This is a genomic window from Arthrobacter sp. 4R501 (assembly GCF_002929755.1).
GTDB lineage: Bacteria > Actinomycetota > Actinomycetes > Actinomycetales > Micrococcaceae > Arthrobacter.
The window spans coordinates 56,842-111,349 of sequence record NZ_PJIW01000016.1 but is presented as its reverse complement, the minus strand read 5'-3'; the positions used below and the strand labels follow the sequence as shown (position 1 = coordinate 111,349).

61 protein-coding genes and 1 pseudogene (2 of these 62 running past the window's edge) are annotated in these 54,508 nt (G+C 66.5%); 33 read left to right on the top strand and 29 right to left on the bottom strand.

Annotation, left to right across the window (positions count from 1 at the left end; translation table 11 throughout):
* Window positions 1-1,452, bottom strand: partial view of a LuxR family transcriptional regulator gene (locus tag CXR02_RS16320; RefSeq protein ID WP_104062936.1) — the 5' portion only. 1,242 nt of this gene lie to the left of the window's left edge; the window shows 1,452 of its 2,694 coding nt (coding positions 1-1,452); it begins with the start codon at window positions 1,450-1,452; its stop codon lies off the left edge, out of view.
* A gap of 426 nt (window positions 1,453-1,878) precedes the next feature.
* On the opposite strand from CXR02_RS16320, the gene rpsF reads away from it, so the two are divergent.
* From rpsF to rplI, 4 genes are all read left to right on the top strand, one after another.
* Window positions 1,879-2,184 (top strand): 30S ribosomal protein S6, encoded by a 306-nt coding sequence (gene rpsF, locus CXR02_RS16315; RefSeq protein WP_011693941.1) that lies wholly within the window; start codon window positions 1,879-1,881, stop codon window positions 2,182-2,184.
* Window positions 2,185-2,257: 73 nt separating this feature from the next.
* The gene (locus CXR02_RS16310; RefSeq protein ID WP_104062935.1) at window positions 2,258-2,839 is read left to right on the top strand and encodes a single-stranded DNA-binding protein; all 582 of its coding nucleotides are present in this window, start codon (window positions 2,258-2,260) and stop codon (window positions 2,837-2,839) included.
* A gap of 128 nt (window positions 2,840-2,967) precedes the next feature.
* Window positions 2,968-3,207, top strand: a complete 240-nt coding sequence (gene rpsR / locus CXR02_RS16305; RefSeq protein ID WP_003800144.1) for a 30S ribosomal protein S18 — start codon at window positions 2,968-2,970, stop codon at window positions 3,205-3,207.
* Between the two features lie 17 nt (window positions 3,208-3,224).
* A complete protein-coding gene (gene rplI / locus CXR02_RS16300; RefSeq protein WP_056341694.1) occupies window positions 3,225-3,677 on the top strand; it encodes a 50S ribosomal protein L9 in 453 nt (150 codons plus the stop codon).
* Between the two features lie 168 nt (window positions 3,678-3,845).
* Here the strand turns inward: rplI and CXR02_RS16295 are convergent, their stop codons facing one another.
* The 8 genes from CXR02_RS16295 to CXR02_RS16260 all read right to left on the bottom strand — a co-directional run bounded on the left by CXR02_RS16295 (window position 3,846) and on the right by CXR02_RS16260 (window position 10,971).
* Window positions 3,846-4,268, bottom strand: a complete 423-nt coding sequence (locus CXR02_RS16295) for a DUF1801 domain-containing protein (protein ID WP_104062934.1) — start codon at window positions 4,266-4,268, stop codon at window positions 3,846-3,848.
* Window positions 4,269-4,382: 114 nt separating this feature from the next.
* Window positions 4,383-5,435 carry a hypothetical protein gene (locus CXR02_RS16290; RefSeq protein WP_104062933.1) on the bottom strand — a complete coding sequence of 351 codons (1,053 nt, stop codon included), beginning with the start codon at window positions 5,433-5,435 and terminating at the stop codon, window positions 4,383-4,385.
* Entirely contained in the window at window positions 5,432-5,656 is a 225-nt protein-coding gene (locus CXR02_RS16285; protein WP_104062932.1) for a hypothetical protein, read from the bottom strand. Before CXR02_RS16285 ends, CXR02_RS16290 begins: the two co-directional genes overlap by 4 nt.
* A complete protein-coding gene (locus CXR02_RS16280) occupies window positions 5,653-5,991 on the bottom strand; it encodes a hypothetical protein (RefSeq protein ID WP_104062931.1) in 339 nt (112 codons plus the stop codon). Before CXR02_RS16280 ends, CXR02_RS16285 begins: the two co-directional genes overlap by 4 nt.
* Complete coding sequence (locus CXR02_RS16275; protein ID WP_258061039.1) at window positions 5,988-7,778, bottom strand: glycosyltransferase; 1,791 nt, start codon at window positions 7,776-7,778, stop codon at window positions 5,988-5,990. Before CXR02_RS16275 ends, CXR02_RS16280 begins: the two co-directional genes overlap by 4 nt.
* Window positions 7,775-9,058: a polysaccharide biosynthesis protein gene (locus tag CXR02_RS16270; RefSeq protein WP_104062930.1), complete on the bottom strand. Its 1,284-nt coding sequence runs from the start codon at window positions 9,056-9,058 to the stop codon at window positions 7,775-7,777. The genes CXR02_RS16275 and CXR02_RS16270 overlap by 4 nt, the downstream gene beginning before the upstream one ends.
* Entirely contained in the window at window positions 9,048-9,878 is an 831-nt protein-coding gene (locus tag CXR02_RS16265) for a glycosyltransferase (protein ID WP_104062929.1), read from the bottom strand. The genes CXR02_RS16270 and CXR02_RS16265 overlap by 11 nt, the downstream gene beginning before the upstream one ends.
* A gap of 1 nt (window position 9,879) precedes the next feature.
* Complete coding sequence (locus CXR02_RS16260) at window positions 9,880-10,971, bottom strand: hypothetical protein (RefSeq protein WP_104062928.1); 1,092 nt, start codon at window positions 10,969-10,971, stop codon at window positions 9,880-9,882.
* A gap of 451 nt (window positions 10,972-11,422) precedes the next feature.
* Here CXR02_RS16260 and CXR02_RS16255 point away from each other — a divergent pair, with 451 nt between their 5' ends.
* Together CXR02_RS16255 and CXR02_RS16250 are read left to right on the top strand one after the other, a co-directional pair.
* Window positions 11,423-12,049, top strand: coding sequence for a CE1759 family FMN reductase (locus tag CXR02_RS16255; RefSeq protein WP_056341725.1), 627 nt, complete (start codon window positions 11,423-11,425; stop codon window positions 12,047-12,049).
* A 101-nt stretch (window positions 12,050-12,150) separates the two neighbouring features.
* Complete coding sequence (locus CXR02_RS16250; protein WP_104062946.1) at window positions 12,151-12,531, top strand: zf-TFIIB domain-containing protein; 381 nt, start codon at window positions 12,151-12,153, stop codon at window positions 12,529-12,531.
* Window positions 12,532-12,598: 67 nt separating this feature from the next.
* On the opposite strand, the gene CXR02_RS16245 is transcribed toward CXR02_RS16250, so the two are convergent.
* Both CXR02_RS16245 and CXR02_RS16240 read right to left on the bottom strand, forming a co-directional pair.
* Window positions 12,599-13,171, bottom strand: coding sequence for a hypothetical protein (locus tag CXR02_RS16245; RefSeq protein ID WP_104062927.1), 573 nt, complete (start codon window positions 13,169-13,171; stop codon window positions 12,599-12,601).
* A 2-nt stretch (window positions 13,172-13,173) separates the two neighbouring features.
* Complete coding sequence (locus CXR02_RS16240) at window positions 13,174-13,629, bottom strand: hypothetical protein (RefSeq protein ID WP_181037265.1); 456 nt, start codon at window positions 13,627-13,629, stop codon at window positions 13,174-13,176.
* A gap of 686 nt (window positions 13,630-14,315) precedes the next feature.
* Here CXR02_RS16240 and dnaB point away from each other — a divergent pair.
* Entirely contained in the window at window positions 14,316-15,698 is a 1,383-nt protein-coding gene (gene dnaB / locus CXR02_RS16235) for a replicative DNA helicase (protein WP_058930676.1), read from the top strand.
* Window positions 15,699-15,728: 30 nt separating this feature from the next.
* On the opposite strand, the gene CXR02_RS16230 is transcribed toward dnaB, so the two are convergent.
* Together CXR02_RS16230 and CXR02_RS16225 are read right to left on the bottom strand one after the other, a co-directional pair.
* The gene (locus CXR02_RS16230) at window positions 15,729-16,697 is read right to left on the bottom strand and encodes an acyl-CoA thioesterase (protein ID WP_104062925.1); all 969 of its coding nucleotides are present in this window, start codon (window positions 16,695-16,697) and stop codon (window positions 15,729-15,731) included.
* Between the two features lie 118 nt (window positions 16,698-16,815).
* Window positions 16,816-17,169 (bottom strand): annotated as a pseudogene (locus CXR02_RS16225) (hypothetical protein); the annotation flags it as partial.
* A gap of 169 nt (window positions 17,170-17,338) precedes the next feature.
* Between CXR02_RS16225 and aztD the strand changes: the two are divergent.
* Entirely contained in the window at window positions 17,339-18,664 is a 1,326-nt protein-coding gene (gene aztD / locus CXR02_RS16220) for a zinc metallochaperone AztD (protein WP_258061038.1), read from the top strand.
* A gap of 96 nt (window positions 18,665-18,760) precedes the next feature.
* On the opposite strand, the gene CXR02_RS16215 is transcribed toward aztD, so the two are convergent.
* Entirely contained in the window at window positions 18,761-19,195 is a 435-nt protein-coding gene (locus CXR02_RS16215; protein WP_104062923.1) for a DoxX family protein, read from the bottom strand.
* Between the two features lie 128 nt (window positions 19,196-19,323).
* Here CXR02_RS16215 and CXR02_RS16210 point away from each other — a divergent pair, with 128 nt between their 5' ends.
* The 3 genes from CXR02_RS16210 to CXR02_RS16200 all read left to right on the top strand — a co-directional run bounded on the left by CXR02_RS16210 (window position 19,324) and on the right by CXR02_RS16200 (window position 21,769).
* The gene (locus tag CXR02_RS16210; RefSeq protein WP_104062922.1) at window positions 19,324-20,676 is read left to right on the top strand and encodes an MATE family efflux transporter; all 1,353 of its coding nucleotides are present in this window, start codon (window positions 19,324-19,326) and stop codon (window positions 20,674-20,676) included.
* A 25-nt stretch (window positions 20,677-20,701) separates the two neighbouring features.
* Window positions 20,702-21,292, top strand: a complete 591-nt coding sequence (locus CXR02_RS16205; protein ID WP_104062921.1) for a hypothetical protein — start codon at window positions 20,702-20,704, stop codon at window positions 21,290-21,292.
* Between the two features lie 105 nt (window positions 21,293-21,397).
* On the top strand, window positions 21,398-21,769 hold the full coding sequence (locus CXR02_RS16200) for a hypothetical protein (RefSeq protein WP_104062920.1): 372 nt from the start codon (window positions 21,398-21,400) through the stop codon (window positions 21,767-21,769).
* On the opposite strand, the gene CXR02_RS16195 is transcribed toward CXR02_RS16200, so the two are convergent.
* A complete protein-coding gene (locus CXR02_RS16195) occupies window positions 21,766-22,311 on the bottom strand; it encodes a CGNR zinc finger domain-containing protein (RefSeq protein WP_104062919.1) in 546 nt (181 codons plus the stop codon). The genes CXR02_RS16200 and CXR02_RS16195 overlap by 4 nt on opposite strands.
* Before the next feature lie 71 nt (window positions 22,312-22,382).
* Here CXR02_RS16195 and CXR02_RS16190 point away from each other — a divergent pair, with 71 nt between their 5' ends.
* Window positions 22,383-23,387 (top strand): DMT family transporter, encoded by a 1,005-nt coding sequence (locus tag CXR02_RS16190; protein WP_104062918.1) that lies wholly within the window; start codon window positions 22,383-22,385, stop codon window positions 23,385-23,387.
* Window positions 23,388-23,585: 198 nt separating this feature from the next.
* On the opposite strand, the gene CXR02_RS16185 is transcribed toward CXR02_RS16190, so the two are convergent.
* Window positions 23,586-23,849 (bottom strand): WXG100 family type VII secretion target, encoded by a 264-nt coding sequence (locus tag CXR02_RS16185; RefSeq protein WP_104062917.1) that lies wholly within the window; start codon window positions 23,847-23,849, stop codon window positions 23,586-23,588.
* A gap of 237 nt (window positions 23,850-24,086) precedes the next feature.
* Here CXR02_RS16185 and CXR02_RS16180 point away from each other — a divergent pair, with 237 nt between their 5' ends.
* The gene (locus CXR02_RS16180; protein WP_104062916.1) at window positions 24,087-24,359 is read left to right on the top strand and encodes a DUF2277 domain-containing protein; all 273 of its coding nucleotides are present in this window, start codon (window positions 24,087-24,089) and stop codon (window positions 24,357-24,359) included.
* Window positions 24,360-24,449: 90 nt separating this feature from the next.
* On the opposite strand, the gene CXR02_RS16175 is transcribed toward CXR02_RS16180, so the two are convergent.
* The 6 genes from CXR02_RS16175 to CXR02_RS16150 form a co-directional block, all read right to left on the bottom strand.
* A complete protein-coding gene (locus CXR02_RS16175) occupies window positions 24,450-26,897 on the bottom strand; it encodes a cation-translocating P-type ATPase (RefSeq protein ID WP_104062915.1) in 2,448 nt (815 codons plus the stop codon).
* 25 nt (window positions 26,898-26,922) lie between these two features.
* Window positions 26,923-27,153, bottom strand: coding sequence for a heavy-metal-associated domain-containing protein (locus tag CXR02_RS16170; protein ID WP_058930688.1), 231 nt, complete (start codon window positions 27,151-27,153; stop codon window positions 26,923-26,925).
* A gap of 62 nt (window positions 27,154-27,215) precedes the next feature.
* On the bottom strand, window positions 27,216-27,563 hold the full coding sequence (locus CXR02_RS16165; protein ID WP_104062914.1) for a metal-sensitive transcriptional regulator: 348 nt from the start codon (window positions 27,561-27,563) through the stop codon (window positions 27,216-27,218).
* A 318-nt stretch (window positions 27,564-27,881) separates the two neighbouring features.
* Window positions 27,882-28,400, bottom strand: a complete 519-nt coding sequence (locus CXR02_RS16160; protein ID WP_104062913.1) for a universal stress protein — start codon at window positions 28,398-28,400, stop codon at window positions 27,882-27,884.
* A 58-nt stretch (window positions 28,401-28,458) separates the two neighbouring features.
* Entirely contained in the window at window positions 28,459-29,223 is a 765-nt protein-coding gene (locus CXR02_RS16155; protein WP_258061036.1) for a class F sortase, read from the bottom strand.
* Window positions 29,224-29,355: 132 nt separating this feature from the next.
* A complete protein-coding gene (locus CXR02_RS16150; protein WP_104062912.1) occupies window positions 29,356-29,988 on the bottom strand; it encodes an LPXTG cell wall anchor domain-containing protein in 633 nt (210 codons plus the stop codon).
* 271 nt (window positions 29,989-30,259) lie between these two features.
* Here CXR02_RS16150 and CXR02_RS16145 point away from each other — a divergent pair, with 271 nt between their 5' ends.
* From CXR02_RS16145 to CXR02_RS16135, 3 genes are all read left to right on the top strand, one after another.
* Complete coding sequence (locus tag CXR02_RS16145; RefSeq protein WP_056342139.1) at window positions 30,260-30,460, top strand: hypothetical protein; 201 nt, start codon at window positions 30,260-30,262, stop codon at window positions 30,458-30,460.
* 126 nt (window positions 30,461-30,586) lie between these two features.
* Window positions 30,587-31,723, top strand: coding sequence for a glycosyl hydrolase (locus CXR02_RS16140; RefSeq protein WP_104062911.1), 1,137 nt, complete (start codon window positions 30,587-30,589; stop codon window positions 31,721-31,723).
* The gene (locus CXR02_RS16135; RefSeq protein WP_104062910.1) at window positions 31,716-32,003 is read left to right on the top strand and encodes a MoaD/ThiS family protein; all 288 of its coding nucleotides are present in this window, start codon (window positions 31,716-31,718) and stop codon (window positions 32,001-32,003) included. Before CXR02_RS16140 ends, CXR02_RS16135 begins: the two co-directional genes overlap by 8 nt.
* A gap of 135 nt (window positions 32,004-32,138) precedes the next feature.
* On the opposite strand, the gene CXR02_RS16130 is transcribed toward CXR02_RS16135, so the two are convergent.
* On the bottom strand, window positions 32,139-32,375 hold the full coding sequence (locus CXR02_RS16130) for a hypothetical protein (protein WP_056341782.1): 237 nt from the start codon (window positions 32,373-32,375) through the stop codon (window positions 32,139-32,141).
* Window positions 32,376-32,614: 239 nt separating this feature from the next.
* On the opposite strand from CXR02_RS16130, the gene CXR02_RS16125 reads away from it, so the two are divergent.
* Complete coding sequence (locus CXR02_RS16125) at window positions 32,615-33,691, top strand: ATP-dependent DNA ligase (protein WP_104062909.1); 1,077 nt, start codon at window positions 32,615-32,617, stop codon at window positions 33,689-33,691.
* Window positions 33,692-33,845: 154 nt separating this feature from the next.
* Here CXR02_RS16125 and CXR02_RS16120 read toward each other — a convergent pair whose 3' ends face one another.
* Window positions 33,846-35,165 (bottom strand): MFS transporter, encoded by a 1,320-nt coding sequence (locus CXR02_RS16120; RefSeq protein WP_104062908.1) that lies wholly within the window; start codon window positions 35,163-35,165, stop codon window positions 33,846-33,848.
* A gap of 233 nt (window positions 35,166-35,398) precedes the next feature.
* Here CXR02_RS16120 and CXR02_RS16115 point away from each other — a divergent pair, with 233 nt between their 5' ends.
* The 16 genes from CXR02_RS16115 (at window position 35,399) to CXR02_RS16045 (ending at window position 50,978) form a co-directional block, all read left to right on the top strand.
* Window positions 35,399-36,214, top strand: a complete 816-nt coding sequence (locus tag CXR02_RS16115) for an IclR family transcriptional regulator (protein ID WP_104062907.1) — start codon at window positions 35,399-35,401, stop codon at window positions 36,212-36,214.
* A gap of 136 nt (window positions 36,215-36,350) precedes the next feature.
* Window positions 36,351-37,232, top strand: a complete 882-nt coding sequence (locus CXR02_RS16110; RefSeq protein WP_104062906.1) for a shikimate dehydrogenase — start codon at window positions 36,351-36,353, stop codon at window positions 37,230-37,232.
* Window positions 37,232-39,157 carry a bifunctional sugar phosphate isomerase/epimerase/4-hydroxyphenylpyruvate dioxygenase family protein gene (locus CXR02_RS16105; RefSeq protein WP_104062905.1) on the top strand — a complete coding sequence of 642 codons (1,926 nt, stop codon included), beginning with the start codon at window positions 37,232-37,234 and terminating at the stop codon, window positions 39,155-39,157. Before CXR02_RS16110 ends, CXR02_RS16105 begins: the two co-directional genes overlap by 1 nt.
* Before the next feature lie 50 nt (window positions 39,158-39,207).
* On the top strand, window positions 39,208-39,990 hold the full coding sequence (pcaH, locus tag CXR02_RS16100) for a protocatechuate 3,4-dioxygenase subunit beta (RefSeq protein ID WP_104062904.1): 783 nt from the start codon (window positions 39,208-39,210) through the stop codon (window positions 39,988-39,990).
* A gap of 1 nt (window position 39,991) precedes the next feature.
* Entirely contained in the window at window positions 39,992-40,555 is a 564-nt protein-coding gene (pcaG, locus tag CXR02_RS16095; RefSeq protein ID WP_104062903.1) for a protocatechuate 3,4-dioxygenase subunit alpha, read from the top strand.
* Window positions 40,556-40,569: 14 nt separating this feature from the next.
* Window positions 40,570-42,030 (top strand): lyase family protein, encoded by a 1,461-nt coding sequence (locus CXR02_RS16090; RefSeq protein WP_104062944.1) that lies wholly within the window; start codon window positions 40,570-40,572, stop codon window positions 42,028-42,030.
* Window positions 42,023-42,841, top strand: coding sequence for an alpha/beta fold hydrolase (locus CXR02_RS22455; protein WP_181037264.1), 819 nt, complete (start codon window positions 42,023-42,025; stop codon window positions 42,839-42,841). The genes CXR02_RS16090 and CXR02_RS22455 overlap by 8 nt, the downstream gene beginning before the upstream one ends.
* Window positions 42,838-43,320: a 4-carboxymuconolactone decarboxylase gene (gene pcaC, locus CXR02_RS22450; protein WP_181037263.1), complete on the top strand. Its 483-nt coding sequence runs from the start codon at window positions 42,838-42,840 to the stop codon at window positions 43,318-43,320. Before CXR02_RS22455 ends, pcaC begins: the two co-directional genes overlap by 4 nt.
* A gap of 116 nt (window positions 43,321-43,436) precedes the next feature.
* Window positions 43,437-44,651: a thiolase family protein gene (locus CXR02_RS16080; RefSeq protein ID WP_104062902.1), complete on the top strand. Its 1,215-nt coding sequence runs from the start codon at window positions 43,437-43,439 to the stop codon at window positions 44,649-44,651.
* Between the two features lie 3 nt (window positions 44,652-44,654).
* Window positions 44,655-45,314, top strand: a complete 660-nt coding sequence (locus CXR02_RS16075; protein ID WP_104062901.1) for a 3-oxoacid CoA-transferase subunit A — start codon at window positions 44,655-44,657, stop codon at window positions 45,312-45,314.
* A gap of 2 nt (window positions 45,315-45,316) precedes the next feature.
* Window positions 45,317-46,009: a 3-oxoacid CoA-transferase subunit B gene (locus tag CXR02_RS16070; protein WP_104062900.1), complete on the top strand. Its 693-nt coding sequence runs from the start codon at window positions 45,317-45,319 to the stop codon at window positions 46,007-46,009.
* A 135-nt stretch (window positions 46,010-46,144) separates the two neighbouring features.
* Entirely contained in the window at window positions 46,145-46,957 is an 813-nt protein-coding gene (locus CXR02_RS16065; RefSeq protein WP_104062899.1) for an IclR family transcriptional regulator C-terminal domain-containing protein, read from the top strand.
* A gap of 140 nt (window positions 46,958-47,097) precedes the next feature.
* On the top strand, window positions 47,098-48,306 hold the full coding sequence (locus CXR02_RS16060; protein ID WP_104062898.1) for a Re/Si-specific NAD(P)(+) transhydrogenase subunit alpha: 1,209 nt from the start codon (window positions 47,098-47,100) through the stop codon (window positions 48,304-48,306).
* A complete protein-coding gene (locus tag CXR02_RS16055; protein WP_104062897.1) occupies window positions 48,306-48,641 on the top strand; it encodes an NAD(P) transhydrogenase subunit alpha in 336 nt (111 codons plus the stop codon). The genes CXR02_RS16060 and CXR02_RS16055 overlap by 1 nt, the downstream gene beginning before the upstream one ends.
* On the top strand, window positions 48,638-50,011 hold the full coding sequence (locus CXR02_RS16050; protein WP_104062896.1) for an NAD(P)(+) transhydrogenase (Re/Si-specific) subunit beta: 1,374 nt from the start codon (window positions 48,638-48,640) through the stop codon (window positions 50,009-50,011). Before CXR02_RS16055 ends, CXR02_RS16050 begins: the two co-directional genes overlap by 4 nt.
* Window positions 50,012-50,060: 49 nt before the next feature.
* The gene (locus tag CXR02_RS16045) at window positions 50,061-50,978 is read left to right on the top strand and encodes a diacylglycerol kinase family protein (protein WP_104062943.1); all 918 of its coding nucleotides are present in this window, start codon (window positions 50,061-50,063) and stop codon (window positions 50,976-50,978) included.
* A 47-nt stretch (window positions 50,979-51,025) separates the two neighbouring features.
* Here the strand turns inward: CXR02_RS16045 and CXR02_RS16040 are convergent, their stop codons facing one another.
* The 5 genes from CXR02_RS16040 to CXR02_RS16020 form a co-directional block, all read right to left on the bottom strand.
* The gene (locus CXR02_RS16040; RefSeq protein WP_104062895.1) at window positions 51,026-51,871 is read right to left on the bottom strand and encodes an ACT domain-containing protein; all 846 of its coding nucleotides are present in this window, start codon (window positions 51,869-51,871) and stop codon (window positions 51,026-51,028) included.
* Between the two features lie 78 nt (window positions 51,872-51,949).
* Window positions 51,950-52,576 (bottom strand): thymidine kinase, encoded by a 627-nt coding sequence (locus CXR02_RS16035; RefSeq protein ID WP_104062894.1) that lies wholly within the window; start codon window positions 52,574-52,576, stop codon window positions 51,950-51,952.
* A gap of 142 nt (window positions 52,577-52,718) precedes the next feature.
* Window positions 52,719-53,153: an acyl-CoA thioesterase gene (locus tag CXR02_RS16030; protein WP_082575848.1), complete on the bottom strand. Its 435-nt coding sequence runs from the start codon at window positions 53,151-53,153 to the stop codon at window positions 52,719-52,721.
* A 76-nt stretch (window positions 53,154-53,229) separates the two neighbouring features.
* The gene (locus CXR02_RS16025) at window positions 53,230-53,733 is read right to left on the bottom strand and encodes a GNAT family N-acetyltransferase (protein ID WP_056341852.1); all 504 of its coding nucleotides are present in this window, start codon (window positions 53,731-53,733) and stop codon (window positions 53,230-53,232) included.
* A gap of 96 nt (window positions 53,734-53,829) precedes the next feature.
* A protein-coding gene (locus CXR02_RS16020) for an NAD-glutamate dehydrogenase (protein ID WP_104062893.1) crosses the window boundary here: on the bottom strand, window positions 53,830-54,508 show its final stretch. Its footprint extends 4,211 nt past the window's final position; 679 of the gene's 4,890 nt are visible here — the last part of the coding sequence; its start codon lies off the right edge, out of view; the stop codon is at window positions 53,830-53,832.

Genomic DNA, 54,508 nt, shown 5'->3' with positions numbered 1-54,508 from the left:
CTGCACCAGGCCGGCGGCATCCTCAAGCTCCCAACGGTCCGCGTAGTACAGCGCAGCGGCCACGAGCAGGCGGGCTGCAAATGCCGGATCATGCTGTCCGAATTCCTTCACCAGCCGGAGCACCATGCTGGAGCGCACGGCGCCGCCCTGGATGAACTGGATCTCGAAGGCGAGGCCGGTCAGTCGAAGGACCAAGGCAGGGTTCCGCGTCACCCGCTGGGCCCAGTCCAGGTAACGCTTGGCGTAGACGAACTCACCCCTGTTCAACAGCAGTTCGGCCACCGTGGTGAGCCTGGCGGTGGTCTCCGCTTCCCAGGGGTTGATCGTCAGGGCCCGTTCAATGTACTCGACGGCGAAGGGCACCTCGCCGCTTCGGATCAGGTCAACGGCAAACCGGAGCAAGCCAAACGGAGTCTGCCGCTCCAAAGCGGTAAAACTCAGATGCCAGCGGTGGGCATAGGGATCCGCGGGCTCCGCCGCGGCCGCCATGGCACGGTGGCTGGCGGTCCGCGTTGCCGGTGTCATGGCAGCATAGACGTAGCCCCGGAGCAGCTGGTCCTGGATCCTCAGGTGTGGTCCGGACCTGTTGACCATGCCATTTGCCAGCAGTTCGTCGATCCCGCCCCACAGTTGGTCGCATGCCCGTTCCAAGGTGGCGATATCGCTGCGGCAGGACAGCGAGAGGAGGTCCAGGACCTGCCTCGCACCTGGCGAGAGCCCGCCCACGGTGGCGGCGAACTCGGCCTCGAAGCTGCCTTTGCCGGGGAGCGGGACGGGGAGTGCGTATTTTCCCTCGGCCTGGCGATCCAGCAGTAGCCCAAAAAGCTCGACGGCGGCGAGCGGGTTCCCCTGGGTGGCCGCGGCAACTGCGTGGACCGCCGCTGTCGCGGTCTGCCGAGCCGGAATGGACTCCAACATGCGGACCGTGTCGTTGTAGCTCAGCGGTGCCAGCTGGAGGGCCGGCAGGGAGGCGAAGGGACTGTCGGCAGTCTCTTCCCGCACGCTCATAAACAGTGCCATGTCCGTCCCGGTCAGCCGGCGTGCCAGGTAGCCGATCACGGCCTGGCTGCTGGGGTCCAGCTGGTCGGCATCATCGATGACGATGACCGTCCGGGACGACGAGCGCTGGTGCAGCCCGTTGAGCAGCATGGTGGAGACAGTGGGGACGTTCATGGCGCCGCTGGAATCGCGGAGCAGTTCATCGGCGAAGCGGTTAAGGACGGGGTCATCGATGCCGGTGAGGAGCGCGGTAAGGCCGGAGAGCGGCCAGTCGGACTCGGACACGCTCGCGGTGAGAAAAACGGTCCGGAAGTCGGAAAGGCGGGGAATCTCGGACAAGAGGGCGGATTTGCCCATCCCACGCCGGCCCACCACCTTGAGGGCTGAATCTTTAGGACCTCTGATTACGGAGAGTATCCGGTCCAATTCCCTGCTTCTGCCAATTAACGACATGTGGTCCCCATCCATCGAAGAAGGAGACCGAACTGCTTGCTCTATCCAAAATCCTGGGTCCATCCAGCCGCTTGCGCGACACGCGGACCGGCTATCCTGGCCGCGTCATTGCGTCCAGCACGGTACCCAGCCGTTCTTGCAAATATAGCCCTGTTCCGCGGCGTACACCAGAGACTTTTTGCCTCAGGCGCGGAGCCTGTTTTCCGGGTTATCCACATAGCCCGCCGGACGCTTCCGGCGACGGGCGCGCTACGCGTAGCCTTGAGTCAAGCGCGAATCGCCTATCCGGTCCAAATGCACTAAGATATTGAAGTCTGTGCTGCGCCCTGCCTCCGTTCTGTTGGCCGGGCATCGCACGGCATCGCAAATGAACCTCCTGTTACGGAAATGCCGTAACCGCTTAGCCCAAAGGAGGTGGGTTCACATATGCGTCCTTACGAATTGATGGTAATCATCGACCCCGAGGTCGAAGAGCGTACCGTTGAGCCGTCGCTTCAGAAGTTCCTGAACGTCATCACCAACGATGGTGGAACCATCGAAAAGGTTGACATCTGGGGCCGTCGTCGACTGGCTTACGAAATCAAGAAGAAGTCCGAAGGTATCTACGCCGTGGTGAACTTCACCGCCAAGCCGGACACCGCCAAGGAACTTGACCGCCAGCTGTCTCTTAACGAGACCATCATGCGCACCAAGATCACCCGCCCCGAAGAGCAGAAGGTTGTTGCTGAGTAATTTCAGCTCCGATTTTCATTCTTTACCCCGCAGGATCGAATTCTTCACCCAGGATCGAACAAGGAGGCAGTAGATGGCAGGCGAAACCACTATTACGGTCATCGGTAATCTCACCAGTGACCCGGAATTGCGGTTCACACCGTCAGGTTCGGCAGTCGCGAACTTCACCATCGCTTCCACCCCGCGCACCTTTGACCGCCAGTCCAATGAGTGGAAGGACGGGGAAACCCTGTTCCTCCGCGCAGCGGTTTGGCGTGAAGCAGCCGAGAACGTCGCCGAGTCCCTCACCAAGGGCATGCGCGTGATCGTTTCCGGCCGTTTGAAGAGCCGTTCCTACGAAACAAAAGAAGGCGAAAAGCGCACCGTTATCGAGCTCGAAGTCGATGAAATCGGCCCGAGCCTGCGTTACGCCAATGCCAAGGTCAACCGCACCCAGCGCTCCGGCGGTCAGGGTGGTCAGGGTGGCTTCGGCGGCGGCAACAGCGGCGGTGCCTTCGGAGGCGGCAACACTGGTGGAAACCAGGGCGGCAACTCCGGTGGAAGCTTCGGTGGCGGCAACCAGCCGGCTGCACAGGAGGATCCCTGGGCGACGCCCGGTGTCTCCAATGCAGGTGGTGGCTGGGGCAACGGCCCCGATTCCGAACCTCCCTTCTAAACCAATCATTTAGGCCCGACGCCGGGACCGCCGAAAGTGCCGCAAGGCACCTGATGCGGCTGCCGCCGTCGGACCACCACCATCCCGTGGATCAACATCCACGGGCTCCATAGAATAGGAGCTCCACGATGGCTAAGGCTGAACTCCGTAAGCCCAAACCAAAGTCCAACCCCTTGAAGGCCGCTGACATCACTGTCATCGACTACAAGGACGTAGCATTGCTGCGCAAGTTCATCTCCGACCGCGGAAAGATCCGCGCCCGTCGCGTCACTGGCGTCACGGTGCAGGAACAGCGCAAGATCGCCCAGGCAATCAAGAACGCCCGCGAAGTTGCACTGCTGCCCTACTCCGGCGCTGGCCGCGGCTAAGGAAGGGACTGACTAACATGGCAAAGCTCATTCTGACCCACGAAGTAACCGGTCTCGGTGCCGCTGGCGACGTTGTCGAGGTCAAGGACGGTTACGCACGTAACTACCTGCTGCCCCGCAACTTCGCCCTGACCTGGTCGAAGGGTGGCGAGAAGCAGGTTGAGTCCATCAAGACTGCCCGCGCCGCCCGCGAGCACGCTTCCCTGGAAGACGCTCAGAAGCAGGCCGCTGCACTCTCCGCCAAGCCGGTCAAGCTCGTCGTCAAGGCTGGCGAGACCGGACGCCTGTTCGGCACCGTCAAGCAGGCCGACGTAGCCGACGCTGTTGAGGCCGCTGGCCTTGGTAAAATCGACAAGCGCAAGGTTGAACTGCCGGCACACATCAAGTCGGTTGGTTCCTACCAGGCCAACGTCCGCCTTCACGCTGACGTTGCCGCTGTGATCGAACTCAACGTAGTCGCAGGCAAGTAGCCTTTCCGGTTACGCAGCCTCAAACTGCACAGAAACCCCCGTTGCCGTCACCGGCGGCGGGGTTTTTTGTGCCCTCTTCCATAGGCAACGCGAAGTCACTAATGCCCGAAAAAAGCCTCCTGAGGGGCATTGAGTGACTTCGCGTTGCTTTGGCCAGGAGGCGGGAAGTCAGGGGCTGTGAAGGGCCGTGGTCACGTGCCTGTAGCCTGCCTTGATCAGCTCGGCCAGCACCGCCTGGTCCACGTCGTCGAGCCTGTTCACGTAGAGGCACCCTGCACCGGTCTTGTGCTTCCCGAGCCGGGGCAGCAGTTCCGCAGCCTCGGGCCCGTACGTCAGCCCGTAGAGCGAGAGGCTTGCCTTCCGGGGTGAAAAGCCCACCGCCGCCGCATCCCCTTCCCTGCCGCTCTCGTATTTGTAGTGGTACCGCCCAAAGCCCACGATGGTCGGCCCCCACATCTCGGGCTCTTTGCCGGTGATCTCCCTCATGAGCGCCAGCAGCCGCAGGCCATCACGGTGCCTGACAGGGTCCTCCACTGCGGCCAGGAATTCGTCCACTGAGGCGCCGGTTGCCTGAGTCTTGTTTTCAGCCATGATCGAAGTCTGGCAGAGCCCTGGTTACTTGTCAGCTGCGCCGGTCCGGGTGGTAGCCGACGGCGGTGAGCCAGAATACTTCCCCCGCGCGCCGCCCGCGGCGAGATGCCCGGCTCAGCCACCGTCCGGATGCCAGTACCGCAGCCCGCCGCTGGTGGTGCCGTCGCCGGCGACGTCGACCACGGCGTACGGGAATGCCCGACGGTCCGACTGGTCAGGTCCGCGACCGCGGACGTCCGAACACCACGTGCCGGTGTTGATGTACCGGGTGGGGGACGCCTCGAGCGCCGCCTCGAGGGCCCGGTGGGTGTGGCCCGAGACGTACCAGGCCACACCGGAACCGTGCGCCTCGAGCGTACGTGCGAACCGGCCCGCTGCAGCAGGAGCCTCCTCGCCGGCGGCTCTGCGCCCGGTGGCCGCGAGCACCATGCGAGTCGCGGCGACCGGGAGCGCCGACACCGTCCGGAACCGGGACAGGCGCGCCAGGTCCCGGACGGCCACCCCGTCGAGAGCGAGCCGCAGTGACTCGGTCTGCAACAGCTCGTCGTACGCAAGCTCCCGGACTCGGCGTTCCGCCCGCTCTGACGCCAGGCAGGCCCGGGCAACGGCCCCGGCGCGGCTCAGGCGCGACCTCGACGGATGGGCGTTCCAGGCGGCGAGCGGTGGCAGGTTCAGCTCGTCGGTGCCGCTGACTGCCGCGCGGAGCACCTCGGGCATCCGGTGCAGCGCGTGGTGCTGGTGCCCGTGCTCGGCCACGAGCACGTGGGGCACGTGCAGGAACCACGGGTGCACCCGGACCCGCGTGGGCTCGGCGGGTGACAGCAGCGCCGACAGGCGGGCGGCAACCGAGGGCCGAGCCAGCTCCACGTCGTGGTTGCCGCACACGAAGTGCAGCTGCACACCGCGCGCCGCACACGCCTCCAGCGCCCGGAACGTCTCTGGGTGGCGGGCGAGGATGGACTCAAGCCGGGCCAGGCTCTCATCCTCGGCGAACCCGGCCAGCTCGAACGTGTCACCGACGAAGGCGACGTGCTGCTGCGGACCGGAGGCCGCGAGCACCTCGCGGCGCAGGAACTCTGGCAGCACGCTGCCGGGGCACCGGGGGTCATCGTCCGACACGCCCAGGTGGAGGTCGCTGAGGAGCCACCACCGTGCCGGCCGGCTCACGCTAGCAGTTCCAACACACGTGGAAGGAAGAAGAGCAGGGACACCATCCACATGACGGCCACGACCCTGCGGCTCACTGTCCGGCCGAGTAGCTTCGGACGTGTCGTGGGCTGACCGGCTTCCGGCCCAACGCGTCGGACCTCAAGCCCGACGAGGGTAACGAGCAGGGCGAGGGTGACGACCAGCGCGGCTGTCGCGAGCAGTACCGACAGATCGATCATGAAACGGCCTCCTGTCGTGCGCGTGCTATGCACGCGAGGATGGTGATGACGCCCATCGTGACAACGCATGCCTGCCACGACCACACAGCGAGGTAGAACATCGCCGTGGACACCGCCGTGAGGGCGGCGAGGCCAAGCGCCAGGACCAGCAGCGCGCGGAGCGCGAAGTCGGTAACCGGCGTGAGGCGGGCCAGTGCCTGCCCTGGAAGCAGGATGAGGACGGCTATCGCGGCGACCGCCTGCAGCGGTGTCGGCAGCCCGAGGAGCGTCACCAGCGACAGTGCGACGGCCGCGAGACCGAGCACCGCGGTGGGCCGGCTGATGCCGGCGTTCATGGTGTCACCCGGTAAACGCGTGCGTCAACGTTGCTGAACACGAGCTCCACGCCGTCCTGCGCGCTCAACCACGCCTCCAGCTCGTCGAAGCTGCCCTCGCTGCTGACGCCCCGGAGCACGAGACTCGCCTCCGACGAGCGCGTGAGCAGCACGACGGCACCGGCAGGGTTGTCCCTGGCGTCTTCGTAGACGAGTGGGCCGCACGTCGCCGTCGACAAGTCGGACTTGCACATGAAGTCGATCGTCCGGTACCGGTGTTCGAGGTATGCCTCGCTGCGCCACGGCGTCGGGGTGGACGCCGAGATGATCATCGAGCCGGGGGGCGCGAGACGCTTCACAGCGGCGACGGCGGTGATCTCATTGTCGGTGAAGACGTCATACTGGGCGTTCCCGAACCGGCCTGTCACGGTCATCCCGGCCAGCAGGAGGCACGTGAGCACAAGGCCACCCGCGGCGCGGGAGGAGGGGCGTGTGCTGCCGTCCGCGGGAAGCAGGACCGAGCACGCCTGCAGGGCGATGAAGGGCAACGCGAAAAGCGAGACGCGGATGAGCATCTCCCCGCCGTACAACTGCACGGGGAAGAGCAGCAGTGGGGTGACGGCGAGGAGGACCACCCGGATGTCGAGACGCCCCCTGCGCCAGTCGCGCACGGCCCCCGCCGTGGCGAGCGCCCACAGCACGAGGGTGAGAAGGACCCTGACCTGCACCACGAGCACGTGGCCGGCAGTCCCGCTCACGCGGTCGACGACGTTGGCGTCGATCGCGGCCAGCAGTCCTCCTTCCGCCAGGGGTGGGTTCCCGGCGAGGTATGCACTGGCGGGAAAGACGAGCCAAAGCGCCAGCACGACCGCGGTGATCAGGGGCAGCCGGCTGGGCCAGACACGTCCGCTCAAGGTGAGAGCGGTAACGGTGATGAGCACCAGGAACGGCGTCAGCTGATGGCTCGCACAGATGACCGTGATGAGCAAGAGGGTCACCGCGAGGGCGCTCACCCGGTGCCCCGGCCGGTGCTCTGCGGGCGACCGCCCTAGCCACCACGCCGTCAGGTCGGCGCGTCCGAAGCCGAGAAACTTAGGGGTCCGCGCGGCCAACGGGCCAAGGACCAGCGCGATCACGACGAGGTACAGGAAGAAGCCGAAGGCCTGGGGAGACAAGTAGTCCTGGTCCTGCCAGTTGCCGAGGCAGAAGATCCAGAGCACGAGCCAGCGCCGCCGCGAATCGCGCGTCAGGTAGCCCGTCAGCACACTCAGGGCAGCGAGCCACAGTCCCATGTTGAGCACCGGTGCCCACAGGGCAACGGTCACCGGGTCGAGACCGGTCGCCTTCAGCACCGTCGCCAGAAGGGCGAAGAAACCCGGCCAGTTGAAGTAAGCATCGATGTCGGGGTCGATCCCCTCGGTGCGCGAGAGGGCGTCCGCAATGCCGAGATGACGGAACGCGACCTCACCCCGCGGTACGTCCGTCACGAAGGCTGCGGTCCCGAAGAGCACGAGCACCAGCACCACGACCAGCCACAACATGACCGGACGCCGCGCCGGGCCCGCGGCATCTCCGCGCAGCGCCACGATGAAGGCGACGTTCAGAAGCAGAACCCCCACCCAGAACGGGTAGGGCAGCACGGCGACGAGCCCCAGATCGCTGCTAACGGGCAGGGCCACCGTGGAAGCGGCCCACACGACAAGAGCCAGCGACACGACTCCCGCCAGTGCGCACCACACGTCACGGGGCTTCCAACGTCCCTCCGTGCGGCTGGTCGCATCGAGCGTGCCAATCATCGTGTGTCTCATCGTGCGTCCTTCCTTACGCGTCGGAGGACGGCGACCAGCCGGAGGCCGACCGCCGCGGCCCCGATGGAGAGCACCACCAGCCATGCGAGGGCCATGGCGCTGGGGCCCGTTCCGGCGACGAACAGCGCTGAGGTGCAGAGGGCGACTCCGAGCGTCACGCCTACTACGATCGGCTCTGTGTAGCGGCCGAGAGCCCGGCACACGGCGTTGTACGCCTGCAGCACCGCGTACGGCACCAGTCCGGCCGCCAACCACCGCAGAGCGTCCGCGGATGCGTCGGCGTACCGCTCGCCCAGCAGGCTGAGCAGCGGGTGAGCGAGGAGGACGAGGACGACTGCCGCCAGACCTCCTACGGCAAGCGACCAACGGAGACTCGCCCAGGTGGTCGACACCAGGCGGGCCGGGTCCCGGACACCCTCGGAGAACTGGACGATGCCCATCAGCATCGGAGCGGAGTAGGCGGCCCAGGCCATCATCCATGCGGGATACCAGTAGGCAGCGATCTCCGGCGCCACCGTGTGGGCCAGCAGGAGCGGCAGCACCAGCCCGGGGGCGCGCTCGGTGAGGGTGAGGAGCTGGTACGGAATACCCACCGCCAGCAGTGGACGGCCGCGCGCCGAGCGCAAGGATGGTCGCGGCCGGTAGCCAATCAGTTTTCGCAGTTGGATCACACCGACGACGCACGCCACCGTATTCCCGAGGGTCCAGCAGGCCATTACGACGTCGGCGGAGGCGCCGTGCGCCTGCCAGGACACGAGCGCTGCAGCCCCGAGTGAAACCCCGCCGCCCAACGCGTACCTCAAGGTCGCGCTGGCACCGCGTCCCAACGCCACGAGCGCCTGGTCCAGCACAATCACCAAGGTGCCGGTGACGGCAGCCACGAGGAACGTGAGCCAGAAGAGAACCGATAGCGAGGCCGTGTCCGGCGCCACAGCCGACTGCAGCACGAGGTAGCCGAGGGCCAGCACGGTGCCGGCTACCCCCACGATGGCGAACGCCGCGTCCAGCACCCGTGCGGGGGGCTCTCCTCGCCCCACCGCGACGATTACGGCCGACCCGGCACCCAGCACCGCGAGCTGCGTGCAGATCATCACTGCCGCGACCGCGGCCATGGTGAGCCCGACCTCACGGTCTGACGTCGCGCGCGCGGCCACGACCCAGAAGGCAAAACCCCAGCCAATCTGGGCGGCCTTGCCCACGATGAGGCCGAGCGAGCTGCGCAAGGCGGAGTGCCGGACGGTCGAGCCGTCCCTGACAGTGGTCCCCCGCTCAGCGCTCACGACGCAACCCCTTCGCCAGGCCTGCGTAGTTATACCAGCAGAAGGCGAAGTAGTAGCGCAGCCACCGAGGCTGGCCCGCGGCGAGGCTCAAGGCGCTGCCCCGGACTGCCGCGGCGAAGGGCAGCAGAGCCAACCTCGCACCACGCCAGCCGTGCTTGCGGACCATCCGTCCCAGACCCGTTCCGTCCATGAGGAACTGGTCGAGCGCGAAGTCGAAGTCGTCTGCGGCAAAACGATGTTCGACCACGACCCGGCGTGACACCGCCGTTCGCAGCCCTGACTCCCGCATCCGCCAACGCAGCTCGATGTCCTCTCCCGACTTGAACGAGTCGTCGAAACCCACGCCCAGCATGAGGTCCCGGTCGACGACCGTCGCCACAAGCCCGAACCAGTTGCGGCTGCGGCCGGTGCGATGGTGATGTGCCAGCGCCTGCCCCCAGTAGCCCGGTCCGGCGACACTCTCCAGACCGGCCTGGAGGGCGTCGTAGCCGCCCTCGACCAGCTCCGTGAGCAGGTCGGCAACCCCTGTGGGCCCGAACACGACGTCGGCGTCGACGAGCAGGACCCAACGGGTGCTGCTGCTCTGCACACCGAGCGTTCGAGCCCATGGCAGGCCGCGCCCCTCGTCACTCAGGACCCGGGCACCGGCCGCGAGGGCGAGCTCGACGGTGCGGTCGGTGGAGCATCCGTCCACCACGATGATCTCGGCTACACCTGACTGACGCAGGGCCCCCAGACAGCGCGGGAGCAGGTGCTCCGCGTTGCGGGCCGGAACGACCGCGGTGACCTCGGCAAGGCTGTGACTCTCTGTGTCCCGCACCTCAGGCCTCCTGGTCGAGGACCGACGGCAGCAGCTCCTCGAGGTACCGGACGATGTCGTCCGACGCTTCGTCCGCCGTGTACGCGGAGGGCACCTGCAGCAGGTGGCAGGGACGTCCGTCGAGTGCCTTGCTCAGCACGACCCCCTTCGCCGCGAAGTGCTCGCGCCACGGGAGGACGGACGTGGCCGCCAGGCCAGTCACGACCCGCTGCGAGAAGCCCGCCATCTCGATGTGGAAGTTGCCGATCATGCGGTCGACCATCCAGTCGCTCGTCCGCTCGACGATCCGAGACCGGGCGCCCTCGAAGCGCTCGATGTAGACGGCGGCCGCGAGCGGGGCCGAGGTCGTCACTTCTCGCCCCGGGAACGCGGTCCCCGCCTCGACCATGCGGTGCTCCGGCGACCATCGCCGGGAGAAGTCCGCGAGGCGCGGATAACGGATGACGTAAGGATGCACCACCGTCGTGAGACGGCCGACGCTCTTCGAGAGCTGTGACGGGACGAGGGGTTTCCGGACACCTTCGAAAAGGTGCGGGTAGATGGCCCGGTGGTGCGGCTTGATGAACATCGGCTTCGCGTAGCCGAGCAGTGTGGCGTCCTCGGCGAGGAAGGCCCAGTCGTCGCCCATGAACGACCACCCCTCGCGCCGCATCAGCTTGGCAGCGGTGCTCGTCTTACCGGTCCCTCCGGCGGCGGGAAGCGCAATCGCGTGACCCCGGTACGCCATCGTTGCCGCGTGGATCATGCCGGCTCCTCGACCGACCATGGCGACATCGAGAACAGGGACCACGGAGGTCAACAGCTCGCCCGGCCCGTGAATGCGCCACTGCTCTGCGTCTCTCACGATCTGGACCCGATCGGCTTGGAAGCGCACGCTGTTCCCCGTGTACGCGAGCTCGTGCTCGAGCAGACCCGCATCCGGCATTGGCTCCGGCCCGGCGTCGACGACGATGTCGGCCGGCCGTTCGGTGTCGGTGGCGAAACACGCCAACATGCTCTGGAGCTGGGTCGCTGACGGCGCCTTTGCGTCGACGCGGATCGTGATGCGGCCGTGGATGTCGAAGTGCAGTGCCTTGCTCTGCCAGGTGCGCATGGTCGTCTCCTGTCTGGGTGGTCTCGGTCGGTTGGTGTCTCGGCCCCGGCGACTAATCCAGCCAGTGCCTCTAGAGGAATTCGAAACCCCCGGCCGAGTGACTCTGCCCGTAAATTGAGCATATGACCAGCCCGGCCAGGTAAACACCAGTACTGAGTACTCGCTTTTTGTATTGCGTCCTACATAGGGAATTTCGTGCTCCCGCCAGAGCTAGGTGTGGAGGGGCAGCGCCAAGTGATCTGTTAGGTGCATTGGGGACTTATCGCGTAAGCGCTTAGGTAGCCGGGGTGCCCCTCCCTCGAATCCCGGAAAACGCAAATACTCGTTTCATGCCGCCCGGAGTGCAACCGCCGGTGACCTGGCACCGCTGGAATAAACGCGGACAGGCATCGGTTATCTCGATACATGCAAACACATGTAGCATAGGCTGTACCGAACCTCAGGAGTCCAAGTGGAAACCCGCCGCATCACTGTACTGTCCGCCGGCCTGGGCGTGCCGTCCTCGAGCAGGCTGCTCGCCGACCAGCTCGCCGCTGCAGCAGAGCACCGCCTCGCCGATGCGGGTTTCGAGGTGAAGGTTGAGGTCGTTGAGCTCCGGGACCTCGCGGTGGACATCGCCAACAACTTTGTCACCGGCTATGCGGCCCCTCGCCTGGCGGATGTCATTGCCGGCGTGGAGGCAACCGACGGCATCATTGCCGTTAGCCCGGTGTTCAGCGCTTCCTACAGCGGCCTGTTCAAGTCCTTCATTGACGTCCTGGACCCCAAGTCCCTGGACGGGAAGGCTGTCCTCCTGGGTGCCACTGGCGGCACGGACCGCCACCAGATGGTCCTCGAGTACGCGATGCGCCCGCTGTTCAGCTACCTGCGCACCAGGATGGCCGCTACGGCCGTTTTCGCCGGCCCCCAGGACTGGGGAAACACGGACGACGGCGGCTCGCCCCTCTCATCGCGGATCGACCGTGCGGCAGCTGAGTTTGCCGCCCTCCTCGCGGAGGATCAGCCCGGCCGCAAGCCGGCGGCACTGGAGTCCCTGCCCTTCGCACAGCTTCTGGCAGGCATTTCCGGCGGACGCTAAGGGCCGGTCCGCAAAGTCCGCGCCCGTCCGCAAAGCTCCCTCGTCAGCCCCCGCGATCCCGGCGTCTGAACTATTCGGTGTCCCCGGTCGTTGACCGGAACATGAAATGTCCTGTGGATTCAATTGACCTGATAATGAGCGAACGCAGCGGCGTCGAGATCGACTACTGCCCGCAGTGCCGCGGTGTCTGGCTGGACCGCGGTGAGCTGGACAAGATCATCGACCGCGCCAACGACGCTATGAACGGCCGCGCTCCTACGACGGCGCGCCCGGCGGCCGCGGCGCCTGTCGCTGCTCCGGTTCCGCCCCCGCTGTATCCGAACTTTGAACCCCGCCGCGAGCAGCCGCGGTACGAGCAGCCCCGTTACGACCAGCCGCGCTACGATGACCGGAAGTACGACAAGCCGGGGTATGACCGCGACCACGACCGCCGGCGGCCCAAAAAGAAGGAAGGCTGGCTGGGAGACATCTTCGACTTCTGACGGCCGGACGGCTCACTGTGCCGCGGCTGGGAGCCCTGGGGTCCGGGAGCGTAGCCGCCCAGGAGCCCTAGTCGTCCAGGAGGGCGATGAACTCGCGTGCCTGCTTCATGGAAATGTCCGAGTGCTTGGTCAGCGCAGTGGCGGCGCCTTCGGTATCGCCACTGCGCGCCAACGTGCGGATGCGGCCGTAGATCTCGTCGTTGAGCATATTGCTGCTGACCTCACGCGTCACATCTCCCTTGCTGGCAATGGCGCGGTAGCGGTAGGGGAAACGCTGGGGCGTGTCGTCATCGTCGGGCTCCGCCTCCGCCGCTTCAGCGGCAGGGCTGCGGTAGGCCTGCGGGTGGGCGGCCAACGCCCCCACCGCGTCCCGGGATGCCCGCAGTCCTTCTCCTGTGGCCTCGTAGTACAGCTTGATGGCCGCCATCGCCTGTCCCTGGGCAATCAGCGCGTACAACCTGCGGTGCTGGTCCTCAGAGAGCTTGGCGGCGGCGCGGCGGGCCACCTCAACCTCATCCGGCGCAGGGGCCGTGCCGGCCTGCTTGACGGCCGCCTGCCGCCTGCTGACCGCCCGGGCAGCCAATGCGACACCGGCGGCCACGACCGTGAGGATGATAACGGGGATCACGAGCGATTCCATTTCTAAAGCCGATCTACATACTTTTTGGCTGTCGCCAGGTCCGTTTGGGTTGCCTGGCGGAGGAGTTTGATGGCCTGGATCTTGTGCCCGTCGTGCGCCATTGTCTGCAACTGCATGGCCAGCTGAGAGTCCAGAATCCCGCCGGGGAGCGCCGCATAGCCATACTGGCCGGCACCCGCTCCGGACTGCCCGTGCCGTGCTGCCCGGGCGTGGTCTTCCTGCTGCGATTGCTGCTGTTCGTTCTGGCTGGGCCGGGTGTTGGCTTCCAGGCGGGCACGCACGGCTGTTGCCACGCGTACCTGCTCGGCATAGTGCTCCGCGGAGCGCCTCGCCAGGTCCTGCTGGTACTTCTCGGCGTCGGACGTCCCGGAATTACGGGGTCTGAGGGCCGTCGTAAATGCCCAGATTATTGCCGCCAACACGCCGGCCGGCAGAAACACCATCAGTACATCGCCCATAGTCAGAGCTTATGCCAGATGCCCGTTATCCACAGCACATTCCGGCCGTTGCATACAGCCGATTCGCTGTGGCGTCAAAAGATGCCGGCAGGTGTGCGATGCATCACTAAACGGGTATGAATCGCCGGTGGAGGCGCTCGGATATCCGGATCTTTCAACAGCGCCGCGCCGCAAGCTGTGGATGAAGGTTGCGAAAAAAAGAATTTAGTCCACATCCTCGACGAACGTTTTCGCACGTCAGACGCCTATATACGGCAAAAGTTTTTTTGTTTCCACAGGTTCACCCACAGGCTGTGCACAAGCTATGCCCCTTAGTGCACAGGTTATCCACAGCCCTCCGGGTTGGTGGGCTTGGACGCTGGGGCGGTGGCGGCTACCGTTGCGGGATACCTGCTTTTGGGGTGCTGTGACGCCGGCGCGCATGCTGTCGCAGCAGGGGAGGACTTCGGTCCGGCTGCTGCGGCGCTTTCTGTGGATAACTTGCGGAACATGGGGATAACTCCCACGCGCGTTGCGCAGACTCAACGTTGCGGAGGCTTCAATCGGGCCCGCCGGGCTTCATTGTCGGAGGCCGCTGATAGACCTGAACGTATGCCGTCCCGTGGAGGTCCCGCAGGATGGCATCCCGGCAGGTGAATGACTTACTCGCCGCATCAAGTCGCGGCACACTATGGAGGACGGCAGCTTTGTCAGTAACGCACCTGGACTCGATCGAGGGTACCCGCGGATCAGAAGGCAGCCGTAAGCCACCACAGGACATTCCCGCTGAGCAGTCCGTCCTCGGCGGCATGATGCTGTCCAAGGACGCCATCGCTGACGTTGTGGAAATCCTCCGCGGACAGGACTTCTACCGGCCTGCACACGAGACCATCTACGAGGCGATCATCGACCTCTACGGCCGCGGCGAGCCGGCGGATGCGGTTACGGTCTCGGACGAACTGACCAAGCGCGCAGAGATCAACCGGATCGGCGGACCCGCCTACCTGCACGAGCTCATCCAGACTGTTCCTACGGCCGCCAATGCCGGCTACTACGCCGAAATCGTGGCAGAGCGCGCCATTCTGCGCCGGCTCGTCAACGCAGGCACCAAAATCGTCCAGCTGGGATACGGTTCGGACGGTGAGGTGGAGGACCTGGTCAACCAGGCACAGGCCGAGGTTTACGCCGTCGCGGAGCGGCGGACAGCAGAGGACTATGTGGTCCTCAAGGACGTCATGGAAGCCACGGTGGACGAGATCGAAGCGTCCGGACACCGCGGGGAAGGCATGACCGGTGTGCCAACGGGGTTCTACGAACTCGATGAACTCACCCATGGATTGCACCCGGGGCAGATGATCGTTATTGCCGCCCGTCCGGCAGTTGGCAAGTCCACGTTTGCCCTGGACTTCGCCCGCTCGGCCGCCATCAAGAACAACCTGGCCACTGTGATGTTCTCGCTCGAAATGGGCCGGAACGAAATTGCCATGCGCCTGTTGTCCGCAGAGGCAACCATCGGCCTGCAGGACCTTCGCAAGGGCACCATCAAGGACGAGCAATGGTCCAAGATCGCCACCACCATGGGCCGGATGAATGATGCCCCGCTCTTCATCGATGACAGCCCGAACATGTCGCTGATGGAAATCAGGGCCAAGTGCCGCCGCCTCAAGCAGCAGCACGACCTGAAGCTCGTGATCCTGGATTACCTGCAGCTCATGAGCTCCGGCAAGAAGGTGGAGTCACGCCAGCAGGAAGTCTCCGAGTTCTCCCGTGCGCTGAAGCTGCTGGCCAAGGAACTCCAGGTTCCGGTCATCGCCCTGTCGCAGCTCAACCGTGGCTCCGAGCAGCGCCAGGACAAGCGGCCCATGGTCTCGGACCTCCGCGAATCCGGCTCCATCGAGCAGGATGCGGACATGGTCATCCTGCTGCACCGTGAGGACGTCTACGACAAGGAATCCCCGCGTGCGGGCGAGGCGGACATCCTGATCGCCAAGCACCGTAACGGCCCCACCAAGGACATTGTGGTGGCATTCCAGGGTCACTACTCGCGCTTCGCCAACATGGCGGCCGACGCCGGCGGCAGCGGCTTCTAGGACCGTTCCTGCCGGGGCTGGCGGGCTGGTTTAGCCCTGCCCCAGCAGGTGGTTGGGCAGCCGGTTCCCCGGGGCGGTCCCACGGATTTCGAGCAGTTCGCGGGCGTGGGAATACAGCCGTGTATCTTCTGCCGAGACCGGCACCCAGCCGGGGACAGGCACCGAGTTGCCGTCGGCGTCGCGGGCCACCATCACCGTGAGGCAATACGTGGTGAGATTCAGTTCCTTGCCCTTCGGATCTCCGGAGCGCACATGTACGGCGATGTGCATGCCTTTGGTCCCGGTGTAGACCAGCCTGGCCTCTACCTCCACCAGATGGCCGATCAGCAGGGGCCGGTAGAAGCGCACGCCGCCGGAGAAGACCGCCACGGTGTCCATGCCGCAGTAGCGGGATGCGCAGACGTAGGCGGCTTCGTCGATCCACTTCATCACGATGCCGCCGTGCACTTTCCCGCCCCAGTTCACGTCCGTGGGGGCCGCCATGAACCGCAGCGTCACGCGTTCGGCGGTCCCGGCGTCGGTATATTCCTGGGCGTTCATGGCTTCGACAATCCGTTCACGGACCTTGATCCGCGCCAGGGCGTGGTCCCGCTGCTCGATCTCCGCGGCCGTGACCGGTTCGAACTGTTTGACGGGTATGGGCTTGCCGTTGTCGCCGACCGCCACAAAGATCACCATGCACTGGCTGCGCATCGTGGCAGGCCCGCCCTTGGGGTCGCTTGACGAGACGACGGTCCGGATGTGCATGGAGGAGCGTCCGGTGTAGACGATGCTGGCTTCCACCTCCACCATGTCGCCGCTGTTCACCGGGTCCGCGAAGTGGATGTTGCCCACGTAGGCGGTGACGCAGTAGGACTTGGCCCAGCCCACGGCGGCAGCGTACGCAGCCTTGTCCACCCATTCGAGGACGGTCCCCGCATCCACCGAGCCGCTGTGGCCCACATCCGTGGGGGCAGCCAGGAAGCGGAGGGTTACGGAATTGGCCGCGGTCTCAGTCATGCTGCGATCTTACTGAGGCGCGGTGTTACCGGAGGGTCGGGGCCGACACATACCTGCAACAGGAACTGCCCCACCCGCCCTTTGGGGCGGACAGGGCAGTTCTGTGGACTACTGGAGGCTACTTTGCGCCGGTATAGGTGATATCCGGCTGTGCGGGCAGTTCCATGCCCTCTCCGATGAAGAAGCTGGGGTGCGGCGGCTGGTTGTAGGCGATGTTCTCGCGCGCAACCGACTGCCGGTACACAGGATCATGCATCAGGGTGCGGAGCCGGACGTCAGTGCCGGCGCTGGTGGTGTAGATCCGCAGTTCCGTGCTGTCCGACGACGGCCACGCAATTTCCTCACGCCAGTCACCGAGCAGATCGGCCTGGATGGCCGGGCTGCCCTTGGTGCTGTTGTTCGACTTCGTTCCGGCCGCCGTCAGGACCCGGTCGCTGGACCCGGTTTCCCAGTTCCACATGGCAATGCTGGGCGTTCCTGTACAACGTTATAGAGGTCAAGGGTTTCCTGGTGGTTTTCTGGGAGTTTTTGATGTCAAGTGTGTTGTTTTGGGTGAAAATGCGACGCCTTGAGCGTCTCGCCATTACGCAGTCGAGGTCATCCGATTGGCATCACTATTGATAATGACTATCGTTAGCGATATGACAAAAACTCACTCACATCCCGGCCATATGCGCACTTATCCGCAGGCTCTCCCGGCAGTTCTCGCGGTTTCGGCACTGCTCCTCACGGCGTGCGGGGCTGCTCCGGGCGCGGACTCCGGACCGTCGCAGGGCGCAGGCCCTGACTCGCCCGGCACTTCCGCTTCTGCCACAGCAGGGCAGGCGAAGGAAAGCCAGGCCCCCACCCCTCGGCTGGTCCTGACCCACGACGCGGGCATCACGGTTCTTGACGCGAAGACGCTGAAGCCCGTAGAGGAAGTGCCGCTGGAAGGCTTCAACCGCCTCAGCCCGGCGGGCGACGGCCGCCACGTTCTGGTGGCCACCGGAGATTCCTTCCGCGTCTTCGACGCCGGTGTGTGGACCGAGGCGCACGGCGACCATGGGCACTCCTATGCCGCCGCGCCTCGGCTGACGGACCGGGCCTTCAGCGCCAGCAAGGCCGGCCACGTGGTCAACCACGCCGGGAAGACAGCGCTGTTCAATGACGGTTCAGGGAAGGTGGAGGTCTTTGATCCGGCCGCGCTGACCGACGCACTCAAGGCCGGCCTGCCCGAGACCAGCACCTACACCGCACCCGAAGCCCACCACGGCGTCGCCATCGCGTTGGAGGATGGGAAGCTGCTGGTCACCCTCGGGAACGAGGGGGGCCGCACTGGCCTGGCGCTGCTGAGTGCGCCGGGAAATGGCGGCGGGCAGGAACGCGGTGAATTGCTCCACAACGAGGAGTGCCCCGGCGTGCATGGAGAGGCAGTGGCGGGCCATGAAGCCGTCGTGGTGGGCTGTGAGGACGGCATGCTGGTCTACCGCGACGGCGCCTTCACCAAGGTTGCAAGCCCTGACCCGTACGGCCGCATGGGCAACCAGGCCGGAAGCCATGAATCTCCCGTGATCCTCGGCGATTACAAGGTGGACAGGGACGCCGACCTGGAGCGGCCCACCCGGATCTCGCTGGTCAACACCGACACCGGGACGCTCCAGCTGGTGGACCTGGGCGCCAGCTATTCCTTCCGTTCCCTGGGCCGCGGTCCGGGCGGGGAGGCTCTGGTGCTGGGCACGGACGGGGCGCTTCATGTGATTGATCCGACGACGGGCGAGGAGACCGCTGCCATTTCCGTGGTTGGCGCCTGGACGGAGCCGGATGCCTGGCAGGATCCCCGCCCTACCCTGTTTGTCCAGGGCTCCACGGCCTTCATCACGGAGCCGGCGGCTTCCAGGATCCATGCCGTGGATCTCAAATCCGGGAAAATCGTCAACAGCACGGACCTGGACCACGTGCCCAACGAACTGACCGGGGTGACCGGCTGACGCTCCTGCCACTGCAAAGACGTTAAAAGCCCGACGGCGGACGGGCACCTGGGTGCCTGTCCGCCGTCGGGCGCTGCTCGTTGAGGAGGAGTCCGCTTAGGCGAGGACTGCCAGTTTGGAGCCCTTGCGGCCGAACAGGACGCGGTCCACAGAGACGCGGCCGGCTCCGGTGAGTGCGAGTGCCAGGGCGGCAGCGCCCAGGAGCAGCACCAGTTCGTAACCGCCCTTGTCGGCGAAGACTCCTGCCGAGGCATGCACCAGGAAGAAGGCGCCGATCATGTTTACGGCCAGCAGGGCGGCCACCAAGCGGGTGAGTACGCCCAAGATGAGGGCAATGCCGCCAGCCAGTTCGAGGCCTGCGACGAAGGGCGCTGACACGTTGGCTGCCGGAACGCCCATCTGGGTGAACGCCGCCTGAGTGCCGGCGATGGTCCATTCAGTGAACTTCTGCCAGCCGTGGGCGGCGAAGAGGAAGCCGAGGGCGACGCGCAGGACGGTGATGGCAGTGGTGGTGAGGCGTGACTGATTCATAAATCGAGTCTCTCTGATCATTAGTTGAAGTGTCAACTAATGATCAGCCATTGTGTCCTTCGTCATGACTTCCGGCGTCACGGAAGTGGAGCAGCCAGGTGGGCGGTGCCGGCCGTTAGGCTGAAACCGTGCCCAACCAATCCGCCCCCGCTGCCGTCCAGCGTCCCGCCAGCCATGCCCGGGAAATCCTGCGGCTCGCGGTGCCGGCGTTCGGCGCACTGATCGCCGAACCGCTGTTCCTGCTCGCGGATTCGGCCATTGTGGGCCATCTCGGCGTGGCCCAGCTGGCCGGGGTGGGGCTCGCCTCCGCCGTGCTGCACACCGCCGTCGGCCTGATGGTTTTCCTCGCCTACTCCACCACCCCGGCGGTGGCCCGCGCGATGGGACACGGCCAGCTGGGCAAGGCACTCGCCGCAGGGCGCGACGGCGTCTGGCTGGCACTTCTGCTCGGCGTGGTCCTGGCCGTGGCCGGCTTCTGGGCTGCTGAACCGCTGGTGGCCCTGATGGGGGCGGCGGGTGACGTTCGCGCGTTCGCCGTTGACTATCTCCGCTGGTCCATGCCCGGCCTGGTGGCCATGCTGCTCATCTTCGCGGGCACCGGCGTCCTGCGCGGATTGCAGGACACCAGGACGCCGCTGCTCGTGGCCACCGCAGGCTTTGGCTTGAATATTGTCCTCAACCTGTGGCTGGTCTACGGGCTGGACTGGTCCGTTGCGGGCTCGGCGGCAGGCACCAGCGTGGCGCAATGGGCCATGGCGGCCGTCTATCTGGTGATGGTCCAGCGCAATGCCGCCCGGCACGGCATCAGCCTGTGGCCCGACTGGAGCGGCATCCGCGCAATGACCCGGGTCGGTTCTTGGCTTATGCTCCGCACGCTGAGCCTGCGCATCGCCATCCTGGCCACGGTATTTGTGGTGACGGGGCAAGGTGCCGTCAACCTGGCGGCCCACCAGCTGGCCATGACCATCTTCTCGTTCCTCGCCTTTGCCCTCGATGCCCTTGCCATCGCCGCTCAGGCCCTGATCGGTAAGGAACTGGGCGCCTCCAACGCCGTCAGGGCGCGGCACCTGACCCGGACCATGATCCGCTGGGGCATCGGATTCGGCGTGGTCACGGGAGCCCTGCTGGCCGTCGCGGCGCCTTGGGCAGGGGTGCTGTTCACTTCCGACGCCGGCGTCCAGTCCGTGCTGACCTACGCCCTGTGGATCCTGGCAGCCGGTCAGCCTCTTGCCGGGTATGTTTTTGTCCTGGACGGCGTGCTGATCGGCGCCGGAGACGCCAGGTACCTGGCGCTGGCGGGCGTGGTCAACCTCACTGTCTACGTCCCCATGCTCGTGGCCGTTGCCGTCTCCGGCATGTCCGCCGCCGCAGGCCTCGTTTGGCTGTGGGCCGCGTTTGCGCTGGGCTACATGGCCGCCCGGGCGCTGACGCTGGGCCTGCGCGCCCGGTCGGACCGCTGGATGGTGCTGGGTTCGCCATAGGGCCGGCGGCCACTAAACTGGACCGGTGAACCAACCACTGACACCCACAGATGCTCCCGCCGGCGCCGCCCTGCAGGAAGACCTGTGGAAGCCGGTTCTGCTCCGGGCCGTGGCCGCACTGTTGTTCGGCGCCGCGACCATTTTCTGGGCCGGACCGTCGGTCCAGGTCATGGGCTGGGCGGGCGGGCTGTACCTGCTGGCCACGGGCCTGCTGGTCCTCTGGGCCATCCCGAAGACCGGCTACGCGCGTGACGGCATGCCCGGCAAGATCCTCTCCGCCGCAGGGGCCGCCCTGGCAGGCGCCGGTGTTGCCTTGGCATTGCTTCACGGGGACCGCGTCTTCGGCGTCGTTGCGGCAGTGGGACTTGGCCTGGCCGGAGCCGTGGAGCTGTACTGCGGCCTCAAATATCGCGGCCGGCACGTGCTGGCCCGCGACTGGCTGGCCTCGGGCATCATCGGGCTTGGTACCGCGGCGATCCTGCCCTTCTTCATCAGCCTCGGAGCCCATGCCCTGCTGGGCGTCGCCGGCGGCGGAGCCATCATCTCCGGTGTGCTCTGGGTCCTGTCGGGGCTGACTCTAAGGCACGATTCCCGGCCCGCCTCCACGAAGCCGTAAACTAGAAGCGAAAGGTTCTACCCGGCGTAGAAAACGCGCCCGGAACAACCCCACACACATTCGAACCAGCACGCCCTTCGGCATGGCTGTAGGAGAGGAACTACCTTGGCAGACCAGAAACCAGGAAAACCGCGCAAGCTGCGGACCTCGGTGAAGGGGCCGCTGATGTTCTCTGCGTTCTGGGCCGTCCTCGCCTTCGTTACGGTGCTGATCTTCGCCTCCGGCGGCAGCACGAAGACCCCGCGGTTCGACCTCGCCTTCACGGGCGCCGGCATCGCGTTCATCGTCACGCTGGTGATCGCGGCCATGCTGGCCATGAGCCACAAGGAGAACTCCGAACACCTGGGCAAGGGATCCGGCGTCAACCTGAGTTCAGCCCGGAAACCGTCGCACGGATTCGGGGGACACGGCCCCAGCCAGGCCGGCGGCGCCCCTGAGGCTCCGGACGCTGACGGTACCGGCTCCAGCCACTCCTAGCGAACAGTAGCCTGCCGCGCGCGGTACGCTGCCACGTGCGCGCGGTTGGCGCAGTTGCCGGTATCGCAATACCGTTTCGACCGGTTGCGGCTGAGGTCCAGGACCACGGCATCGCAGTCCTCGGCCTCGCACACGAGCATGCGGTCCATCTCCTTGCTCCGGATGACGTCCGCCAGGGCCATGGCGGCTTCGGTGCCCATACGCTCTGCCAGCGGCGCGTCCCTGGCAGTGGCGTGCAGATGCCAGTCCCACTCATCGTGCTTCATCAGCTGGGGGAGTGCGTTGGCCTCGCGCAACAGGCGGTTGACGCCCGCCACAGCAGAGTCTTCGTCTGCAGTCCAGAGGGCGGCAAGCCGCCCGCGCAGTTCGTGGACACTCGACAGCTCCGCCGCATCGCGGGCGCGGGCTCCGCTGAACCCCTCGGACTGAAGGAAATGATCCAGGTCCGCCACAGTGGCGAGCGATTCGCGTCCGTTGGCGGCGGTGTTGATCAGGTTGACGACGGCGCGCAGGGCTATTTCGGTGTCAGGGGCAAAGACCATCTTGACTCCTTACTGGGGTGGGGCGTAATGTCAGGACCATTACCCCACTTTACTCCTGACAGGAGGCGTCGGTGACTGCCGCCCCTAACCCCGCAGCCGCGGGCGGATTTCTTGGCTCCGGCCTTGGAATCGCGTTGTTCTCCTCTTCCGTCTTCGGGCTCTCCGGCTCCTTCGCCAAAGCGCTCCTGGAAACCGGCTGGTCCCCGGGCGCTGCCGTGACGGCCCGCCTGACCGGTGCCGCGCTGATCCTCGCCGTTCCTGCCGTTCTGGCCTTGCGCGGACGGTGGTACCGGCTGCGCGACAACTGGGTCACCATCGGTCTTTTCGGCCTGATCGGCGTGGCTGCATGCCAGCTGTTCTACTTCAACGCGGTAGCCCGCCTGTCCGTGGGTGTAGCGCTGTTGCTTGAATACCTGGCTCCCGTCCTCATCGTCCTTTGGCTATGGGGAGCCAGCAAGAAGCGGCCACGGGCGCTGACCTTCGGCGGAACAGTGCTGTCGCTGGGCGGCCTGGTCCTCGTCCTGGACCTCACCGGAACGGTCAAGATCGACATCATCGGGGTCCTGTGGGGGGTGGCCGCTGCAGTATGCCTTGCCATCTACTTCTTCATCACGGCCAAGGAGAATGATTCCCTGCCGCCCATCGTCCTGGCGTCCGCCGGGCTGCTGGTGGGGGCAGCCGTAATGTGGCTGGCGGCCGCCACCGGACTGCTCCCCATGGCCTTCAGCACCGCGGACACCAGGCTCGGCCCCTGGATCACACCCTGGTGGGTCTCCCTGGGTGGCCTGGTCATCCTGGCAACAGTCCTGGCGTACGTTTCCGGCGTTGTCGCTGCGCGCGCCCTTGGCTCCAAGGTTGCGTCCTTTGTCTCGCTGACCGAGGTGCTGTTCGCTGTGACCTGGGCCTGGCTGCTGCTGGGTGAGCTGCCCGGCGCCATCCAACTCCTGGGCGGCGTCCTCATTGTCGGCGGGGTGGTTCTGGTCCGGCTGGACGAGCTGCGCTCCGGCACGGCAGCTGCAGCTGTCGGTGCGCCCGCGCCGTTGGACCACGCGAACGACGTCGAACCCGTGCCCTGAGTGCCGGCTGCCTTGCCCTGTAGGACTTGCCCTGTAGGACTTGCCCTGTAGGACCTGCCCTGAAGGGCAGGTGCCACAGGCCGGGGCAACGCCGTCGCCCCGCCGTTGTGCCTCCCATTCGTTGAGCACCCGCCGTTAAACGCCGCGAGGGCCCGGACACTGTGCAGTGTCCGGGCCCTCGCAGTAGGGCTTCTGCGGTTAGCGTGAAGCTTGGTCCTGCTCGCTGGCGTTCTTGGTGGCCTTCTGGCCCGCGTCCTTCAGCGCCTGGATGACCTGGTTCAGCGCCGCCGTGTGCGTGCCCGACCATTCGCCGCGGAAGTGGTCGGCGTCCGGGCCCTTCCAGTTGGTGCTGTCCAGCACGCGGGTCAGGTTGGACCTCTGCTGCTCGATCTCGCCGGCACCGGCCTGCAGCTTGCTGCCAAGAGTCCTGAGCTGTTCTACATCTGCGCCCCACATAGCCATCAGTTTTTCTCCTCGTTAGTCTTGGATCCGATCCAGATCGGCATCCCCAGCGGCCCCCGGCTCATCCGGAAGATCCATTACCTAGAACCTATCCCGGCCCCAAATCACTGTCGATGGGCACCGCTGCCCATGCACCACTCCCCATGGGCAACAGCTCCCGGTGGTTGAATCTCGACAAGCTCGATCACCGGTGTCCTGGGGGTCGATCCGAGGCGTTCCAGAGCCTAGCATGGGCATATGTGCCGGAACATCCGAACCCTCCACAATTTCGAACCCCATGCCACCTCTGAGGAAGTGCATGCCGCCGCGCTGCAGTATGTGCGCAAGGTCAGCGGCAGCACCAAGCCGTCCAAGGCCAACGAGGACGCCTTCGAAGCGGCGGTGCACGAGATCGCCCACATCACCCAACACCTGCTGGATTCGCTGGTCACCCACGCTCCCGCCAAGCACCGGGACGAAGAGGCCGCCAAGGCAAGGGCCCGCGCGGCCGTGCGCTTCGGCACCGCCTGAGCGGCGCATTCCCTGAAAGCAAGTAGCGCCAACAGTCGTTTTGAGCGTTCATAACGACAGTTAGCGCTACCTGGTTGGGGTGGGCGCTGCCTACTTGCCGAAGCTGCGCAGCCGGAGCGAGTTGGCCACCACCAGGACGGAACTCGCCGCCATCGCGGCCCCGGCAATCATCGGGTTCAAGAGGCCCAGGGCGGCCACGGGAATGCCGACGGCGTTATAGAAGAACGCCCAGAACAGATTGGTTTTGATGGTGGCCAGCGTACGCCGGGACAATTCGATGGCCTGTGCCACCTGTCCCAGATCGTTTCCCATGACGGTAAGGTCCGCCGCCTCGATGGCCACATCCGTACCGGATCCCATGGCGATGCCCAGGTCAGCCTGCGCCAGCGCGGCGGCGTCATTCACGCCGTCGCCGGCCATGGCCACAATGGCCCCGCCCGCCTGGAGCCGACGGACGGCGTCCACCTTCCCGGCAGGCAGGACACCTGCATAAACATCGTCAGGGGAAATGCCGACGGCGGCAGCGACCTGCGCGGCCACCGCGGCGTTGTCCCCGGTCAGCAGGATGGGGCGCAGCCCGAGCCTCTTCAGCTTTGCCACAGCCTCCGCGGATCCCGGCTTCACGGTGTCCCGGAGGCTGATGATGCCGGCAGGGTTACCGTCCACCGTCACCCAGATGGCTGTGGCACCGGTGGCTTCCGCCGCGGCCAGCGCCTCCAGCTGCGCCGCGGAAGGGCGGACGCCGTTCTCCGTGAGCCAGCCGGTCCGGCCCGCCAGGACCACGCGCCCATCAACGGTTCCCACCACTCCGCCGCCGGGTGCCGAACGGAAGTGTTCGACGGCGGGAAGCCGCCCGCCGTCGTCGTTCCCGGTTTGCGCCTGAACCGCCGCGGCCGCGATGGCGTGGGCGATCGGGTGCTCCGATGCCGCCTCCACGGCGCCGGCGAGCCGCAGCACGTCGGTGCCCTGGTAACCGTCAAACGCGAGAGTGTTGCCCACGGCGAGTTTTCCGGTGGTGACGGTGCCGGTCTTGTCGAGCAGGATGGTGTCCACCGTGCGGGTGTCTTCGAGGACCTGCGGGCCTTTGATCAGGATGCCCAGCTGGGCTCCCCGGCCGGTTCCGGTGAGCAGCCCCACCGGAGTGGCGAGGCCCAGGGCGCACGGGCACGCGATGACCAGGACGGTGACCGCGGCGGTAAAGGCGGCCCTGAGCTCGGCAGGCTCAATCATCGGGCCGCTGAACACGAGCCACAGCCCAAACGTGAGCACAGCGATGGCCAGCACAATCGGGACAAAGACGGCGCTGATCCGGTCGGCGAGGCGGGCGATGGGGGCTTTGCCGGTCTGTGCCTGCGAGACCAGCCGGGCCATCTGGGCCAGCGTGGTCTCGGCGCCCACGCGGGTTGCCCGGACCAGCAGCCGGCCGGAAGTGTTGATGGTGGCGCCGGTGACTTTGCTCCCGGGCTCCACCTCCACCGGAACGGATTCGCCGGTCAGCAGGGACGCGTCCACGGCTGAAACGCCGTCGATCACCTCACCGTCCGTGGCGATCTTTTCGCCGGGGCGGACCACCACGACGTCTCCCACGCGGAGCTGATCGGCGGGGACTTTATGTTCGGATCCGTGGTGCAGGATAGTGGCGTCCTTGGCGCCGAGGTTCAGCAACGCCTTGAGGGCGTCGCCGGCTTTCTGCTTGGCGTTGGCTTCGAGGAACCGGCCCAGGAGCAGGAAAGTGGTGACCACGGCGGCCACTTCGAAGTAGAGGCCGGCGGACTCCATCCCCTCCATGGCCAGGTGCTCGGTCATCCGGGGATCCAGGACCAGTTGCCAGAGGCTGAACAGGTAGGCGGCGGCGACGCCGATCGAGACCAGCGTGTCCATGGTGGACGCCAGATGACGGGCATTGACGGCCGCGGCGCGGTGGAATGGCCAGGCCGCCCAGCTGACCACCGGAAGCGCCAAGGCCCCTGCTACCCAGCCCCAGTTGGGGAACTGCACGGCCGGAACCATCGAAATCGCGAGGACCGGAAGCGTCAGTATCGCGGCCACGATCAGGCGCGGCCTCAATTTGGCGGCGGCCGGGCCGTGTTGCATGTGGTCGTGGGTGCCAGCGGTGCCTTCGTGGGTCGCGTGGTCACCTTGCGCGTCGCCACCGGCGACTTGCTCGGCATGCTCGCTCGTTCCTCGCTTAGACGCATGCTGCCGCAAGTCTCCGGAGTCGGCGCTGTGCCCGGCTTCCGGACCGCCGCGCTGACTCTGGTTGTGCTCGTCGCCGGTGCTTTGGCTCGGGTAGCGCGGGAGGCGGACCGTTGCTTTGTAGCCTGTGGCGTTGACTGTGTCCACTATTTGCTGGTCCGTGATGCCGGCCGGGACCGTGACGTGGGCGGATTCCAGCGGCAGGTTGACGGAGGCTTCGACGCCGTCGAGTTTGCCCAGCTTCTTTTCCACGCGGTTCACGCAGGAGGCACAGGTCATGCCCTCAATATCCAGTTCAACCACCCGGGTTTGGGGCTGGTGATGGAGATGGTCTGTACTCATGTGGGATCCCCCCTATCGGACAGCGTTACGCGTCGTTGGCAACAACCAGGTAGCCGGCTTCGGCGACCGCTTCGCCGATCTCGGACGGCGACAATTCCTGGCTTGAGGTGATGGTGACGGTGGAAATGCCGCCGGCGTTGAGTTCGACGTCGACCGTTTCAACCCCTGCGAGAGATTCAAGTTCCTCGCTGACGGACGAAACGCAGTGGCCGCAGGTCATGCCGGACACGTTGACGGTGGTGGAGGTGGTGCTCATGGCTGGCTCCTTCAAAACGGCCGGCGGTGGCCGGCCGTGAGTGGGTGGTTAGTGGTAGTCGGTCAGCGCAGGAGGCGGCCGATGGCCGCTGTGGCTTCCCTGACTTTGGCGTCTATGGCCTCAGCGCGAAGGGCCGGATCGGGCTCCCCGGCGGCGCCCACCACGCAGTGGCCGATGTGCTCTTCCACAAGTCCCAGGCTCACGGCGTGCAGGGCCTTGGTGGCCGCGGCGACCTGCGTCAGGATGTCGATGCAGTATTTGTCCTCATCCACCATCCGGGCGATCCCGCGGACCTGGCCCTCGATGCGCTTGAGCCTGCGCAGGTATGCCTCCTTGTTGGCGGTGTAGCCATGCGGAGGCGCCGGGTCAGCGCCGGCGTGTGTGGTCAAGGTTTCCAGCGAAGGTTCCATGCTGCCAACATATACCCCACAGGGGTATCTGGCAAGTACCCCCTAGGGGTATCCATTCGGAGATGAGCGCCACGAGGTTGGGTGGGTGCGGCTCTGGGAGGGCACAAAAAAGCTCCGGAGTGCGTTATTGGGGGATACGCACTCCGGAGCAGCATTTGGGCAGATTCACCCGGCCACTGCGGCCGGATCGTTCTGCTTGAATTAGCTTACTTGCCGGTACAGCCCTCCGCTACCACCTCGAATAACTACTTTCGCTTTATTATTTCGGTCACCCGAAACCGCCCCGGGTGGGGCGAGGCCGCCGGCTCAGGTAACGGCTTAGGCATCGTCCTGATGCGCCGGCCTCCGGTAGGGAACCACCAGCACCGGCCGGCTTTGATGGTGCGTCAGCCAGAGTCCCACAGATCCGTTGAGCATCTCGGAGATCCGGTGGGTCAGGCCGCGCTCCGACGTTCCCACAATGATCATGGGGGAGTTGCTTTCCGCGGCGAGCCGGGCGAGGGCGCGGCCCGGATCCCCCGCCAGGGTCCGCAGCGTCCAGTCCACGGGGGTGGCCGGCGTCGCGGCGTCGGCCACGGCTTCCGCGATCACGCCCTTGAGTTCCGTGGTGACCGAGCGGATGTCGTCGTCGTCCTTGTCCGGGTGCAGCGACAGCCGGTGTGCGGATCTGGTGGGATCCCATTCCACCAGGTAGCTGGCCTCGTCGACATAGGCACACAGCAACGGCACGGCCAGTTTGGCCGCCAGGGAAATGGCGGTTTCCAGCACTTCCGAGTGCTGATGGGGCAACACACCCACCAGCAACGGAGGCGGACCACTGAATCGTTCGGGACTCATAGGACCATTCTGTGCCTGCGCGGAGCCACTTGAACAGGGCCGACGGCGCGTGGACGTGTCAGGCGGCAGCGGGCGACGCCGAGACAACCACGTTCTTGCCCCACGGGTCTTCCGTGTAACAGCTGATCAGGACCACACGGCTGGGCACCATGTCCCAGATGGGGCTGTCCTTGAGGCTGTCCTTGAGGTACGTGGTGACGCTGTCCACCCGGTAAGGGATGGTGCCGGTCGCGGTGACGACGTCGAAGGTGTCACCAACGACTGCAGCGGAGCTGAGGTGGTTGAACGGGGCGTCCCGCCCCTCCCAGCTGTGTCCGATGATGTACGTGGTGTTGCCCGACCCGTTGCCGGGAGTCCCGAACGGTGTCAGCCAATACCCGTCCATGGTGGTGGGCGGCTCCACTGTACGGGAAGCGACGGCCGAGGCGTCCGGTTCAAGGGGATGGACGGCCGTGTCGATGGCCGCAGCTGGGTAGAGGATACGCAGGGGTGCGGAGGCTTCCGGCAAGGCCGGGCCGGGGGTGGTGGCGTCTGCGGCCGGGGCTGTTGCCGTCTTTGGAGCTGCCCCAGGAGCTTCGCCCGTGCCGGACAGCGGCCAAGGAGCGGGCGACGGCGTGGCCCGGAATGGTGCCGACAGTTCCGCTGTGGGGACGGCGGCTTCCCCGTGCTTGAGCAGGGGTGCACCGAAGGTGAGGGTCAGGAAACCCAGGACTCCGCACAGCAGGATCGCCAGATCTCCACGGTTCCATCCCCGGACGCGCAGTACTTCCAGGACACGCAGAACGCCACGGCGGACGACGCGGGTGCTGGAGTGCTTGGACATGATGTTCCTTTGCGTTCAGACGCCTTGCGTTCAGCAGGCGGAGGGTGCGCCCGCTTTGAAATTGCGCCGAGGACGCCCCGCCGGTTTCGGCGGGACGCCCTCGGTAACAGACCCCGGAGGCTCTGGCGGGCGTCAGCCCGCCGTCGGCGATTCCGTCCGGGACTTGCGGCGCACTGCAACCACAGCGCCCGCACCTAGCAGGACGCCCAGACCGGCCAGCCAGGTAGTACTTTCCTCTGATCCGCCGATGGCGGTTTGCGCGTTGAAGCCCTCGTTGGTGCCCTGGCTGACAGCGGCTGCTGCTGCGGCGGGCGCCTTGGCAGCAGCTGCCTTCGGTGCGGGTGTCTGCGCAGCCGGGGTGACCGCGGCCCCTGCTACCTGTGTCTGAGGCACCACAGCCGGCGGGTCAACGACCGGCGGCACTACTGGCGGCACGACCACCGGCGGAACCACCACCGGCGGTACGACGACTGGCGGTACGACGACTGGCGGTACGACGACCGGCGGCACCACCACCACAGCAAGGCAGGGCTGTTCGGGATCCCCACCCGCGGGCCAGTTGAATCCGTCCGGCAGTACCGCATTGGGCGGGATGATGTCATCGCGGTGTCGTGTGTGGCCGGCCAGTGCGCCTGATCCACTGATGTCGATCGTCAGCTCACTTCCGTTGTGGCAGAGCGTGAAGTCAGAGGCGGCGTAGGCCGGGGCCGTGACGCTGAGCATGGCCAGCCCCAGGACCCCCAAAGTTGCGAAGGTGCGTTTCATGGTGTTCTCCCCAGTCTGTTTGAAACGGACCACGCGGGGAGGGAGTAGCGGAGATCCCAATGCCCCAACAGCATGGTCAGCTTTAGTGACTTCAGGCTAGGGGCGGCGGCAAGGTGCAGTCGCCAGTAGCGGGTACTCGTCTTTTTCCGCCTTTGACCTGCGGCGTTACCTGCATGTACGCGGAATCGGGAGCATTGCCAGGTTGTGGCTACCCTTGAACGTGGACTGGGCGGAGCCTAACGTTGGAGCATACGAAAGGTGCGTGACCGGCATGGAAATCTACATGTGGTGGCTGGATCTGGACCTGCAAACCAAGGAATGGCTGAGGGAAAATCTCCGTGCGGCGGAACTGCCGCTGCCGGTGCTGCAGGGCATCGCCGAAGCCGGCGGGCCGCATCCGGATACCCCGGTGGCTGTCCTCACCGAAGCTGACTGGGATTTCATCGAGACGCAGTCCGAATTCGTCGACTGACCGGAGGTCCCCGGCGCCGCCGGCACGGCCACGCCGGACCAGTAAACCCGGAGCAGTCCCCTCGGACCAGTCCACATAGCGAAGAAAAGCGTTGCGGCCCTCCGGCCGGGGTGGTTGCATGGGTGAATGGCAACCGCAGAGAACTTTGTCTTAGCGATCGGGACCAAAAAAGGCCTCTGGCTGGCCACCAGCCAGGACCGGAAGCAATGGTCCTTCTCCGGCCCGCATTTCCTGATGAGCGAAATCCCCAGCATCGGGATCGACACACGGGACGGCCGTACCCGGATCATGGTGGGGGTCAGGTCCGAGCACTGGGGCCCCACCGTGGCCCATTCCGATGACCTCGGCGCCACCTGGACCGAACCTGAACAGGGCGCCATCACGTTTCCCGAAGACACCGGCGCGGCCGTGGAGCGCATCTGGCAGATCTACCCGGACGCAGAGTCGCGGCCAGGGGTGGTATGGGCAGGTGCCGAACCGATTTCGGTCTGGAGATCCACCGATGGCGGCGAGCATTTCGAACTTAACCGCGGGCTATGGGATCACCCTCACCGCAGCGACTGGGGTGCGGGCTACGGCGGCGCCGCCGCCCACTCCATCGTGGTGAATCCGGCCGGGGACAACGTCCACGTCGCCATGAGCACCGGCGGTGTGTACCGCTCGCTCGACGGCGGTGAGTCCTGGGAACCCCGCAACAAGGGTATTTCGGCCTACTTCATGCCGGACCCCAATCCTGAGTTCGGCCAGTGCGTCCACAAGATCGCGGCGGATGCTGCGGTGGAAGGACGGCTGTACGCGCAGAACCATCACGGCGTCTACCGCACGGATGATAACGGCGAAAACTGGAACTCCATCGCCGAGGGACTTCCGGCCGACTTCGGTTTTGTGATGCTGACGCACCCGCGCCGGGAAGGAACCGCCTGGGTTGTGCCGCTCAAGGCCGACGGCGAGCGGATCCCGCCCGAAGGGAAGCTTGCCGTGCACCGAACGGACGATGCCGGGGCCACCTGGAAGCGCCTGGATACGGGCCTGCCCAAGGGGGAGTACAACAGCGTCCTCCGCGACGCCGCGGGCGTGGATTCATCCGAGCCGGCCGGTGTCTACTTCGGAACGCGCGGCGGCACCGTGTACGCCAGCACGGATGAAGGGGAGACGTTTGCTGAGGTTGTCAGCCATCTCCCCGACGTCCTGTGTGTCCGCGCCGCCGTAGTCTCTACGGCTGGACTGCCGGTTCCGGAAACGGCAGCGGCCCGCGGTGCCTGACATCAGCGTGGTACTACCCAGCATCCTCCAGCCGCTGGCCGGCGGCCAGTCCATCCTGACTGCGCCCGCCGACGGGACGGTGACGGTGGGAAGCCTGCTGGATTCGGTGACCGGGGATTACCCGGTGCTGGGCAGGCGGCTGCGGGACGAAACGGGGGCGCTTCGCCGGTACGTGAATATTTACGTTGCCGGTGACGAGGTGCGTCGGCTCCAGGGCCTGGAAACTGAGGTGTCGCCCGGCCAGGAGGTGCTGGTCATCCAGTCGGTGGCCGGAGGTTAGGGCCGAAGTATCTCGGGCGGTCCGGCGGGCAGTCCTGACTGACTGCGCCCGCCGTCGTCGTGCAAGACTCCGGAGTACAAGATTCAAGGGTGCAAGATTCCGCAAGTGGTGCTGCGCCAGCGGCCCAACACGCGGTCAGGCAATCCGCCAGACGCTGCATTCGTCCGTATTGATCGCTTTCCGCGAGCCGGTGTGATGGTCCATGATCCAGACAACGCCGATTCCCGGTGCTGTCTCCTGGACACGGCCACGGCGGATGACCACGTCGTCGTAGCTGGGGCCTACGGAGAGGCGGGCCTCGATTTCATCGCCGCGGTGGAGCTGGTCCAGGGCGCGGACTCTTGTTACATGGGCTTTGGCTTCCTTCAACATGGGGGCCTCCTGGCTGGAGCTGGTGCCTGCGCTTGCCGGCACTTCCAGTGTGGCTGGGCAATGTTGCGCCCTGGTTTCCTCAACGTTAGGAGCCGGTTAGTTCTCCGCGATCGATACGTTTCCGCCGGGACCACGGGCTGCGGCGAACGCCACGCGTCAAACCACGCCCGGACCTTCAGTTGGGCATCGTGCCAGTTCAGGCCTACCGCCGGCGGGCCTCCCGGGCAAGAATGGGCACTATGCAACTTCCCGTGATGCCTCCCGTCCCGCCCATGCTCGCCAAGGCCGTCAGCGGAATGCCCGACGGGGCCCTCAGCTATGAGCCCAAGTGGGACGGGTTCCGGTCCATCATTTTCCGCGACGGCGATGAGCTGGAGATCGGCAGCCGCAACGAAAAGCCCATGACCAGGTATTTTCCTGAGCTTGTGGCAGCCCTGAAGGAGAACCTGCCGCCCCGCTGTGTGCTGGACGGCGAGATTGTGCTGGTGAGGGCAGCCGGTGACCGGCTGGATTTTGACGCCCTGCAGCAGCGCATCCATCCCGCCGCCAGCCGCGTGAAGCTTCTCGCCGAACAGACCCCGGCCAAGTTTGTGGCCTTTGACCTGCTGGCCCTGGGCGACGACGACTACACCGGGCGGCCCTTCGCCGAGCGGCGGGCAGCGCTGGAAAAGGCGCTCGCCGGCAGCAAGGCGCCCGTCCACATCACCGCCGCGACCCAGGACAAGGCCACCGCTGAGCAGTGGTTCCAGCAGTTCGAAGGTGCAGGCCTGGACGGGATTGTGGCCAAGCCCCTGGACGGCTCCTACCAGCCGGACAAACGCGTGATGTTCAAGGTCAAGCACGAACGCACCGCCGACTGCGTAGTGGCCGGCTATCGCGTGCACAAAAGCGGACCGGACGCGATTGGCTCGCTCCTGCTCGGCCTGTACAAGGACGACGGCGGGCTGGCCAGCGTGGGCGTGATCGGTGCCTTCCCGATGAAGCGCCGCCAGGAGCTTTTTGCCGAACTGCAGCAACTGGTCACCGACTTTGACGGGCACCCGTGGGCGTGGGCCAAGCAGGAGGAGGGAGATCGGACGCTGCGGAACGCCGAAGGCAGCCGGTGGAGCGCAGGCAAGGACCTGTCCTTCGTGCCGCTGCGGCCGGAGTTGGTGGTGGAGGTCAGGTATGACCACATGGAGGGCGACCGCTTCCGCCACACTGCCCAGTTCAACCGCTGGCGGCCGGACCGGGACCCCGAATCATGCACCTACGCCCAACTGGAGGAACCGGTCGGCTTCGACCTTGAGTCGGTCCTGGACACCGGCCGGCCCTAGGCGTCCAGTCACCGTGGGCACCCAAGTCCGCCGCCCGCCGTCGTACGTTCCTGCCCGTCTGCCGCGGGGGAGCACGGAAAAGCCCGGCGCGTCCTGGGGACGTGCCGGGCTTTCCGGTAAGCAACTGGGCAGGAACGTCAGCTTCCCGCGGGCCTTACTTCAGGCCAAGCTGCTTGGTGGGGACGTTGAAGGTTTCCTTGGCCGTCAGGGCGGAGATGGCCGAGATGCCGCAGATGACGGCGGTGAAGATGCTGATCTGGACCCAGCCGCCGGGCCTGATGCCGCCCATGGCTGCCACGATGGCCGGGGCGAAGCCTGCCATCAGGAAGCCCAGCTGGGTACCGATCGCCAGGCCGGAGAACCGGACCCTGGTGCTGAACATTTCGGCGTAGAAGGACGGCCAGACGGCGTTTGAGGCTGCGTAGCCGAAGGAGAAGAAGCCGATCGCTGCGAGGAACATCAGCGGGATGCTGCCGGATTCCAGGCTGAGCAGGAACACCGGGGTGAGGATGGCGCTGGCCACGGCGCCGTAGATGAAGACCGGCTTGCGGCCGATCCGGTCCGCGAGCTTGCCGAACAAAGGCTGGGTACCCAGTGCCACCAGGTTGGCGCCGACTACCAGCCAGAGCGTGGTGGTGCCGTCCACCCCTGCCACGGTCTTGGCGTAGGTGATGGCCAGGGTGCCGAACACAGTGGAGACTGCGGCGATGAAAGCGCAGCAGACCACGCGGAGCACATCGCGCCAGTGGTCCTTGAGGAGGTCGGCAACGGGCAGCTTGGAAATCTGGGCGGTCTTCTGGGCTTCCTCGAAGGCCGGCGGTTCGTGCAGCGTGCGGCGAATGAAGAATGCCACCAGCACTACCACTGCGCTGAGCCAGAACGGAATGCGCCAGCCGATGCCGTACTTGATCTCGTCCGGAAGGGCCAGGACGGGGATGAAGACCAGCGCGGCGAGGATCTGGCCGCCCTGGGTGCCGGTGAGGGTCCAGGAAGTGAAGAAGGAGCGGCGGTTGTCCGGTGCGTGTTCCAGCGTCATGGACGAGGCGCCGGCCTGCTCGCCCGCTGCGGAGAGGCCCTGGCAAAGCCGCGCCAGCACCAGCAGGGCCGGAGCCCACCAGCCCACGGTGTTGAAGTCGGGCAGGCAGCCGATCAGGAACGTCGAGGCGCCCATCAGCAGCAGCGTGAACATCAGGACCTTCCGCCGGCCCACGCGGTCACCGAAGTGGCCCAGGATGACGGCGCCCACCGGCCGTGCCACATAGGCGAAGCCGAAGGTGGCGAAGGACATAACGGCCGCGTTGGCCCCGGCGTCCGGGAAGAACACCGTGGGGAAGATCAGGGCGGCCGCGGAACCGAAGATGAAGAAGTCGTAGTATTCGACGGCGCTGCCCAGGAAGCTGGCGAGGGCTGCTTTCTTTGGCGTCCCGGCCGGGGCAACAGTGCCCGGCCCGGCGGACGGAAGTGTCTGGCTCATGGATTTCCTTAGATGTGACGACATTGTCGCGGATGGATCTGGAGGGTCGCAGCCGCAGCTGCCTGAGTGGAGGCTTGGTGCGGTGCGGCTGGAGTCCGTTGAAAGACCCGGACGAGTAGCCACATGGTGGGAGCTACTTGTGCGATATAGCAATGATGGCTGTGAGCGCAGTCACTTGTCAAGAAAATAATCACCATCTAGAAATAGTTGCCACGATGTGGCAATATCGACCTATGAGTGTGAATCAAACCACAGCGCCCAATGACGTCGCCGCTGAGCCAAAGACGCCCAAGGGTGACCGTACGGACATGGTGGGCAAGGCCCTGGGCCTGCTGGTCCTCCTGGGTGACGAGCCGCGTGGCGCCAGCGCCGCGGAGATCTCGCGCCGCGCCGACCTCCCCTTCAGCACCACCTACCGCCTGCTGGGATCCCTGACGCGGGACGGATTTGTGGACTATGAGCCGGACGGCCGCCGCTACCACCTGGGCCTGCGGATCTTCCAGCTGGGACAGCGGGTCTCCAACCATCACGGATTTGCCGGCACGGCACTGCCGGTCCTGCGCCGCGTGACCGAGCAGACGGGGGAGGCCACCATCCTCAGCGTCCGCGACGGCCACCATCACCTCACCGTCAACAAGGTGGACGGATCGCAGACCTTCCGTGTCACCAGCGATCCCGGGCATCTGGGCGCCCTGCATGCGACAGCCGTGGGCAAGGCGCTGGTGGCTTTTGCCGAGGATGCGGAGCGTGACGCGTTGATTGAGGAGCTCGAGCTGGAACCCCTCACCGAACACACCATCACTGACCGTGCCGCTTTCCGCGCCGAAATCGAGAAGGTGCGCCGGCAGGGGTATGCCGTGATGGACGAGGAGAACGAGAGCGGCATGCGCGCCGTGGCCGTGCCGCTGCTCAATTCGCAGGGCCACGCCTTCGCCTCCCTGGCCACCGCCGTTCCCGTGTTCCGCCTCAGCATGGAAGCCTTGCTGGCCCATGTGCCCCTGCTGCAGGACGCCGCGGCCGAGCTGGCCGCGCGCTTGCCGCAACGGTAAAAACTCGAAGATGTTCGTATGTAGAACATGCGTGCGAGAAGTGAACAAGTGTTGTACTGTAATCCCTATCACCCGACCGCCGCGGACGCCTTGAGCGCCGCCGCCCGCCGGGTGCCGTATCAAAGGAGCTGCCCGGATGAGCAATCGAACTGAGTCCTACCTTGTGGGACTGGTCGGCGACGGCGTTATGCCGTCCCTCACTCCCCTCATGCACGAACGCGAAGGCGATGTGCAGGGCCTGCGCTACCTCTACCGCCCCATTGACCTGCTGGAGCTCGGACTTTCCGGCGACGCCGTGGGGGACCTGCTCAAGAGTGCCCGCAGCCTGGGCTTCAACGGTCTGAACATCACCCATCCGTGCAAGCAGCTTGTGCTGGCGCACCTGGACGAGGTCTCGCCGGATGCCCTCAGGCTCGGCGCCGTCAACACCGTGGTCATCGAGGACGGCCGCTTCATTGGCCACAACACCGACTTCTCCGGCTTCGCCGCCGCGCTTGCCTCCGGCCTACCGGGCGCGCGGCTGGACCGCGTCGTCCAGCTTGGCGCGGGAGGTGCCGGTTCCGCCGTCGCCTACGCGCTGCTCACCGCCGGCGTTAAGGCGCTGGACCTGGTGGACGTGGACCCCGCCCGCTGCGCGGCACGCGCAGCAGAGCTCGCCGGCGTCTTCCCGGGCAGCACCGTCACAGCGCGTACGACGGCGGAGCTGCCGCAGCTGATGCCGCTGGCCGACGGTCTGGTGCACTGCACCCCCGTAGGCATGGCCGCCCACCCGGGCGTCCCGCTAGACCTGGACCTGCTGGAAACGCGGCACTGGGTGGCGGACATCGTCTACCGTCCGATCGATACGGAACTGGTCCGCGGCGCCCGCGCCAAAGGCTGCGAGGTCCTGGACGGTGGCCGCATGGCCGTAGGGCAGGCGGCGGATTCTTTCCGGATCTTCACCGGGCTGGAAGCCGACGCGGAACGCATGCGCAGCCATTTCCTGGAGCTCGTGGCCAAGGAAGAGGTGGCTGCCTGATGCGCACCGGAATCGCTACGGTCTGCCTCTCCGGCACCCTGAAGGAAAAGATGCAGGCCTGCGCCATCGCCGGCTTTGACGGGATCGAAATCTTCGAGCAGGACCTGGTCACGTCGCCGCTCACGCCCGAGGACGTCCGCAAGATGGCGGCCGACCTTGGCCTCACGCTGGATCTTTACCAGCCGTTCCGCGACTTCGACAGCGTGTCCGAAGACCTCCTGGCCGCCAACCTCCGGCGTGCCGAAGCCAAATTCAAGCTCATGGCGCGGCTGGGCATGGACACCGTCCTGGTCTGCTCCAATGTGGCCACTGCCAGCATCGACAGCGACGACCTCCGGGTGGAACAGCTCGGCCAGCTGGCTGCGCTGGCGGGGGACCACGGCGTCAAGGTGGCCTACGAGGCCCTGGCCTGGGGCAAATACGTCAACGACTACGAGCACGCCCACAAGCTGGTGGAAGCCGTGGACCACCCCAACCTGGGCACCTGCCTGGATTCCTTCCACATCCTGTCCCGCAACTGGGACACCGCCCCCATCGAGGCCTTCAACCCGGACAAGATCTTCTTCGTCCAGGTGGCGGACGCCCCCAAGCTCTCCATGGACGTCCTCTCCTGGAGCCGGCACTACCGGGTGTTCCCGGGCGAGGGCCAGTTCGAGCTCGCCAAGTTCATGGGCCACGTGGTCCGGGCGGGGTACAGCGGCCCGGTGTCGCTGGAAATCTTCAACGACGTCTTCCGCCAGTCGGACGTGGAGCGCACCGCCGTCGACGCCATGCGCTCGCTCATCTGGCTGGAGGAACAGAGCGCCAAGTGGCTGAGTGCCGCTTCCGACGGTGAGACGGGCACGGGTGCCGCTGGCACTGTTGCTGGTGGTCCTGTGGCCCCCGGCCGCCGTCGTTATCCCATGGAACTGGCCACGCTCCCGCAGGTAGCTGAACCGGCGGGCTACAACTTCGCCGAAGTCAGGGCCGCGGACACCAAAGGGCTGGAAACGGTCCTGGGCCAGCTGGGCTTCGAGTTCACCGGCCGGCACCGCACCAAGGACGTGCAGCTCTGGAGCCTGGGCCACGCCCGAGTGATCATCAACGAGGCCGCACCGGCAAATGGGGACGATTCAACGGGGGACACGTCAGCGGGGGATGCGTCGCCCGCCATCGCCGCCCTGGGCTTTGACGTCGCCTCCCCGGTGATTGCCGCCGCCCGCGCCCAGCAGCTTAAGGCCCCCGCGGTCCCGCGCAAGAGCCAAGCCAACGAGGAGGTGTTCCAGGGCTTCGCCGCCCCGGACTCCACCGAGATCTTCCTGTGCCAGGGCACCTCGGACGGCACCGCAGCCTGGACCAGTGAATTCGGGGAGGGTCTGGAAAAGCCCGCCGCCGAAGCCACCGCCGTGATCGACCACGTCAACCTGGCCCAGCCGTGGCAGCATTTCGACGAGGCCGTCCTCTTCTACACGAGCGCACTGGCCTTGGAGCCCCAGCCGTTCGCGGAAGTGCCGAGCCCCACCGGCCTGGTCCGCTCGCAGGTCATGGCCACCGGGGACCGCGCCGTGCGGCTGGTGCTGAACCTTGCGCCGCTGAACCAGCAGCGCAGGTCCTACCAGGAACACATCGCCTTCGCCGTGGATGACCTGGTGGCCACTGCCGGGAACTGCAAGGCCCGCGGCCTGGAATTCCTTCAGATCCCGGCGAACTACTACGAGGACCTGGACGCACGCTTCGGCCTGGCATCGGACTTCCTGGTCACGCTGCAGGACCTGAACCTCCTGTACGACCGGGACGCGGACGGCGAATTCCTCCACTTCTACACAGCCACCGTGGGCAGTGTGTTCTTCGAAATGGTGGAACGCCGCGGGGCCTACGACGGCTACGGCGCCCCCAACGCCCCCGTGCGCCACGCAGTCCAGTACGACCACCTGCAGCACCGGTAAGACAGCACCACCACCACTCAGCAGCAACAACCAGAGAAAAGGAGGCCGCAGTGGAGACACAGCAGGATCTCAGTGCAGAGATTAACGCCATGGGCGATGCCTACGCGCGGGCGCTCAAGGACGGCGCCCCGGCCGAGACCCAGCCCCGGCTGGACTACGCGCCCTACCGCAGCAGCATCCTGCGGCACCCCACCAAAAGCCTGCACCACGCGGACCCGGAAACCATCGAGCTGTACTCGCCGGCGTTCGGCCACCAGGACGTGCACGCCCTGGAAGCGGACCTGACCATCCAGCACAACGGCGAACCCCAGGGCGAGCGGATCATCGTGGCCGGCAAGGTCCTGGACGGCGACGGCCGCCCCGTGGCCGGGCAGCTCGTGGAAATCTGGCAAGCCAACGCGTCCGGCCGCTACATCCACAAACGCGACCAGCACCCGGCGCCGCTGGACCCCAACTTCACCGGTGTGGGCCGCTGCATCACCGGCCCCGACGGCTCGTACCGGTTCACCACCATCAAGCCCGGCGCCTACCCGTGGAAAAACCACATCAACGCCTGGCGGCCGGCCCACATCCACTTCTCCATGTTCGGCACGGAGTTCACCCAGCGGATCGTCACCCAGATGTACTTCCCCGGCGACCAGCTCTTCCCACTGGACCCCATCTACCAGTCCATCGTGGACCAAGACGCCCGCGACCGGCTGGTGGCCAGCTACGACCACGATCTCACGGAACCCGAGTGGGCACTGGGCTACAACTGGGACATCGTCCTCACCGGCTCCAAACGGACCTGGACCGAAAACGAGGCGCTCGGCGCAGCAGGAGACGAGGAATAACGTGAGTACCACCACCCGGCTTGTTCCCACCCCCGGCCAGACCGTCGGTCCGTTCTACGGCTACGCCCTGCCGTTCGAGAAGGACAACGAACTCCTGGCGCCCGGCTCGCCCGGCTCCATCCGCCTTCAGGGCACCGTATATGACGGCGCCGGGAAGACCATCCCGGACGCCATCCTCGAGATCTGGCAGCCCGATGCCGACGGCAGGATCGTGCAGCAGACCGGCTCCCTGGTTCGCGACGGCTACACCTTCACCGGCTGGGGCCGCGCGTCCGTAGGCCACTCCGGCGTGTACACCTTCACCACCGTGAACCCGGGCCCTACCGGACCTGGAGCCGCCCCCTTCATCTCCGTGGCCGTGTTTGCCCGCGGCCTGATGAACCGGCTTTTCACCCGCGTATACCTGCCGGAAAGCGAGGAAGCCCTCGCCAAGGACCCGCTGCTCAGCTCCCTGGACCCGGAGCGCCGCAAGACCCTCATTGCACGGCGCGATGCCGACGGCGGACTCACGTGGGACATCCGCCTGCAGGGCGAGGGCGAAACAGTCTTCCTGGACTTCCAGTGACTTACGTCGCCGGCATGGAAGGTACCGGCCACCTCGGAAAAGCTGCGGACGGTGACGTCGGCCTGCTGAGTCCTGTCTCGGCGTCGCCCCTGGTTACGGCGCTGACCGGTGACCGCGCGGTGCTGGCGGCGATCCTCGCCGTCGAGTCCGGCTGGGCCGCCGTGCTGGAGAAGGCAGGCCTTGCGCCTGTCGGTTCCGCCGCCGTCGTGTCCTCCGCCGCCGAGGCAGGACGCTACGACGCAGCAGACGTCGCGCTCCGGGCCCAGGGCGGCGGCAACCCCGTCATCCCGCTGCTGGCAGACCTGCGCAAGCATGTCACGGCGCTGGACGGCGCCCGCATCGGCGCAGTGAAGGCCGTCCACACCTCGCTGACCAGCCAGGACGTTCTGGACACGGCCCTAATGCTGCTCGCGCGCAACACCGTGGAGGCGGTGCTGGCGGACCTGAAATGCACGACGGCGGCGCTCGCGTCCTTGGCGGAACAGCATGCGGACACGCTAGGCGTGGGCAGGAGCCTGACCCAGCACTCCCTCCCCTTTACCTTTGGGCTGCGGGCGGCGCAGTGGTTCCACGGGCTGGCCGCCGCCGGCCGGCAGCTGGGCAACGTGCAGTTCCCGGTGCAGTTCGGCGGGGCGGCCGGAACTTTGGCTGCAGGAACCGTGCTGACCGCCGGCTCCGCCACCAGCCCCTTTGACCTGGCCGATTCCCTGGCCCGGCAACTGGGCCTGGCCGCGGCACCGGCACCGTGGCACACGAACCGGTTGGCCGTCACATCCCTCGGAAATGCCTTGGCCTCGGTGCTGGATGCCACCGGCAAAATCGCCACGGACGTCCTGTTCCTGAGCCGGCCCGAGGTGGCCGAACTCGCCGAACCGCGCGCCGCCGGACGCGGCGTCTCCTCGGCCATGCCCCAGAAGCAGAACCCGGTGTTGTCGGTCCTCATCCGCAGCGCCGCACTCCAGGCGCCCCAGCTGGTGGCCCAGCTGCACCTGGCCGCCGCCAACTTCAACGACGAACGCCCCGACGCCGCCTGGCACACGGAATGGCCGGCCCTGCGCCAGCTTCTCCGCCTGGCACTCGGCGCGGCCGGGCACCTCCGGGAGCTCGCCGAAGGCCTGCAGGTTTTCCCCGACGCCATGCGCCGCAACTTGGACCTCGCCGGACCGCTGCTCCTGGCCGAAGGGGTGGGCGCCGCCGTCGCCCCGCTGCTCGACGACCAGGGTGGCCGCAGCGGCAAGGAGCAGCTGCTGGCCGTGGTGGACCGGACGCTCCAGGCGCCCGCCGCCGAACAAGGCGTTACCTACCGCCGGCTGCTCCGCGAGGCCGTCCCGGCGGGGACGCTTTCCGATGGGCAGCTGGCGGGACTCCTTGACCCGGCCAGCTACCTGGGCCAGGCAGCCGAGATCTCGCGCCGCATCCTGGCCACCTACCCCGACTTTTCAACACCCACCCAGAACGGAGCCAACCGTGGCTAAACCGACCCTGAAAGCAGTTCTGCTTTCACCCGAACGGGCCCTTGGCGACCGTCCCATGCTGGTGGTTGGACCCTCCCTGGGTACGTCCACCGTCCTGTGGTCCGAGGCGGCCTCCCTGCTCGGCAACGATTACGACATAGTGGCCTGGGACCTGCCCGGCCACGGGGTCTCGCCGGCCGCCACCGAGACGTTCGACGTCGCCGGGCTGGCGGATGCGGTGGTGGACCTGGTGGACTCGATCGCCCCCGGCGAAGCCTTCCACTACGCCGGGGTTTCGCTCGGCGGCGCCACCGGCCTGCAGCTGGGCATCAAGCACGGCGAACGCCTCAAGAGCCTGTCCGTCCAGTGCACCGGCGCCAAGATCGGCACCCCCGAAGCCTGGTTGGAACGCGCCGAAACCGTACGCAGCCAGGGCACTCCCGTGATGATCCAGGGTTCCGCGCAGCGCTGGTTCGCGCCGGGATTTATGGACCGTGAGCCCGAGCGGAGCAGCCGGCTCCTGCACTCCCTCCGCGACACCGACCGCTTCAGCTACGCCTTCTGCTGCGAAGCCCTGGCAGGCTTCGACGTCCGTGCCGACCTCGGCAGAATCACCGTCCCCACGCAGGCAGTTGCCGGCGCGGCGGACACTGTTGCACCGCCGTCGATGGCTCAGGAAACCGTTGAGGGCATTACCGCCGGCGGCGGTACGGCAAATTCTGTGACGCTGGAGGGAGTGGCGCACCTGGCCCCGGCCGAAGCCCCCGCCCATGTTGCCGAACTGCTGCGGACCCTCATCACCTGGAGCGAATCCCGCGGGGCAGCCAAATGAGCGGCGCAGCCCCGAACGGGGGAGAACGGCACGGCGTGGTCCAGCCGGACGCCACCAGCCAGGAAATTTACGACGGCGGCATGGTGGTCCGCCGCGAAGTGTTGGGCGCCGCGCACGTGGACCGGGCCAACGCCAACAAGGACGAATTCACTGACGATTTCCAGGACATGATCACGCGGATCGCGTGGGGTGGCATCTGGACCCGCCCTGGCCTCACCCGGCAGATGCGCTCGGCCGTGACCATCACCGCGATGGTGGCGCACGGGCACTGGGAAGAGCTGGCCATGCACATCCGCGCGGCCATCACCAACGGCCTGAGCCGGGACGAAATCAAGGAAATCCTGCTCCAGACCGCCATCTACTGCGGCGTTCCGTCCGCCAACACAGCCTTCAAGACCGCCCAGCAGGTCTTCCTCGACTTGGACAACGCCGCCACGGACACAGCATCGACGGACACCCCCGCGGGCCCACCAAACTAGCCCCCCACCCAACTAGCCACCCCACCCAACTAACTGGCAGTTAACGTCGTCATTCGCGCGAATGACGACGTTAACTGCGACCTAGTTGGGAACCGCGCAGAATTTGAGGAAGAGTTATGAATCAGGCTTTTGTGTACGACGCCGTTCGCACGCCGTTCGGCAAGTTCGGCTCCGGCCTTGCCGCCGTCCGCCCGGATGACCTGGCTGCGCACGTGATCAAGGAATCCGTGAAGCGCGCCCCCGGGCTTGATCCAGAGCGCATCGATGAAGTGGTGTTCGGCAACGCCAACGGGGCCGGTGAAGAGAACCGCAACATCGCCAGGATGGGCACCCTGCTCGCCGGCCTCCCGGTGTCCATTCCCGGCACCAGCGTGAACCGGCTCTGCGGGTCGTCGCTGGACGCGGCGATCATCGCCTCGCGCCAGATCAACGCCGGCGACGCCGAACTGATGCTCGTGGGCGGCGCCGAATCGATGTCCCGGGCCCCGTGGGTGTTGCCGAAGACCGAGAAGCCGTACCCGGCGGGGGACATGACGCTGGCGTCCACCACTCTGGGCTGGCGGCTGGTGAACAAGGCCATGCCGAAGGAGTGGACCATCTCCCTGGGCGAGGCCACCGAGCGGCTGCGCGAGAAGTACGGCGTGACCCGCGAACAGCAGGACGAGTTCGCCGCGAACTCGCACAACCTCTCCGCCGCCGCATGGGACGAGGGCTTCTACGACAACCTCGTCGCCCCGGTGCCGGGCACGGACCTGGTCCGCGACGAAGGCATCCGCGCCGGTTCATCGGCCGAGAAGCTCGCCGGTCTCAAGACCGTATTCCGCACGGAGAACGGCACCGTCACTGCCGGGAACGCGTCCCCGCTGTCCGACGGCGCCTCTGCTGCCTGGATCGGCTCCGAGAGTGCCGCCGGGCTTCTGGGGCTGGAACCGCTGGCCCGCATCGCCGGCCGCGGCGCGCACGCCAACGATCCCCAGTTCTTCGGCTACGCCCCGGTGGAGGCCGCCAACAAGGCCCTCGCGAAGGCGGGCATCGGCTGGGACCAGGTGGGCGCCGTCGAACTTAACGAAGCGTTCGCCGCCCAATCCCTGGCCTGCATCAACGCCTGGGACATCGACCCCACCATCGTGAACCGCCACGGCGGCGCACTCGCCATGGGCCACCCCCTCGGCGCGTCCGGCACACGGATCCTGGGCACCCTCGCCCGGAGCCTGCAGGCCTCCGGTGAGCGGTGGGGCGTCGCCGCGATCTGCATCGGCGTGGGCCAGGGTCTGGCCGTTGTCCTCGAAAACGTCACCGCCGCCCCGCCGGCAAAACCAGTGAAGGGCTAAGAGATGCTGACTTTTGTAGATACCGTTGCCGACGCCGTTGCCGGCATCAAGGACGGCTCAACCGTGATGATCGGCGGGTTCGGCAATGCGGGGCAGCCGTTCGAACTGATCGACGCGCTGATGGACTGCGGCGCCAAGGACCTGACCGTGGTGAACAACAACGCCGGCCAGGGCGACCAGGGCCTTGCCCTGCTCATCAAGGAAGGCCGGGTCCGCAAGATGATCTGTTCGTTCCCGCGGCAGTCCGATTCCTGGCACTTCGATGCCAAATACAAGGCCGGGGAGATCGAACTGGAACTGGTGCCGCAGGGCAACCTGGCCGAGCGCATCCGTGCTGCCGGTGCCGGCATCGGCGGCTTCTTTACCCCCACCGGCTACGGCACCATGCTGGCCGGGGGCAAGGAAACCCGCATCATCGATGGCCGCGGCCAGGTGTTCGAAACGCCGATCCACGCCGACGTCGCCCTCATCAAGGCGCTCAAGGCGGACGGCGTGGGGAACCTTGTGTACCGCAAGACCGCCCGGAACTTCGGTCCCATCATGGCCGCCGCGGCCAAGCACACGGTGGTCCAGGTGTCCGAGATCGTCCCCACCGGCGGACTCGATCCCGAAAACGTCGTGACCCCCGGAATCTACGTCAACAGCATCGTGAAGGTGGCCTGAACATGAGCGCACAGACCAACAGCCAGGCCAGCATTCAGACGTCCGACAAGCCGCTTGGCCGCGACGAACTCGCCGAACTTGTGGCCCGCGACATCGCGCCGGGTTCCTTCGTGAACCTCGGCATCGGCCAGCCCACCCTGGTCTCCAACTACCTCAAGCCGGAGCAGAACATCACGCTCCACACGGAGAACGGCATGCTGGGCATGGGTCCCGCAGCCGAGGGCGACGACATCGACGGCGACCTCATCAACGCCGGCAAGATCCCGGTCACGGAGCTGCCCGGGGCGTCCTACTTCCACCACGCGGACTCGTTCGCGATCATGCGCGGCGGCCACCTGGACATCTGCGTGCTCGGCGCGTTCCAGGTCTCGGCAACCGGAGACCTTGCCAACTGGCACACCGGCGCCCCGGACGCCATCCCCGCGGTGGGCGGCGCCATGGACCTTGCCACCGGCGCCAAGGACGTGTTTGTGATGATGACGCTCCTGACCCGTGAAGGCGCCTCGAAGATCGTGGACGCGTGCACGTACCCGCTCACCGGCGTGGGCTGCGTGACTCGCGTGTACACGGACAAGGCCGTCTTCCTCACCGGGCCAGGCGGCGTCACTGTTCGCGAGACGTTCGGCTGCACCTTCGAGGAACTCCAGGACCTCGTGCCCGTCCCCCTCAAGCCAACCGCCGCCGTCGTTGGTTGAGCCTGTCGAAACCCCACCCCGGCGCGAACGGACACTTAAGCCCCACTTCAACCGGCGCGAACTGGCAGCAGATCCCCTAAAACCCAGGTTTTGACGGGATTACCTGCCCGTTCGCGCCGAATAGGATTGGTAACCATGACCAACGCACCTGCAGACTCACGGGCCGCCCCGCAGGCGAGTGACCAGTACGTGCAGTCGCTCGCACGCGGGCTGGCGGTGATCCGGGCTTTTGATACCGACCACCCGGTCATGACCCTCACCGAGGTGGCGGCCCGGACGGACCTGACCCGAGCCACGGCCCGTCGCTTCCTGCACACCCTTGTTGAGCTGGACTACGTCAGGACTGACGGCAAGACGTTTGCGCTCACAGCCAAGGTCCTGCAGCTCGGCTACGCCTACCTCAGCGGGCTGTCCCTGCCGCAGCTGGCACAGCCCCACCTCGAGGAACTGTCACTCAAGCTGGGGGAGTCCACGTCAGCCGCTGTGCTGGACGGCACGGACATCGCCTACATTGCCCGGGTGACCACGCGCCGCATCATGAACGTTGGCATCACCGTGGGCACCCGCTTCCCGGCCTATGCCACGTCCATGGGCAGGGTGCTGCTCGCGGCCCTGCCGCCCGCCGGACTGAAAGACTACCTGGCAGCGGCGGAGATTAAACCGCTGACGCCGCGCGGGCTGGGCACTGTCCCCGAGCTGCTGGTGGTGCTGGACACCGTCCGCGCCCAGGGCTGGTGCCTGCTGGACCAGGAGCTTGAAATCGGGCTGATGTCCGTTGCCGCTCCCGTGTACGACGGGCCAACCAAGGTGGTGGCCGCGGTGAACGTGTCCCTCCAGGCCCAATCGGTGGCGGCCCAGCCGGACCCGGAGGCGTATCTGGCCGCAGTGGCCCGGGAAATCGTGGCTACCGCGAAGCTCGTCTCGGCGGACCTGACGGCCCGGCGCTAAACGCCCGGCGCTGGACGCGGCAGGCAGCCGCGCGAACGGACAGCAAATGCCCCCAAAACGCGAATCTGAGGGAATTAGCTGCCAGTTCGCGCAAGGGGTCATAGACTCGAGCCAACTACGTCCGTAAGGGAGTTGGCGGTTTGAAACTGGGCATACCGCGGGAACGTCATGAGGGTGAGCGGCGTGTGGCCGCCACGCCGGAAACGGTCAAGCAGTTGGCGGGGCTTGGCCTGGACGTCCTGATCGAGGCAGGAGCAGGGGCCGCCGCCGGCCACTCGGACCACGATTACGCCGATGCCGGCGCCCGCATCGTCCAGGACCTGGATCCCGGCGAACTGAACGTCCTGGTCCACGTCCGCCCGCTGGAACCCCCGACGGCGGCAGCCCTGAAGAGGGGCGCCGTCACCGTTGGCCTGGCCTCGCCGTCGTCCGAACTCGCCACAGTGCAGGCGCTCGTGGAGGCCGGCGTCAGCGCCTTCGCCCTGGAACTGGTGCCCCGCATCTCGCGCGCCCAGTCCATGGACGCGCTCAGCTCCCAGGCCCTGGTGGCCGGCTACCGCTGCGTGCTCGAAGCCGCCATCCGGCTCCCGCGCTTTTTCCCGCTGTATATGACCGCCGCCGGCACCGTCCCGCCGGCCCGTGTGCTGGTGCTCGGCGCCGGGGTTGCCGGGCTGCAGGCCATCGGCACCGCAAAACGGCTGGGGGCCCGGGTCTCCGCCAACGACATCCGGCCAGCCTCCGCTGACGAGGTCGCGTCGATGGGCGGCACGTTCATCAAGCTGGACCTGGAAACGGCGGAGGCATCGGGTGGCTACGCCCGCGAACTCAGTGCCGACCGCGGCGCCCTCCAGCGTGAACTCCTCGCCCCGCACGTCGCCGTGGCGGATGTCCTGATCACGACGGCGGCCGTCCCGGGCAGGCGCGCACCGCTCCTCGTGAGCCGCCAAATGGTGCAGGGCATGCGCCCCGGCTCCGTCGTCGTCGACCTCGCTGCTGAGTCCGGCGGCAACGTGGAGGGCGTTGTTCCCGGCGAGGACATCCTGGTTCCGACCGCCGACGGGCAGGGCCACGTCACGCTGGTGGGGCTGAAGGACGCACCGTCCGCGATGGCGCAGGACGCGTCCCGCCTGTATGCCAAGAACGTGGCCAACCTGCTCGCCCTGATGGTCCGGGACGGCACCGTTGCCCCCGATTTCGACGACGACGTGATCGCCGGCGCGTGCCTCACGCACGACGGCGATGTGCGGCACCTGCCCACGGCCGAGGCCCTGGCGGCACTCGTCCCCGCCCTGCCCGACCATGCGCCCCGGGTCCAGGACGACAGGGTCCAGAACGAGGGGGGAATCTGATGGACGGCATGAGCCTGTTGACGGTCACCGTGCTGGCGGTGTTTGTGGGCTTCGAAGTGGTTTCCAAGGTCTCCAGCACCCTGCACACCCCGCTGATGTCCGGCGCCAACGCCATTCACGGCATCATCCTGGTAGGCGCCATCATCGTGGCCGGCCAGGCCGCGGACCCGGGGATCCTGGCCGTGGCGCTGCTGGCCGTGGTGCTGGCCACCGCCAACCTCGTGGGCGGCTTTGTGGTGACGGACCGGATGCTGCACATGTTCCGTGCCCGGAAAGACGTGGTACGCCAGGAAGCCCCGGCTAAGGAAGCCACCGGCAGGGAGGACGTAAAGTGACCCTCCTCGATCCTGTCTGGACCTCGCTCCTTTACCTCGCTGCGGCGGTGTTCTTCATTCTGGCGCTCCGCGGCCTCAGCTCGCCCCGGACCGCCCGGCGCGGCAACCTGATCGGTGCCTTCGGTGCGCTGCTCGCCGTCGTCACGGTCTTCCTCTCCGCCCGGCTGGACAACATCCCCTGGATCATCGGTGCCATCGCGGTGGGGTCCGCCGTGGCCGCGCCAGTGGCCCGGCGGGTGCAGATGACCCAGATGCCGCAGCTCGTGGCCCTGTTCAACGGCGTGGGCGGCGGCGCCGCAGCCCTGGTGGCGCTGCTGGAACTCAGCCACACCGCAGACCCCTGGGTCCGCGTCGCCATCGTGTTCACCCTGCTGGTGGGGGCCGTGTCCTTCGCGGGCTCCGGGGTCACCTTCGCCAAACTCCAGGAGCTCATGACCACCCGTCCCATCGTTTTTCCGGGCCTTCCCGTGGTGATGGCAGCAGTGCTGCTGGCCGCCGTGGGCACCGCCGTCGCCGTCGTCCTGACAGGTTCCCTGGCGGTCGCCGTCCTGCTGATGGTGCTGGGCTTGGCCGCGGGTGCACTGCTGGTGCTGCCGGTGGGCGGCGCGGACGTGCCCATCGTCATCTCGCTCCTGAACGCGTTCACCGGACTGGCCGTCGCCGCGTCCGGCGTGGTGTTGGGCAACGTGCTGCTGGTGGTGGCCGGCACGTTGGTGGGCGCCTCCGGTACCATCCTCACCCGGGCCATGGCCGCCGCGATGGGCCGCAGCGTGGCCGGCATCCTGTTCGGCGCCTTCAAGGGAGGTTCGACGGCGGGATCCACCGCCGTGAGCGAACGTCCCGTCAGGTCCTCCAGCGCGGAGGACGTGGCCGTGCTCCTGGGCTACGCGCAGCGGGTGATCATCGTCCCCGGCTACGGCCTGGCGGTGGCGCAGGGCCAGCACACAGCCGCCGAGCTGGCCTTGGCCCTCGAAGCCCGCGGCATCGAGGTGGACTTCGCCATCCATCCCGTGGCGGGCCGCATGCCGGGGCACATGAACGTGCTCCTGGCCGAGGCGAACGTGCCGTACGAATCGCTCAAGGAAATGGGCGAGATCAACTCCGAGTTCCGCATGGCCGACGTCGCTTTGGTGGTGGGCGCCAACGACGTCGTGAACCCGGCGGCGAAGACGTCCTCCGGCTCGCCGATCTACGGTATGCCCATCCTGGAAGTGGCCGATGCCCGCCAGGTGATCTTCCTGAAGCGGTCCATGCGGCCCGGATTCGCAGGAATTGAGAACGAGCTCCTGTACGAACCGCAGACCTCGCTGCTCTTCGGCGACGCCAAGGACTCCCTGGCCAAGGTGCTGGGCGCGGTGAAGGCGCTGTAGCGAAGTACGCTGTCCCCAAGGCCCAATTCCCATGTCAGCGAAGGACACCATGACAGCCAACAGCTCCACTTCCCCCAAGCGCCCGGCCATCATCATCAATCCTGCCAAGCCGGTGGACATCGACGTGCGTGCCCTGGCGGCCAAGCATTGCTCGGAGAACGGCTGGGGCGATCCCATCTGGCTGGAGACCACCAAGGAGGACCCCGGCGTCGGCCAGGCGAAGGAGGCACTCAAGCAAGGGGCCGACGTCGTTATTGCCGCCGGCGGCGACGGCACCGTGCGGTGTGTGGCCGAGGTCCTTTCCGGCGGGGACGTGCCCATGGGGTTGCTTCCGTTCGGCACGGGAAACCTCCTGGCCCGGAATCTGGGAATGGACGTCACGGATTTTGACGGCGCCATGGCCGGGGCCCTGGCGGGCACGGAGCGGAAGATCGACGTGGTCCGGGCCGTCCGCGATGATCCGGACAAGGAGCAAGTCTTCCTGGTCATGGCCGGAGTGGGCTACGACGCCACCATCATGGCCGACACCAACGAGGACCTCAAGGACAAGGTGGGCTGGCTGGCCTACGTGGACGCCGGGATCCGGAACCTGCCGGGCAAGCCGGTGAAGGCAACCATCATCCTCGACGGCAAAACAGTGGTGCACCGCGGGGTCCGCAGCGTGATGGTGGGCAACTGCGGCAAGGTCCAGGGCGGACTGGAGATCTTCCCGGACGCCAAGATGGATGACGGCCTGCTGGACGTGGCCGTGCTGGCACCGAGGGGGAAATTCGGGTGGTTCTCCGTGGTGGCTGGCATGATCGGCAAGGGCCGCGGCAAGGACACGTCCGTGGAGTACTACCAGGGCAAAACCGTAGAGGTCACCCTCGAACACAACGATGACTACCAGCTCGACGGCGACCACGAAGGCGACGGCAAGCACGTCCTGATGACCATTGAGCCCGGCGCGCTCACCATCCGGATGTAACCCCAACTGACTCGCATTTAACGTCGTCAAACGCGGGAATGACGACGTTAAATGCCAGTCACTTGGGCCGAGGTTGGCCGGTGGGCCAAGATTTCGGCGAGCTCGGCGAGCCGGTGCGCGCGGGCTGACTCGGCGGGCGTGAAGGGTTCGCCGGGACGGGCGAAGGTGATGGGGCCGTGCCAGGCGGTGGGGATCTTCAGGCGGGTGCCGGCGTCGTCCGCTTCCAGGGTGGCCTCTGCGGGGGTGAGGATGCGGGCGCGAAGCAGCTCGGCCACCGCCAGCGGCAGCTCGTCCGGGGCGTCGGCGATCCGTGCCGCCAGGCTCAGCGCCTTCGTCTGGCCGTCCGCCATGGCCAGCGCGGTGGTGGGCCAGACCCGCGAACTCGAGCCGCCGCCGTCGTGCAGTGCCTCCAGCAGGTGCCGTTCACTGAGGTTCCCCGGCGCCGAGAGCACAAACTCGTCCAGCACGCCGCCTGCAACGGGGTGGACGTGGATGCTGAGGATGTTGGTGTCCAGGCGGGCCAGCGCCCGGGTGATTTTCTGCAGCGAACCCGGGTGGTCCTGGAGCACCGTGCGCGCCCGCCACAACGACGGTGCGCTGCCCAGCTTCCTGTGGTGCCGGAGCGTCGGCGCGTGCAGCCAGCCGCGGAGCAGCCGGGCGGCGGACGGCTCCGCCACCCAGATCACCAGCACTGTGGCCGTGAGCGTAAGGACCAGCACCTTGGCAAGATACGGCAGGTGCGTTCCCACCACGAGGGCGTGGACCAGCAGTTCGATCGGGAGCATAACGGCCACGTTGGCCAAGGTCAGGCGGGTCTTGGTGGGTTCCGGCATCAGGCCGCAGACTTCACAGCTCAAATCAGCCGCGGCAGGGTTCCTTGCAGTGGGCTTCATGCCTCAAGGATCACAGCGGGGTGTTTCGGCGGCGTTGCCCTGCCGTTCCGATTGTGGGAACAGGCGGCGGGGTCAAACTCACGAGCCCAGGCGGCCGCCGGACTCCTCGAGGTAGCAGGAGCCGCACAGGGATTCGTACCAGACGTCCTGGCCGTCGATGGCGACCTGGTCGCCGTCGAACACCACCTCGTTGCCAACGCGCCGGGTGTTGAAGATGGCTTTGCGCCCGCACCGGCAAATGGTCTTGAGCTCTTCCAGCGTGTGGGCGACCTCCAGAAGCCGGCGCGATCCCGGGAAGGCGCGGGTCAGGAAGTCTGTCCTGATGCCGTACGCGAGTACCGGCACGTTGTCCAGGACGGCGATGCGGAACAGGTCATCCACCTGGTCCGGGGTCAGGAACTGGGCCTCGTCCACCAGCAGGCAGGCCACCGGCTTCTGGTCCATGTGCTCCAGCAGGGCATCGGGGTCGTCCCCGGCCGCATGAGCGGCGAAGAGTTCGCGCACGGGCGTGGTGGCGGAGATCAGGAAGTCCACGGACCGGGTCATGCCCAGCCGGGACACAATGTCAGTATCGCCTTTGGTGTCCACGTCGGGCTTGGCGAGAAGGACACGCTGGCCCCGCTCTTCGTAGTTGAAGGCGGCCTGCAGGAGCCCGGTGGACTTTCCTGAGTTCATGGCGCCGTAGCGGAAGTAGAGCTTGGCCACGAGGGTCCTTTCAATGGGTCCGGCTATCGATCTTATGCCGTACGCCCCAGGGATCCATCGCAAACGGCCGGCGCCCCGGCCCCTGCAGCGCCCGCTCGGGTCTCACCCGCCCCGCCGCGCGCGCGGGGCCGTCCCGCCGTCGTCAGTCCTGAATGAGGGTTTCCGTCAGGTGATGCGTGGGAATCCGGTCCCGCTCATACGTGATTTCGGTGTAGCCGTGGGGCTCGGGCTTGCCGGCCGGGCTGAGGTTCACAAAGACGATCTCTTCGATGGTGAGGATGCTTTGGCGCGTGATCATGTTTCGGACTTCGGCGCGCATAGTCAATGACGTCCGTCCGAAGCGCGTCGCCGTCAGGCCCATTTCCACAAGGTCTCCCTGCACCGCGGAGCTCACGAAGTTGATCTCCGAGATGTACTTCGTGACCGCACGGCCGTTGCCAAGCTGGAGGATGGCGTAGATCGCGGCTTCCTCATCGATCCATTTCAGCAGGCTTCCGCCGAAGAGGGTCCCGTTGGCGTTCAGGTCCTCCGGCCGGATCCATTTGCGGGTGCGGAAGGTGATGTCAGTGGATTCCATATGGCGAGGTTAGCGTGCCGCGGCGCAGGTTGCGTGGTGGCAGTTGTTGTGTAACGGACCGACACCCGGATTTGGCTCAGGCCATGGCAGTGTGGGCGGCGCTGTGCGAGTCAATCGACTTGGCGTAGCAGTACGAGTGCTCCACGCCCACGTAAGCGCCAAAGTTGGGGACGGAATCGAAGCCGGAGTTCTCGTAGAAGTTCCGGCCGTCCGGCTGCGCCGAGCCTGCTTCGGCCTTGATGCGTGTGATGCCCTGCTTGTGCGCTTCCGCTTCGAGGGCAGCCAGGATGGAGCTGGCCACGCCAGAGCCGCGCGTATACGGGAGCACGTAGAGTCGCTTGATTTCGGCCGTGGCGCTGTCCAGCAGCCTGAGTCCGCCGCAGCCCACGGGCTGTCCCGAGCCTTTGTCGTACGCCACCAGGAACACGGCACAGTCAGCGCCCGACGGCGGGGTCCCCGGTTCGTGGTCAGGGGTACCGAAGCGGGCGTCCAGTTCCGCCTGCTGGGCCCTGCGCAGATCGGCACCCACAGGGTTGGCCCAGGTGACCTGCCTGATGTTGAGCCGTGGGTTGGTCTGCATGACTGCCTCGTTTCGCCGAAGGGTGATGCCTGACAAGCCTAAGAGGCCGCGGTTACCGTGGTGTTTCCTTGGCGTAAGCGTCCGGAGAACTGCGGGCTACCGGCGGACGAGGGTTCGCAGCAGCTTCAGGGCGACGGAGATCGAAGCGATGTCCACGTCCCCTGGTTTGGTCACTTCAGCAAACGTGTCCTTGATCCGGGCCAGCTGCTCCTGGTACCCGCGTTCCCAGGCCACGATCCGTTCCACGGCATCGACTCCTACAGCTTGTTGTGGAGTGGACTTCATGACGGACGTGGTCATGTCTGCGGCGGCCGAATAGGCATCGTCGCGCAGCGCCGCCCGGGCAAGGGCTTCCCAGCGGTTCGCCCTGGGGAGGTCCGTTATGCGAAGCAACAACCTGACCACGCCAATGCGCTCGAAGATTGCGTAGTGGACGTCGATGATCGCGGTGACGGGCTCCTGGACTTGTTCCGAGATAAGCGAGATGTCCAGGAGACCGAAGCTTTCCAGCAAATCAGACGCCCGCTTGCCGAGCTCCGTGGGCAGACCGACGCTGTCCCAGTGCGCCAGGCGCTCCTCCACAAGGTCGAGATCGGCCCCGCGCAAGTAGTGCGAGGTCCTCGTTCGCAGGATGTCGAGCGTCGGCTTGATGCGGGCCAGGGCGTCGGAGATCGGCTGGTCCCTGTGGTCATGGGTCACATACCAGCGGGTGGCACGGTCCAAAAGCCTTCGCATGTGCAGGGCCACGCCGGCGCTTTCCTTGGTGGGGAATCCC

Excerpts from the sequence above, each read along its gene's own strand:
- rpsF (WP_011693941.1), top strand. The coding sequence starts at position 1,879 with ATGCGTCCTTACGAATTGATGGTAATCATCGACCCCGAGGTCGAAGAG.
- CXR02_RS16310 (WP_104062935.1), top strand. The coding sequence starts at position 2,258 with ATGGCAGGCGAAACCACTATTACGGTCATCGGTAATCTCACCAGTGAC.
- rpsR (WP_003800144.1), top strand. The coding sequence starts at position 2,968 with ATGGCTAAGGCTGAACTCCGTAAGCCCAAACCAAAGTCCAACCCCTTG.
- rplI (WP_056341694.1), top strand. The coding sequence starts at position 3,225 with ATGGCAAAGCTCATTCTGACCCACGAAGTAACCGGTCTCGGTGCCGCT.
- CXR02_RS16295 (WP_104062934.1), bottom strand. The coding sequence starts at position 4,268 with ATGGCTGAAAACAAGACTCAGGCAACCGGCGCCTCAGTGGACGAATTC.
- CXR02_RS16285 (WP_104062932.1), bottom strand. The coding sequence starts at position 5,656 with ATGATCGATCTGTCGGTACTGCTCGCGACAGCCGCGCTGGTCGTCACC.
- CXR02_RS16280 (WP_104062931.1), bottom strand. The coding sequence starts at position 5,991 with ATGAACGCCGGCATCAGCCGGCCCACCGCGGTGCTCGGTCTCGCGGCC.
- CXR02_RS16275 (WP_258061039.1), bottom strand. The coding sequence starts at position 7,778 with ATGAGACACACGATGATTGGCACGCTCGATGCGACCAGCCGCACGGAG.
- CXR02_RS16260 (WP_104062928.1), bottom strand. The coding sequence starts at position 10,971 with ATGCGCACCTGGCAGAGCAAGGCACTGCACTTCGACATCCACGGCCGC.
- CXR02_RS16250 (WP_104062946.1), top strand. The coding sequence starts at position 12,151 with ATGAAATGTCCTGTGGATTCAATTGACCTGATAATGAGCGAACGCAGC.
- CXR02_RS16245 (WP_104062927.1), bottom strand. The coding sequence starts at position 13,171 with ATGGAATCGCTCGTGATCCCCGTTATCATCCTCACGGTCGTGGCCGCC.
- CXR02_RS16240 (WP_181037265.1), bottom strand. The coding sequence starts at position 13,629 with ATGGGCGATGTACTGATGGTGTTTCTGCCGGCCGGCGTGTTGGCGGCA.
- CXR02_RS16230 (WP_104062925.1), bottom strand. The coding sequence starts at position 16,697 with ATGACTGAGACCGCGGCCAATTCCGTAACCCTCCGCTTCCTGGCTGCC.
- aztD (WP_258061038.1), top strand. The coding sequence starts at position 17,339 with ATGACAAAAACTCACTCACATCCCGGCCATATGCGCACTTATCCGCAG.
- CXR02_RS16215 (WP_104062923.1), bottom strand. The coding sequence starts at position 19,195 with ATGAATCAGTCACGCCTCACCACCACTGCCATCACCGTCCTGCGCGTC.
- CXR02_RS16195 (WP_104062919.1), bottom strand. The coding sequence starts at position 22,311 with ATGGTCTTTGCCCCTGACACCGAAATAGCCCTGCGCGCCGTCGTCAAC.
- CXR02_RS16185 (WP_104062917.1), bottom strand. The coding sequence starts at position 23,849 with ATGGCTATGTGGGGCGCAGATGTAGAACAGCTCAGGACTCTTGGCAGC.
- CXR02_RS16180 (WP_104062916.1), top strand. The coding sequence starts at position 24,087 with ATGTGCCGGAACATCCGAACCCTCCACAATTTCGAACCCCATGCCACC.
- CXR02_RS16175 (WP_104062915.1), bottom strand. The coding sequence starts at position 26,897 with ATGAGTACAGACCATCTCCATCACCAGCCCCAAACCCGGGTGGTTGAA.
- CXR02_RS16170 (WP_058930688.1), bottom strand. The coding sequence starts at position 27,153 with ATGAGCACCACCTCCACCACCGTCAACGTGTCCGGCATGACCTGCGGC.
- CXR02_RS16165 (WP_104062914.1), bottom strand. The coding sequence starts at position 27,563 with ATGGAACCTTCGCTGGAAACCTTGACCACACACGCCGGCGCTGACCCG.
- CXR02_RS16160 (WP_104062913.1), bottom strand. The coding sequence starts at position 28,400 with ATGAGTCCCGAACGATTCAGTGGTCCGCCTCCGTTGCTGGTGGGTGTG.
- CXR02_RS16155 (WP_258061036.1), bottom strand. The coding sequence starts at position 29,223 with ATGTCCAAGCACTCCAGCACCCGCGTCGTCCGCCGTGGCGTTCTGCGT.
- CXR02_RS16150 (WP_104062912.1), bottom strand. The coding sequence starts at position 29,988 with ATGAAACGCACCTTCGCAACTTTGGGGGTCCTGGGGCTGGCCATGCTC.
- CXR02_RS16145 (WP_056342139.1), top strand. The coding sequence starts at position 30,260 with ATGGAAATCTACATGTGGTGGCTGGATCTGGACCTGCAAACCAAGGAA.
- CXR02_RS16140 (WP_104062911.1), top strand. The coding sequence starts at position 30,587 with ATGGCAACCGCAGAGAACTTTGTCTTAGCGATCGGGACCAAAAAAGGC.
- CXR02_RS16130 (WP_056341782.1), bottom strand. The coding sequence starts at position 32,375 with ATGTTGAAGGAAGCCAAAGCCCATGTAACAAGAGTCCGCGCCCTGGAC.
- CXR02_RS16125 (WP_104062909.1), top strand. The coding sequence starts at position 32,615 with ATGCAACTTCCCGTGATGCCTCCCGTCCCGCCCATGCTCGCCAAGGCC.
- CXR02_RS16120 (WP_104062908.1), bottom strand. The coding sequence starts at position 35,165 with ATGAGCCAGACACTTCCGTCCGCCGGGCCGGGCACTGTTGCCCCGGCC.
- CXR02_RS16115 (WP_104062907.1), top strand. The coding sequence starts at position 35,399 with ATGAGTGTGAATCAAACCACAGCGCCCAATGACGTCGCCGCTGAGCCA.
- CXR02_RS16110 (WP_104062906.1), top strand. The coding sequence starts at position 36,351 with ATGAGCAATCGAACTGAGTCCTACCTTGTGGGACTGGTCGGCGACGGC.
- CXR02_RS16105 (WP_104062905.1), top strand. The coding sequence starts at position 37,232 with ATGCGCACCGGAATCGCTACGGTCTGCCTCTCCGGCACCCTGAAGGAA.
- CXR02_RS16090 (WP_104062944.1), top strand. The coding sequence starts at position 40,570 with ATGGAAGGTACCGGCCACCTCGGAAAAGCTGCGGACGGTGACGTCGGC.
- pcaC (WP_181037263.1), top strand. The coding sequence starts at position 42,838 with ATGAGCGGCGCAGCCCCGAACGGGGGAGAACGGCACGGCGTGGTCCAG.
- CXR02_RS16080 (WP_104062902.1), top strand. The coding sequence starts at position 43,437 with ATGAATCAGGCTTTTGTGTACGACGCCGTTCGCACGCCGTTCGGCAAG.
- CXR02_RS16075 (WP_104062901.1), top strand. The coding sequence starts at position 44,655 with ATGCTGACTTTTGTAGATACCGTTGCCGACGCCGTTGCCGGCATCAAG.
- CXR02_RS16070 (WP_104062900.1), top strand. The coding sequence starts at position 45,317 with ATGAGCGCACAGACCAACAGCCAGGCCAGCATTCAGACGTCCGACAAG.
- CXR02_RS16065 (WP_104062899.1), top strand. The coding sequence starts at position 46,145 with ATGACCAACGCACCTGCAGACTCACGGGCCGCCCCGCAGGCGAGTGAC.
- CXR02_RS16055 (WP_104062897.1), top strand. The coding sequence starts at position 48,306 with ATGGACGGCATGAGCCTGTTGACGGTCACCGTGCTGGCGGTGTTTGTG.
- CXR02_RS16045 (WP_104062943.1), top strand. The coding sequence starts at position 50,061 with ATGACAGCCAACAGCTCCACTTCCCCCAAGCGCCCGGCCATCATCATC.
- CXR02_RS16040 (WP_104062895.1), bottom strand. The coding sequence starts at position 51,871 with ATGAAGCCCACTGCAAGGAACCCTGCCGCGGCTGATTTGAGCTGTGAA.
- CXR02_RS16030 (WP_082575848.1), bottom strand. The coding sequence starts at position 53,153 with ATGGAATCCACTGACATCACCTTCCGCACCCGCAAATGGATCCGGCCG.
- CXR02_RS16025 (WP_056341852.1), bottom strand. The coding sequence starts at position 53,733 with ATGCAGACCAACCCACGGCTCAACATCAGGCAGGTCACCTGGGCCAAC.